This is a genomic window from Arsenicicoccus dermatophilus (genome assembly GCF_022568795.1).
GTDB classification, from domain to species: Bacteria; Actinomycetota; Actinomycetes; order Actinomycetales; family Dermatophilaceae; genus Arsenicicoccus; species Arsenicicoccus dermatophilus.
Genome location: NZ_JAKZHU010000001.1, coordinates 678,326 through 735,411, shown reverse-complemented (window position 1 = coordinate 735,411; position 57,086 = coordinate 678,326). Strand labels below are relative to the sequence as shown.

Annotated in this window: 49 protein-coding genes, 3 tRNA genes and 1 pseudogene (2 of these 53 running past the window's edge); 13 read left to right on the top strand and 40 right to left on the bottom strand. The window is 73.1% G+C overall.

Annotation, left to right across the window (positions count from 1 at the left end):
• The 4 genes from mfd to MM438_RS03505 form a co-directional block, all read right to left on the bottom strand.
• Positions 1-1,282: the 5' portion of a transcription-repair coupling factor gene (gene mfd / locus MM438_RS03520; RefSeq protein WP_241451127.1), read on the bottom strand. The gene continues 2,315 nt to the left of window position 1, outside the view; 1,282 of the gene's 3,597 nt are visible here — the first part of the coding sequence; the start codon lies at positions 1,280-1,282; its stop codon lies off the left edge, out of view.
• 145 nt (positions 1,283-1,427) lie between these two features.
• Entirely contained in the window at positions 1,428-2,027 is a 600-nt protein-coding gene (gene pth / locus MM438_RS03515) for an aminoacyl-tRNA hydrolase (protein ID WP_241451125.1), read from the bottom strand.
• Between the two features lie 117 nt (positions 2,028-2,144).
• Positions 2,145-2,846, bottom strand: coding sequence for a 50S ribosomal protein L25/general stress protein Ctc (locus MM438_RS03510; RefSeq protein WP_241451123.1), 702 nt, complete (start codon positions 2,844-2,846; stop codon positions 2,145-2,147).
• A 265-nt stretch (positions 2,847-3,111) separates the two neighbouring features.
• Positions 3,112-4,452 (bottom strand): UDP-glucose dehydrogenase family protein, encoded by a 1,341-nt coding sequence (locus MM438_RS03505; protein WP_241451121.1) that lies wholly within the window; start codon positions 4,450-4,452, stop codon positions 3,112-3,114.
• Positions 4,453-4,676: 224 nt separating this feature from the next.
• On the opposite strand from MM438_RS03505, the gene MM438_RS03500 reads away from it, so the two are divergent.
• The 3 genes from MM438_RS03500 to MM438_RS03490 are packed head-to-tail and all read left to right on the top strand — an operon-like array spanning position 4,677 to position 6,269.
• The gene (locus MM438_RS03500; protein ID WP_241451119.1) at positions 4,677-5,105 is read left to right on the top strand and encodes a holo-ACP synthase; all 429 of its coding nucleotides are present in this window, start codon (positions 4,677-4,679) and stop codon (positions 5,103-5,105) included.
• A 5-nt stretch (positions 5,106-5,110) separates the two neighbouring features.
• The gene (locus tag MM438_RS03495) at positions 5,111-5,356 is read left to right on the top strand and encodes an acyl carrier protein (RefSeq protein WP_241451117.1); all 246 of its coding nucleotides are present in this window, start codon (positions 5,111-5,113) and stop codon (positions 5,354-5,356) included.
• Position 5,357: 1 nt separating this feature from the next.
• The gene (locus tag MM438_RS03490; RefSeq protein WP_241451115.1) at positions 5,358-6,269 is read left to right on the top strand and encodes a class-II aminoacyl-tRNA synthetase family protein; all 912 of its coding nucleotides are present in this window, start codon (positions 5,358-5,360) and stop codon (positions 6,267-6,269) included.
• A 133-nt stretch (positions 6,270-6,402) separates the two neighbouring features.
• On the opposite strand, the gene MM438_RS03485 is transcribed toward MM438_RS03490, so the two are convergent.
• From MM438_RS03485 to MM438_RS03470, 4 genes are all read right to left on the bottom strand, one after another.
• Positions 6,403-7,392, bottom strand: a complete 990-nt coding sequence (locus MM438_RS03485; RefSeq protein WP_241451113.1) for a ribose-phosphate diphosphokinase — start codon at positions 7,390-7,392, stop codon at positions 6,403-6,405.
• Positions 7,389-8,852, bottom strand: a complete 1,464-nt coding sequence (gene glmU / locus MM438_RS03480; RefSeq protein ID WP_241451111.1) for a bifunctional UDP-N-acetylglucosamine diphosphorylase/glucosamine-1-phosphate N-acetyltransferase GlmU — start codon at positions 8,850-8,852, stop codon at positions 7,389-7,391. Before glmU ends, MM438_RS03485 begins: the two co-directional genes overlap by 4 nt.
• Before the next feature lie 94 nt (positions 8,853-8,946).
• The gene (locus MM438_RS03475; RefSeq protein WP_241451109.1) at positions 8,947-9,360 is read right to left on the bottom strand and encodes a PGPGW domain-containing protein; all 414 of its coding nucleotides are present in this window, start codon (positions 9,358-9,360) and stop codon (positions 8,947-8,949) included.
• Positions 9,361-9,572: 212 nt separating this feature from the next.
• Positions 9,573-9,651, bottom strand: a tRNA-Gln gene (locus MM438_RS03470).
• 277 nt (positions 9,652-9,928) lie between these two features.
• On the opposite strand from MM438_RS03470, the gene MM438_RS03465 reads away from it, so the two are divergent.
• On the top strand, positions 9,929-11,824 hold the full coding sequence (locus tag MM438_RS03465) for a sugar phosphate isomerase/epimerase and 4-hydroxyphenylpyruvate domain-containing protein (RefSeq protein WP_338155497.1): 1,896 nt from the start codon (positions 9,929-9,931) through the stop codon (positions 11,822-11,824).
• A 108-nt stretch (positions 11,825-11,932) separates the two neighbouring features.
• Here MM438_RS03465 and MM438_RS03460 read toward each other — a convergent pair whose 3' ends face one another.
• From MM438_RS03460 to MM438_RS03400, 13 genes are all read right to left on the bottom strand, one after another.
• On the bottom strand, positions 11,933-12,505 hold the full coding sequence (locus tag MM438_RS03460) for a MarR family winged helix-turn-helix transcriptional regulator (protein ID WP_241451106.1): 573 nt from the start codon (positions 12,503-12,505) through the stop codon (positions 11,933-11,935).
• 94 nt (positions 12,506-12,599) lie between these two features.
• Entirely contained in the window at positions 12,600-14,432 is a 1,833-nt protein-coding gene (locus tag MM438_RS03455; protein ID WP_241453257.1) for an ABC-F family ATP-binding cassette domain-containing protein, read from the bottom strand.
• 8 nt (positions 14,433-14,440) lie between these two features.
• On the bottom strand, positions 14,441-15,373 hold the full coding sequence (locus tag MM438_RS03450; RefSeq protein WP_241451104.1) for a 4-(cytidine 5'-diphospho)-2-C-methyl-D-erythritol kinase: 933 nt from the start codon (positions 15,371-15,373) through the stop codon (positions 14,441-14,443).
• A gap of 40 nt (positions 15,374-15,413) precedes the next feature.
• Positions 15,414-16,325, bottom strand: coding sequence for a 16S rRNA (adenine(1518)-N(6)/adenine(1519)-N(6))-dimethyltransferase RsmA (rsmA, locus tag MM438_RS03445; RefSeq protein ID WP_241451102.1), 912 nt, complete (start codon positions 16,323-16,325; stop codon positions 15,414-15,416).
• Positions 16,322-17,191, bottom strand: coding sequence for a TatD family hydrolase (locus tag MM438_RS03440; protein ID WP_241451100.1), 870 nt, complete (start codon positions 17,189-17,191; stop codon positions 16,322-16,324). The genes rsmA and MM438_RS03440 overlap by 4 nt, the downstream gene beginning before the upstream one ends.
• Positions 17,188-19,014 (bottom strand): methionine--tRNA ligase, encoded by a 1,827-nt coding sequence (gene metG, locus MM438_RS03435; protein WP_241451099.1) that lies wholly within the window; start codon positions 19,012-19,014, stop codon positions 17,188-17,190. Before metG ends, MM438_RS03440 begins: the two co-directional genes overlap by 4 nt.
• 93 nt (positions 19,015-19,107) lie before the next feature.
• Positions 19,108-19,707, bottom strand: a complete 600-nt coding sequence (locus tag MM438_RS03430; protein ID WP_241451097.1) for a hypothetical protein — start codon at positions 19,705-19,707, stop codon at positions 19,108-19,110.
• Between the two features lie 49 nt (positions 19,708-19,756).
• Positions 19,757-20,272 (bottom strand): type II 3-dehydroquinate dehydratase, encoded by a 516-nt coding sequence (gene aroQ / locus MM438_RS03425; RefSeq protein ID WP_241451095.1) that lies wholly within the window; start codon positions 20,270-20,272, stop codon positions 19,757-19,759.
• Between the two features lie 111 nt (positions 20,273-20,383).
• Positions 20,384-21,130, bottom strand: coding sequence for a succinate dehydrogenase/fumarate reductase iron-sulfur subunit (locus MM438_RS03420; protein WP_241451094.1), 747 nt, complete (start codon positions 21,128-21,130; stop codon positions 20,384-20,386).
• Positions 21,127-23,124: a fumarate reductase/succinate dehydrogenase flavoprotein subunit gene (locus tag MM438_RS03415; RefSeq protein ID WP_241451092.1), complete on the bottom strand. Its 1,998-nt coding sequence runs from the start codon at positions 23,122-23,124 to the stop codon at positions 21,127-21,129. The genes MM438_RS03420 and MM438_RS03415 overlap by 4 nt, the downstream gene beginning before the upstream one ends.
• A gap of 6 nt (positions 23,125-23,130) precedes the next feature.
• A complete protein-coding gene (locus MM438_RS03410; RefSeq protein WP_241451090.1) occupies positions 23,131-23,862 on the bottom strand; it encodes a succinate dehydrogenase cytochrome b subunit in 732 nt (243 codons plus the stop codon).
• A gap of 157 nt (positions 23,863-24,019) precedes the next feature.
• Positions 24,020-24,871: a 16S rRNA (cytidine(1402)-2'-O)-methyltransferase gene (gene rsmI, locus MM438_RS03405; protein WP_241451088.1), complete on the bottom strand. Its 852-nt coding sequence runs from the start codon at positions 24,869-24,871 to the stop codon at positions 24,020-24,022.
• The gene (locus tag MM438_RS03400; protein ID WP_407568314.1) at positions 24,868-25,842 is read right to left on the bottom strand and encodes a cation diffusion facilitator family transporter; all 975 of its coding nucleotides are present in this window, start codon (positions 25,840-25,842) and stop codon (positions 24,868-24,870) included. The genes rsmI and MM438_RS03400 overlap by 4 nt, the downstream gene beginning before the upstream one ends.
• A gap of 23 nt (positions 25,843-25,865) precedes the next feature.
• Here MM438_RS03400 and MM438_RS03395 point away from each other — a divergent pair, with 23 nt between their 5' ends.
• A complete protein-coding gene (locus MM438_RS03395; RefSeq protein ID WP_407568270.1) occupies positions 25,866-27,446 on the top strand; it encodes a dolichyl-phosphate-mannose--protein mannosyltransferase in 1,581 nt (526 codons plus the stop codon).
• A gap of 42 nt (positions 27,447-27,488) precedes the next feature.
• Here MM438_RS03395 and MM438_RS03390 read toward each other — a convergent pair.
• The 5 genes and pseudogenes from MM438_RS03390 to MM438_RS03370 form a co-directional block, all read right to left on the bottom strand.
• Positions 27,489-28,994, bottom strand: a pseudogene (locus tag MM438_RS03390) (PH domain-containing protein); the annotation flags it as partial.
• A gap of 59 nt (positions 28,995-29,053) precedes the next feature.
• The gene (locus tag MM438_RS03385; RefSeq protein WP_241451081.1) at positions 29,054-29,566 is read right to left on the bottom strand and encodes a PH domain-containing protein; all 513 of its coding nucleotides are present in this window, start codon (positions 29,564-29,566) and stop codon (positions 29,054-29,056) included.
• Between the two features lie 114 nt (positions 29,567-29,680).
• On the bottom strand, positions 29,681-31,216 hold the full coding sequence (glpK, locus tag MM438_RS03380) for a glycerol kinase GlpK (protein ID WP_241451079.1): 1,536 nt from the start codon (positions 31,214-31,216) through the stop codon (positions 29,681-29,683).
• A gap of 96 nt (positions 31,217-31,312) precedes the next feature.
• The gene (locus MM438_RS03375; protein ID WP_241451077.1) at positions 31,313-32,080 is read right to left on the bottom strand and encodes an MIP/aquaporin family protein; all 768 of its coding nucleotides are present in this window, start codon (positions 32,078-32,080) and stop codon (positions 31,313-31,315) included.
• 158 nt (positions 32,081-32,238) lie between these two features.
• On the bottom strand, positions 32,239-33,981 hold the full coding sequence (locus MM438_RS03370; protein ID WP_241451075.1) for a glycerol-3-phosphate dehydrogenase/oxidase: 1,743 nt from the start codon (positions 33,979-33,981) through the stop codon (positions 32,239-32,241).
• A gap of 68 nt (positions 33,982-34,049) precedes the next feature.
• Here MM438_RS03370 and MM438_RS03365 point away from each other — a divergent pair, with 68 nt between their 5' ends.
• On the top strand, positions 34,050-35,039 hold the full coding sequence (locus MM438_RS03365; RefSeq protein ID WP_241451073.1) for a sugar-binding transcriptional regulator: 990 nt from the start codon (positions 34,050-34,052) through the stop codon (positions 35,037-35,039).
• A gap of 148 nt (positions 35,040-35,187) precedes the next feature.
• Here MM438_RS03365 and MM438_RS03360 read toward each other — a convergent pair.
• From MM438_RS03360 to MM438_RS03330, 7 genes are all read right to left on the bottom strand, one after another.
• A tRNA-Ala gene (locus MM438_RS03360) sits at positions 35,188-35,260 on the bottom strand.
• 45 nt (positions 35,261-35,305) lie between these two features.
• The gene (locus MM438_RS03355; RefSeq protein WP_241451070.1) at positions 35,306-36,355 is read right to left on the bottom strand and encodes a hypothetical protein; all 1,050 of its coding nucleotides are present in this window, start codon (positions 36,353-36,355) and stop codon (positions 35,306-35,308) included.
• Positions 36,356-36,391: 36 nt separating this feature from the next.
• A complete protein-coding gene (locus tag MM438_RS03350; protein ID WP_241451069.1) occupies positions 36,392-37,057 on the bottom strand; it encodes a GNAT family N-acetyltransferase in 666 nt (221 codons plus the stop codon).
• A complete protein-coding gene (locus MM438_RS03345) occupies positions 37,057-37,545 on the bottom strand; it encodes a MogA/MoaB family molybdenum cofactor biosynthesis protein (RefSeq protein ID WP_241451065.1) in 489 nt (162 codons plus the stop codon). The genes MM438_RS03350 and MM438_RS03345 overlap by 1 nt, the downstream gene beginning before the upstream one ends.
• Positions 37,542-38,045 carry a cyclic pyranopterin monophosphate synthase MoaC gene (moaC, locus tag MM438_RS03340; protein WP_241451063.1) on the bottom strand — a complete coding sequence of 168 codons (504 nt, stop codon included), beginning with the start codon at positions 38,043-38,045 and terminating at the stop codon, positions 37,542-37,544. The genes MM438_RS03345 and moaC overlap by 4 nt, the downstream gene beginning before the upstream one ends.
• Entirely contained in the window at positions 38,042-39,349 is a 1,308-nt protein-coding gene (locus MM438_RS03335; protein ID WP_241451061.1) for a molybdopterin molybdotransferase MoeA, read from the bottom strand. The genes moaC and MM438_RS03335 overlap by 4 nt, the downstream gene beginning before the upstream one ends.
• A gap of 10 nt (positions 39,350-39,359) precedes the next feature.
• A complete protein-coding gene (locus MM438_RS03330) occupies positions 39,360-41,255 on the bottom strand; it encodes a sensor domain-containing diguanylate cyclase (protein WP_241451059.1) in 1,896 nt (631 codons plus the stop codon).
• Positions 41,256-41,343: 88 nt separating this feature from the next.
• Between MM438_RS03330 and MM438_RS03325 the strand changes: the two genes are divergently transcribed.
• A complete protein-coding gene (locus tag MM438_RS03325; protein WP_241451057.1) occupies positions 41,344-41,925 on the top strand; it encodes a 5-formyltetrahydrofolate cyclo-ligase in 582 nt (193 codons plus the stop codon).
• 43 nt (positions 41,926-41,968) lie between these two features.
• On the opposite strand, the gene MM438_RS03320 is transcribed toward MM438_RS03325, so the two are convergent.
• Entirely contained in the window at positions 41,969-44,530 is a 2,562-nt protein-coding gene (locus MM438_RS03320; protein ID WP_241451055.1) for a penicillin acylase family protein, read from the bottom strand.
• Positions 44,531-44,625: 95 nt separating this feature from the next.
• On the opposite strand from MM438_RS03320, the gene MM438_RS03315 reads away from it, so the two are divergent.
• The 4 genes from MM438_RS03315 (at position 44,626) to mscL (ending at position 48,038) form a co-directional block, all read left to right on the top strand.
• Positions 44,626-46,209 carry a potassium/proton antiporter gene (locus MM438_RS03315; RefSeq protein ID WP_241451053.1) on the top strand — a complete coding sequence of 528 codons (1,584 nt, stop codon included), beginning with the start codon at positions 44,626-44,628 and terminating at the stop codon, positions 46,207-46,209.
• Positions 46,210-46,248: 39 nt separating this feature from the next.
• Positions 46,249-46,536, top strand: coding sequence for an FmdB family zinc ribbon protein (locus tag MM438_RS03310; RefSeq protein WP_241451051.1), 288 nt, complete (start codon positions 46,249-46,251; stop codon positions 46,534-46,536).
• A 109-nt stretch (positions 46,537-46,645) separates the two neighbouring features.
• Positions 46,646-47,443 carry an SAF domain-containing protein gene (locus tag MM438_RS03305; protein WP_241451049.1) on the top strand — a complete coding sequence of 266 codons (798 nt, stop codon included), beginning with the start codon at positions 46,646-46,648 and terminating at the stop codon, positions 47,441-47,443.
• A gap of 226 nt (positions 47,444-47,669) precedes the next feature.
• Positions 47,670-48,038 (top strand): large conductance mechanosensitive channel protein MscL, encoded by a 369-nt coding sequence (mscL, locus tag MM438_RS03300; protein WP_241451047.1) that lies wholly within the window; start codon positions 47,670-47,672, stop codon positions 48,036-48,038.
• Between the two features lie 360 nt (positions 48,039-48,398).
• Here mscL and MM438_RS16620 read toward each other — a convergent pair whose 3' ends face one another.
• Positions 48,399-51,950 carry an AAA domain-containing protein gene (locus tag MM438_RS16620; RefSeq protein WP_241451045.1) on the bottom strand — a complete coding sequence of 1,184 codons (3,552 nt, stop codon included), beginning with the start codon at positions 51,948-51,950 and terminating at the stop codon, positions 48,399-48,401.
• Between the two features lie 366 nt (positions 51,951-52,316).
• On the opposite strand from MM438_RS16620, the gene MM438_RS03290 reads away from it, so the two are divergent.
• Positions 52,317-52,389, top strand: a tRNA-Arg gene (locus tag MM438_RS03290).
• Between the two features lie 17 nt (positions 52,390-52,406).
• Here MM438_RS03290 and MM438_RS03285 read toward each other — a convergent pair.
• Entirely contained in the window at positions 52,407-53,546 is a 1,140-nt protein-coding gene (locus tag MM438_RS03285; protein WP_241451043.1) for a tyrosine-type recombinase/integrase, read from the bottom strand.
• A gap of 1 nt (position 53,547) precedes the next feature.
• A complete protein-coding gene (locus MM438_RS16615) occupies positions 53,548-53,691 on the bottom strand; it encodes a helix-turn-helix domain-containing protein (protein ID WP_241451041.1) in 144 nt (47 codons plus the stop codon).
• A gap of 89 nt (positions 53,692-53,780) precedes the next feature.
• On the opposite strand from MM438_RS16615, the gene MM438_RS03275 reads away from it, so the two are divergent.
• A complete protein-coding gene (locus MM438_RS03275) occupies positions 53,781-55,061 on the top strand; it encodes an IS256 family transposase (RefSeq protein ID WP_241449384.1) in 1,281 nt (426 codons plus the stop codon).
• Positions 55,062-55,267: 206 nt separating this feature from the next.
• On the opposite strand, the gene MM438_RS03270 is transcribed toward MM438_RS03275, so the two are convergent.
• The 3 genes from MM438_RS03270 to MM438_RS03260 all read right to left on the bottom strand — a co-directional run.
• Positions 55,268-55,480 carry a hypothetical protein gene (locus tag MM438_RS03270; RefSeq protein WP_241451039.1) on the bottom strand — a complete coding sequence of 71 codons (213 nt, stop codon included), beginning with the start codon at positions 55,478-55,480 and terminating at the stop codon, positions 55,268-55,270.
• 208 nt (positions 55,481-55,688) lie between these two features.
• Positions 55,689-55,841: a YciI family protein gene (locus tag MM438_RS03265; protein WP_241451038.1), complete on the bottom strand. Its 153-nt coding sequence runs from the start codon at positions 55,839-55,841 to the stop codon at positions 55,689-55,691.
• A gap of 524 nt (positions 55,842-56,365) precedes the next feature.
• On the bottom strand, positions 56,366-57,086 hold the 3' portion of the coding sequence (locus MM438_RS03260; protein WP_241451036.1) for a C40 family peptidase. The gene runs 107 nt beyond the window's last position; the window shows 721 of its 828 coding nt (coding positions 108-828); its start codon lies off the right edge, out of view — the gene reads right to left on this strand; the stop codon is at positions 56,366-56,368.

The following is a 57,086-nucleotide window of genomic DNA, read 5'->3' as shown; positions in this document are numbered from 1 at the left end:
CACCGTCGGTGGTGACCAGCACCTGGCGCCCGGCCTGCAGCCACCCGCGCAGGTCCTCGGTGACCGCCTCCTGGTCGCCGCGATAGGCGGGGGTGTCCGCGGTGGGCACCGTGAAGGACAGGACGTCGTCGGTCTCGTCCATCAGCTCGGCGAGCTCGGCGTCGGCCGCGAAGGGGGTGAGGGACCACCAGAGCCGCCCGGTCGTGAGGGCGTGGTCGCGCACGTCGGCGAGGGACCAGTAGGACGCGGTGCCCAGGGTCCCCTGCAGGTCGACGGGCACGGCATTGCCCGCGGCGGCGTTGGCCCAGCTGGCCTGCAGGAACTCCTCGCTGGTCGCGACCAGGTCACGGGCCCGGGTGCGGACCCGCTCGGGGTCGCAGAGCACCACGTGGGTGCCCCGGGGCAGCGCGTCGAGCAGCGACTCCATCCCGTCGACGAGCGCCGGCCCGAGGGACTCCATGCCCTCGACGGCGATGCCCTCGGCGATCTTGTCGAGCATGTCGGCGACGCCCGGCAGCCGGTCGGCCAGGGCACGGGCCCGCTCCCGGACCGTGTCGGTCAGCAGGATCTCGCGGCAGGGCGGCGCCCACAGGCCGTGCTGGGCCACCTCCAGCGAGCGCTGGTCGGACACCCGGAACCACCGGATCTCCTCCACGGTGTCGCCCCACAGCTCCACGCGCAGCGGGTGCTCCTCGGTGGGCGGGAAGACGTCGAGGATGCCGCCGCGCACCGCGAACTCGCCGCGCCGCTCGACCAGGTCGGTGCGGGTGTAGGCCGCCCCCACGAGGTCCTCGACGATCTGCTCCAGGGGGCGCTCGTCGCCCGCCTGCAGGGCCACCGGCTCGAGGTCGCCCAGGCCCGTGGCGATCGGCTGGATCAGTGCCCGGACCGAGACGACCAGCACCTGGATCGGGCCGTGTGCCGGGTCCTCGGTGCTCGGGTGGGCGAGCCGGCGCAGCACTGCGAGGCGACGGCCCACGGTGTCCGAGCGCGGGCTGAGCCGCTCGTGCGGGAGCGTCTCCCAGCTGGGCATCTCGGCCACGGCGTCGTGCGGCAGGAAGCACCTCAGGGCCGCGGCCAGGTCCTCGGCCTCGCGCCCGGTGGCGGTGACCGCGAGCAGGGGGGTGCCCTGGTCGCCCTGGCAGGCCAGGAGGGCGAGCAGCGGGGCGCGGGACCCGGTGGCCCCGGCGACGTCGACGAGCTGCTCCCGGCCGACCGACTCGAGCACCCGCCGGACGGTGGTGTCACGGGCGAGGACGTCGAGGAGGGCAGGCAACGCCATGGGGAGGTACTCGCTTCCGCAGGTGGTGAGGGCCGCGGACAAGCCTACGCCGAGGGACCGGGCGGTCCGGCCGACGGCGTCCCACGATCGGTCTCGCCCTGCAGCCCGAGACCGATCCCGGGACGTGCCCCTCCCGCGCCCGAGGTCAGCGGCCGTTCCAGCGGTCCTGGGCGAAGGTCACGCCGCGGGTCACGAGGTCGTCGACGATGTCCGCGGTGTCCTCCAGCATCACGTCGACGTCCGGACGTTCCCTGGCGGCGAAGTCCCGGAGCACGAAGTCCGCCGGGTCCTGGCGACCGGGGGGCCGCCCGATCCCGAGGCGCACCCGCAGGTAGTCCTTGGTGCCCACGGCCTGGCTGATCGAGCGCAGACCGTTGTGCCCGCCCTCGCCGCCGCCGCGCTTGACCCGGGTCACCGCGAAGTCGATGTCCAGCTCGTCGTGGAGCACCACCAGCCGGTCCGGGGTGATCTTGTAGAAGGTCATCAGGGCCTTGACCGGCCCGCCCGACTCGTTCATGTAGGACGCGGGCACCGCCACGACGACCTTGGGTCCGGGAGCGCCGCCGGGGAGGGTGCCCAGGCGCAGCTCGGCGGCGTCGGCGCGGGCCTTGTGGCGGCGCAGCGTCGTGCCCGCGCGGGCGGCGAGCACCTCCACGGCCATGGCGCCGACGTTGTGGCGGTTCCCGGCATACTCCCGGCCCGGGTTGCCGAGACCGACGACGAGCCAGGTGTCGGAGGAGGTCATGCGGTCAGTGTCCCATCGCTGTCGTGGTCGGACGACGGACGCGGCGCCCGGGCCGGAGCCCGGACGCCGCGTCCGTCAGGTCTGTGCAGCGGTGCTGCGGTCGAGCGGAGCCGAGGCTCAGGACTCGTCGCCGCCCTCGGCCTGCTGCTCCTCGGCGGGGGCGTCGCCCTCGGCCTGGTCCTTGGTGGCGCCGGTCTCCTCGGACTCCTCCGCCGACTCCTCCTTCTCGATGCCGACCTCGGCCTCGGCCTCGGCGAGCTCGGCCTCCAGGGCCTCCGCGGAGATCATCGCGGTGATGTTGACGACCAGGAGCTCCTCGTCGGCGACCAGCGTGGTGCCGGCGGGCAGCTGCAGGTCCTTGGCGAGGATCTGGGTGCCGGCCTCCAGGCCCTCGATCGAGACCTCGACGCCCTCGGGCAGGCGGGTGGCCTCGGCCTCGAGCTGGATGGTGCCGTTCTCGACCGTGACGACGGTCTCGGCGGCGGCCTCGCCGACGGTGGTGACCGGGACGTCGACGGTGACCTTCTCGCCGCGCTTGACGATGACCAGGTCGACGTGGTCGATGACCGGCTTGATCGGGTCGCGCTGCACGTCCTTGGCCAGGGCGAGCTGCTCCTTGCCGTCGACGACGATGGCGAGCAGGGCGTTGGCGTTCTTCAGCGCCTGCCAGGTCTCGTGGGCCGGGAGGGCGACGTGCACGGGGTCGGTGCCGTGGCCGTAGAGCACGGCGGGGACCTTGCCCTCACGACGGGTGCGGCGGGCGGCGCCCTTGCCGAACTCGGTGCGGGTCTCGGCGGAGAGCTTGATGGCGTCGGTCATGACGACTCCTCGGGAGTGGTGGGGATGAGGTGGGCCTCGACGCGGGACAGGGCGCGGGGGCGGACACGTCAGCGGGAGGTGCTCCCACCACCGCGTCGATCACGGAGCTCCTCGATCAGCCGGCCGGTCCAGTCCCGAAGGGCGACCAGGCGTCGGCTCCCGTGCAGCGTCCCTCGCCGAGGCAACCGCAACAGCATAACCGAGCCGGGGGTATGCCGAAAAGCCCGAGGGTCCCCTCGGGGGACGCGCGGGCCCGGCCGGCGGGTCACCAGGTGGTGGAGGCCCGTCCCATGCCGCGGTAGGTCCAGCCCGCCGACTCCCAGGTGCGCGGCTCGAGAGCATTGCGGCCGTCGATGACGGCCTTGTCCTTGACCACCGATCCGAGCTGGTCGGGAGTCAACGACGTGAACTGGCGCCACTCGGTCAGCAGCATCACCAGCTCCGCGTCCACGCACGCCGCCCGGGCGTCCGGCGCCGTCTGGATGTGCGGATACCGGGCGTGCAGACCCGGCAGGGCGATCGGGTCCGTCACCACCACGTCCGCGCCCTGCCCGACCAGCCGCGTCGCGACGTACAAGGCCGGGCTGTCCCGCAGGTCGTCGCTGTCCGGCTTGAACGCCGCCCCCAGGATCGCGATCCGCCGACCCTCCACCCCCCCACCGAAGTGCCGCTCGGCCAGAGCCACCGCGTGCTGGCGACGCCGCTGGTTGATCCCGTCCACCTCCCGCAGGAAGGTCAACGCCTGGTCCACGCCCAGCTCGCCCGCCCGCGCCATGAACGCCCGGATGTCCTTGGGCAGACAACCCCCACCGAAACCCACCCCCGCCCGCAGGAACTTCGGGCCGATCCGCTCGTCGTGCCCCAGCGCCTCCGCCAGCCGGGTCACGTCCGCCCCCGTGGCCTCGCACAGCTCCGCGATCGCGTTGATGAACGAGATCTTCGTCGCCAGGAAGGAGTTCGCCGCGACCTTGACCAGCTCGGCCGTCTGGTAGTTCGTCACCAGCCGCGGCATCCCGTGGCTGAGCACCCCGGCGTACACCTCGTCCAGCAGGTCCCGCGCCCGCTCCCCCACCACCCGGTCCTCCGGCAGGCCGTAGACCACCCGGTCGGGGGTCAGCGTGTCCTGCAGCGCGAAACCCTCCCGCAGGAACTCCGGGTTCCACACCACCGTCGCGTCCACCCCCTCGTCGGAGCACCACTGCTGCAACCGCGCCGCCGTCCCCACCGGCACCGTGGACTTGCCCACCACCAGGGCACCCGGCACCGGATGCTCCTTCAGCACCGCGATCAGGTCCCGCACCGCCGCGTCCAGGTAGGACAGGTCCGCGGCCAGCCCCGACTCCCGCTGCGGGGTCCCCACGCCGATGAAGTGCACGCGCGCCCCCGCCACCGCGGCCGGGTCCGTCGTGAACGACAACCGTCCCGAATCCACGCCGCGCGTCAGCAGCTCGGCGAAACCCGGTTCGTAGAACGGCGCCTCCCCCCGCGCCAACCGTTGCGCACGCCCCGGGTCGACGTCCACGCCGACCACCTCGTGCCCGAGCTCGGCCATGCACGCCGCGTGCACCGCGCCCAGATACCCACAACCGATCACCGAAATCTTCACCCGGGCATGGTGACCCGCAGCCACCCCGCCGCGCGTGTCGACACGGCGACGACGACGCCAACGGGGAGTGAACGCTCCCACCGGACGAGCGATCCATGACGAAGGGGAGGATCTTCGCAGGTCCGGGCCCCGCCGCGGCACCTTGCTCGGTACACTGGCCGACCAGGGGGACTCTCGCGCTCGACAGCAGCCCGGCGCGGGGCCAGGCAGGTGAGGACGGACGGATGACCGTGGTCGGGGTGGGGATCGACTCCACCGACGTGGCCGAGGTCCGCCGTGCCCTGCGCCGGCACGGCGACCGCTACCTGCGTTTCGTCCTGACCGACCGCGAGCTGGCCGAGTGCCGCCACGAGCCGGACCTGGCCGCCGCCACGGCGCGGCGCTGGGCGGCCAAGGAGGCCGTCACCAAGGTGCTCGCGCCGGCCGACGACGACCCCTGGCCCTGGACCCACGTCGAGGTGCTGGGTCTGGGGGCCGGCACCTCCGACGTGCACCTGCACGGTCGTCCCCGGGCTCTCGCCGACTCCCGAGGCGTCCGGCGCCTCCAGGTCGAAGAGATCCGCACCACCCGCTCCGACAGCGTGACCTACGCCGCAGTAGGGTCCGGGCCCGCCGCGTCCGGCCCCGTGACCTCCCCCGACACGAGAGGATGATCATCATGAGCACCAACACCATCGAGGACGTGCGCGCCGTCGTGGCCGAGCACGCCGGGCTCGAGCGGGACGCGGCGACGCTGCGCCCGGACGAGGACCTCTTCGACGCGGGGATGAGCTCGCACCGCAGCGTCAACCTGATGATGGCGCTGGAGGAGGAGCTCGACGTCGAGTTCCCCGACGAGCTGCTCACCCGCGAGACCTTCTCCTCCTTGCAGTCCATCGCGGACGCGGTCGACCAGCTCCGCTGACATGACTGCTCTCCAGGACGCGCAGCAGGCCTTCCTCGACGAGATCCTGGCGGCAGGTCACTACCTCCCGCTGGGGCGCACCGGCGTCTGGGGGCGCTCCGACGAGCTCGAGCAGGTGGTGCTGGGCTTCGTGCGGCTCCTGGACGGGTTCTACGCCACCAGACCGCAGCAGCGGGTGCACTTCGGGCCGCTGGTCCCCCAGCCCCTCCTGGAGAGCACCGGGTATGTCGACACCCAGCCGCACCTCGTCGGCAGCATCGACGCGTTCTACGGCGACGACCACGCGCACCGGCACCTGGTCGCCGACCGAGAGGAAGGTCGCGACTGGCGCCGCCACCTGGAGCCCGCCGGCCTGATGATGGTGTCCTCGGCGTGCCACCCGCTCTACGGCGCCCTGTCCGGGCAGCAGGTCAACGGCAACTACCTCGTCCTCGGGTGGGTCTTCCGCCACGAGCCCTCCGGTGACCCCTACCGGGTGGCGTACTTCCGGCAGAAGGAGTCGGTGCACGTCGGCAGCCACCAGGAGTGCGTCGACCACCGCGACCACTGGGTCCACCGCGCCGAGGACCTGCTCACGGGGCTGGGGCTGCCCGTGCACCTCGAGCTGGCCAACGACCCCTTCTTCGGCCGGGCCGGCCGGATGATGGCGCGCGGTCAGCGCGCAGCCGCGCTCAAGAAGGAGCTGTTGGTCGACGCCTACGGCGCCGACCTGCCTCCGGTCGCCCTCGCCTCCGGCAACCTGCACGGCGACCACTTCACGCACGCCTTCGGGATCCGCCAGGCCGACGGCTCCGACGCCGAGACGGCGTGCATGGGCTTCGGGCTGGAGCGGGTCGCGTTGTCGTTGTTCAAGGTCCACGGCATGCAGACGTCCGGCTGGCCGGGCGAGGTCCGCTCCCAGCTCGGTCTGTGAGGCCCCGCCCCCGCCGGCGACGACCCCGGTCCGTCGACCGACGGGACGACGCGCGAGTGCCCGGCCACCCCTGAGGTGGCCGGGCACTCGCGCGCCGGGGACCAGTCCGTCGCAGATCAGTCCTCGGCGTGAATCAGTCCTCGGCGTGGGTCAGGTCGAACAGGCTGGTGACCGAGCCGTCCTCGAAGACCTCGCGGATCGCGTCGCCGATCAGCGGGGCGATGGACAGCTGGGTGAGCTTGGGGAACTGCTTCTCCGGGGGGATCGGCAGGGTGTTGGTGACGATCACCTCGGACGCGCGGGACGCGGAGAGCTTGTCCACGGCCTTGCCCGACAGGATCGCGTGGGTGGCGACGATGACCACGTCCTTGGCCCCGGCGGCCATGATGGCGTCCGCGGCCTGGCAGATCGTCCCGCCGGAGTCGATCATGTCGTCGACCAGGATGCAGGTGCGGCCCTGGACCTCGCCGACCACGCGGTTGGCGACCGACTCGTTGGCCCGGTGCACGTCCCGCGTCTTGTGGATGAAGGCCAGCGGCGTGCCACCCAGCCGGTTGGACCACTTCTCGGCGACCTTGACCCGGCCGGCGTCCGGGGACACGACCACCAGGTCCTGCCCGGCATACCGGTCGTGGACGTACTCCGACAGGATCGGAATCGCCTGCAGGTGGTCGACCGGACCGTCGAAGAAGCCGGAGATCTGCTCGGTGTGCAGGTCGACCGTGATCAGGCGGTCGGCACCGGCGGTCTTGAACAGGTCCGCCATGAGCCGGGCCGAGATCGGCTCGCGCCCGAGGTGCTTCTTGTCCTGCCGGGCGTAGCCGTAGAAGGGGATGACGGTGGTGATCCGCTTGGCGCTGGCCCGCTTCAGAGCGTCGATCATGATGAGGTTCTCCATGATCCACTCGTTGATCGGAGCCGTGTGGCTCTGGATCACGAAGGCGTCGGACCCGCGGACGGACTCCATGAAGCGCACATAGATCTCGGAGTTGGCGAAGGTCCGGAAGTCCGTGGGAACCACCTGGGTCTCCAGCTGCTGGGCCACCTCCTGCGCGAGCGCCGGGTGGGCGCGCCCGCTGAAGAGCATGAGGTTCTTCTCGTTCGTGCGCTTCACACCGGTCATCGGGTGGTGCCCTCCTGGCTGGACGCCTGGTCGTGCTCGTCCGAGGCAGCTGCGGCCTCGGCTGCCTTGGTGCCCGGGCGGCGCTTGACCGTCCACCCGGGGCTGTTGTGCTGGCGCCCACGGGCGACGGCGAGCTCGCCGGCCCCGACAGGGTCGGTGATCGCGGACCCGGCGGCGACGAAGGCGCCGTCGCCGATCTCCGCCGGTGCCACCAGCACCGAGTTGGAACCGATGAAGACCTGACGACCCAGCCGCGACCGGTGCTTGTTGTCCCCGTCGTAGTTGGCGAAGATCGTCCCGGCCCCGACGTTGGTGCCCGCGCCGATCTCCGCGTCCCCGCAGTAGGTCAGGTGGGGCACCTTGGCCCCGTCACCGATCTGGGCGTTCTTGGTCTCGACGAAGCCGCCGATCTTGCCCTTGACGCCCAAGGTGGTGCCGGGGCGCAGGTAGGAGAAGGGTCCGACCGTGGCGCTCGCCCCGATCTCGGCCAGCAGGGTCTGGCTGCGGACCACGCTGGCACCGTCCCCGACGCGGGTGTCCTGCAAGGTGCTGTCGGGGCCGATCTCGGCGCCCTCGCCGATCGACGTCGCACCCAGCAGCTGCACGCCCGGGCGGACGATCGTGTCCCGGCCGATGGTGACGTCGGCGTCGATCCACGTGGTGGCCGGGTCGACGACGGTGACCCCCTCGCGCATCCAGCGCTCGACGATCCGACGGTTGAGCTCCTTGCCCAGCGTCGCCAGCTGCACCCGGTCGTTGACGCCCTCGGTCTGCCACAGGTCGTCGACCACGTGTGCGGAGACCGTCAGGCCCTGCCGCCGCGCGATGGCGAGGACGTCGGTGAGGTACTTCTCGCCCTGCGCGTTGTCGGTGCCGACCTGGTCCAGCGCCTCGCGCAGCACCCGCCCGTCGAAGGCGTAGAGCCCCGAGTTGATCTCGGTGATCGCCCGCTGCTCCTCGGTGGCGTCCTTCTGCTCCACGATCGCGGCGACCGAGCCATCCGCGTCCCGCACGATGCGGCCGTAGCCGGTCGGGTCGTCCAGGTGGGCGGTGACCACGGTGACGGCGCTGCCGGAGGCCGAGTGCTGCGCGAGCAGGGCCGTCAGCGTGGCCGACTCGAGGAGCGGCACGTCGCCATACGTCACCACGACCGTGCCGGTGAGGTCGTCCGGCAGCTGCTCCAGCCCGCACTCGACGGCGCGGCCGGTGCCCTTGACCTCGTCCTGGTCGGCGATCAGTGCGTCGGGGGCGACCTCGGTCACGTGGGCGGCGACCCGGTCGCGCTCGTGGCGGACCACGACGACCAGGTGCTCGGGCTCGACGCCGCGGGCGGCGGCGATGGCGTGACCGACGAGGCTGCGCCCGCCGATCGCGTGCAGCACCTTGGGGGTGGCGGACTTCATGCGGGTGCCCTCACCCGCGGCGAGGACGATGACGGCGGCGGGACGGACTGCGGTCACGAGAGGCTCCAGCCTGGCGGGGACGGATGCGGTGCGCGCGGGCGCGAACGAGGTGAACTCTACCGGTCCGGCAGGTGTCCCCCGGCCGAAGGGCTCATCGGGCCGGCAGCCACCGCCGCAGGCCGCCCACGAGAGCCTGCTCGACGGCGTCCGGCAGCCAGGCCGGGACACCGGTCAGCCACAGCATGGCGATGCTCACCGCGGCGACCAGCGCCGCCGTCGAGGCACCGAGGGCCGCGCGCACCCACCACGCCCGGGCGGCGACCCACCGGGTCCACCGCACCAGCAGCTCTCGCCCCTGCCGGTGCACCCGGCGAGCCCGGTCGAACTCCAGCGCCCAGATCCCCACCCCGCCCAGGACGATCAGCCAGCCGGGGCCGGCGAGCGGCACCAGGACCAGCCCGACGACGACCACCACCAGCCCGGCCAGCGCGACGCCCGCACGCCAGACGGTGCGGGCCAGAGGATGCGATCGCAGGCGGGCTCGCAGGCCGGAGGCAGGGGGCACGAGGATCTCCTCAGACGGGCCGGCGCGCGCCGGCACGGGGTCTGAGGTCTCCTTCACCTGCGCCCGGTGGGCGCGAGGTGCTCGTCCGGGGCGGACCACGGGGCCGCCGTCATGACCGGTGCGAGGCTTGGGAAGTACTCCCCTCGTCCGACCAGGATATCCGGCCGGGCCTGCCCGGCGGGATATCGGCGGCGCGGACGGCCAGGCCAGGGCTCCCCGGGTAGGAATCGAACCTACGTCGCTTGTCCTGATTCAAAGTCAGGCGGGCCCTGCCAGCAGACCAACCGGGGAACGTCGCGGGGGCGACCGGGCAAGCCTAGTCCAGCGACCCGCCCCACCTCGTCGGTCGCCCACGCCCTGGCCCTGCCACGCCCGCCGGACGAGAGCCGACCGCCGCTCGGCATACCCGCTGCCGAGGCTCGGCAGCACGCATGACCTGCGGCTGATTCGTCGGGATCGGGCCCCGTCCGGACCGGTGGTGGCTAGGGTGCGGAGCGAGGGGTCGCCCGGGGACCGGGGCGCGACGCACGAGGGGGATGCACGCGTGGACGAGGCGGGTAGCCGGAGCATGATGCGCACGGGGATCGCGACCGTGTGCCTCTCGGGGACCCTCGCGGACAAGCTGGAGGCTTGCGCCGCAGCGGGATTCGACGGGGTGGAGATCTTCGAGCAGGACCTCGTGGTGAGCCCGCTCGCCCCCGCCGAGGTGCGCCGCCGGTGCGCTGACCTCGGCCTGACGATCGACCTCTACCAGCCCTTCCGCGACGCCGAGGGCACCGGCGAGGAGCTCTTCACGAGGACCCTGCGCCGGGCCCGGCACAAGCTCGAGCTGATGGCGGCGCTCGGCACCGACACCATGCTGGTCTGCAGCAATGTCGCCACGGCCACCGTGGACGACGACGACCTGCGTGTCGAGCAGCTCTGCCGGCTGGCCGATCTCGCGCACGAGCACGGGATGCGGCTGGCCTACGAGGCGCTCGCCTGGGGGCGGCACGTGTCGACCTACGACCATGCCTGGGAGCTCGTGCGCCGCGCCGACCACCCGGCGCTCGGCACCTGCCTGGACAGCTTCCACATCCTCAGCCGGGGCGGCGATCCTGCCGGCATCGCGCAGATCCCGGGCGACAAGATCTTCTTCCTCCAGCTCGCGGACGCGCCCGCGCTGTCCCTCGACGTCCTCTCCTGGAGCCGGCACCACCGGGTCTTCCCCGGCCAGGGCGACTGGGACCTGCCAGGATTCACCGCCCAGGTGCTGCGCACGGGGTATGCCGGACCGCTGTCCCTCGAGATCTTCAACGACGTCTTCCGACAGGCCGACGAGTCCCGCACCGCGGTCGACGCCCGGCGCTCCCTGACCTGGCTGGAGGATCGCACCGCGGCCCTGCTCGACGAGCACCCCGGCCGGTGGGCAGGAGCCGCCGCCCACGCGGCTGCGCCGGGGGACGCCCCGCCGGTGGAGCTCGGGCGGCTGCCGCAGGTCGAGGAGCCGCACGGGTTCAACTTCGTGGAGATCCCGGACGCGGCCGGCGGTCCCGTCGAGCAGCTGCTCACCGCGCTGGGGTTCACCGCGCGAGGACGCCACCGCACCAAGGACGTCGCCCTGTGGACGCTGGGCCGCGCCGCGGTGGTCGTCAACCACGAGGACCGGCGCGGCCGCCCGCCGCACGTCGCAGGCCTAGGGCTCGACGTGGAGCAGCCGGTCATCGCCGCCAGCCGGGCCCTGCGCCTCGGGTCCTACCTCCTCCCCCGCCGCACCGAGGCCGGGGAGGAGGTGCTGCGCGGCGTCGAGGCACCCGACGGCACCGAGCTGTACTTCTGCGGCTCGGCGACGCCCGCCGGGAGCGGCTGGTGGCGGGAGTTCGGCGACGGCGAGGTGCGCCGCGAGACCGTGGGGGCCGCCGTCGTCGACCACGTCAACCTCGCCCAGCCCGCCGAGGCCCTCGACGAGAGCGTGCTCTTCCTGTCCAGCAGCCTGGCGCTCGACCCGCTGCCGTCGGTGGACGTGGCCAGCCCGACCGGCCTGGTGCGCAGCCAGGTGATGCGCTCCGCGGACGGGGCCGTGCGGATCGTGCTCAACCTCGCTCCCCCGCTGGGCAACCACGGTGAGATCACCGCCACGGAGCACGTGGCCCTCGCCGTCGACGACCTGGTGGCCGTCGCCCGCGAGGCCCGCGCCCGCGGCCTGGTGACCCTCCCCGTCCCGGCCAACTACTACGCCGACCTGGCCGCCCGCTTCGACCTGGACCCGGAGCTGCTCACGACCCTGCAGGACCTCGACCTGCTCTACGACGAGGACGAGCAGGGCCAGTTCCTGCACCTGTACACCGAGACCGTCGGCGGCGTGTTCTTCGAGCTGGTCGAGCGACGTAGCGGGTACGACGGCTACGGCGCCCCCAACGCCCCGGTGCGGCACGCCATCCAGCACGCCCGCGCCCTTCGCCGCACGAGCGACCCCGGGGCCTGAGCAGGCGGCCGGAGCCCGCTCCCTGCGAGCCGGCTGCCGAGCCGCACCGCGGGGGCGCAGGAGCCGCCCCGGCCTCAGGACCGACCCTGGCTCAGGACCGACCTCCGCTCAGCCCTCGAAGGACAGGAGCAGCCGCCGCAGCGTGCCCGCGAGCTCGTCCCGGTCGCCCGGCGACAGCTCGGCGAGCAGCGCGCGCTCCCGGTCGAGCAGGTCGGCGAAGGCCGCGTCCACGGCCGCCCGCCCCTCGTCGGTCAGCGAGACGATGACGCCGCGCCGGTCGTGCGGGTCGGGCGAGCGGCGGACGTAGCCGCGCGCCGTCAACCGGTCCACGCGGTTGGTCATGGTGCCGCTGGTCACCAGGGTCTGCTGCACCAGGGCGCCGGGCGACAGCTCGTAGGGCGCCCCCGCCCGGCGCAATGCCGCGAGCACGTCGAACTCCCAGCCCTCCAGGTCGTGCTGCGCGAACGCCGCGCCGCGCGCCAGGTCCAGGTGCCGGGCCAGGCGGGACACGCGGGACAGGACGTGCAGCGGCGCCAGGTCGAGGTCGGGGCGCTCGCGAGCCCAGGAGGCGACGATGCCGTCGACGTCGTCGGCCCCCGCAGGTGCCACGGCGCGAGCCGCGCCCACCCGCGCCTCGGGGACGTCGTCGCCCACCAGCGGGCGGCTCGCTCGAGAGGTCATGGGGCCAGGGTACTCTCGCCGAGATTCTCGACGTCGAGCGACAGCGCCGTGCGCCCGTGGACGGGCGACCGGTCGCGAGCCGGCCGACGCGGTGTCAGCCGGCGATCTCCGCGGCCTCCAGCCAGGCCAGCTCCAGCTCCTCGCGCTGGTCCACCAGCTCGCGCAGCCGGGTGTCCAGCTCGCGCACCGCGGTGGCGTCCGTGGCCCTGGCGACCATCTGGTCGTGCAGCGTGGCCTGCTCGGACTCGAGCTTGGCGATCTGGCGCTCCAGCCGCTGCATGTCCTTGCGCGCCTCGCGCACCTGCGCCGCCGTGTATGCCGAGGAAGCACCCCCACCGCCCGACGTCGCGGGCGCCGCGCGACCGGCCGCCGAGGCCGACCCGGTGCCACGCAGCCGGGCCTGCCGCTCGGCATACAGCTGGAGATACTGCTCGACGCCGCCGGGCAGGTCCCGCAGCCGCCCGTCCCCGAGGAGCGCCAGCTGGCGGTCGCACATCCGCTCCAGCAGGTAGCGGTCGTGCGACACGACGAGCAAGGTGCCCGCCCAGCCGTCGAGGACGTCCTCCAGGGACTGCAGGGTCTCGATGTCCAGGTCGTTGGTGGGCTCGTCGAGGATCAGGACGTTGGGCTCGGCCATGAGCAGGCGGAGCAGCTGCAGCCGGCGCCGCTCGCCGCCGGACAGGGAGCCGACCCGGGTCTGCTGCCGCTGGCCGGTGAAGCCGAGCTGCTTGGCGAGCTGGGAGGCGCTGACCTCCTTGCCCCCGAGCATGGTGAACTTCTTGACGTCCTCGATCGCCTCGATCACCCGCCAGTCGGCGAAGCGGTCGAGCTCGCGGACCTCCTGGGTGAGGAAGGCCATCGAGACGGTCTTGCCGACCTTGCGCCGACCCGCGTCGATCGGCACGTCGCCCGAGACCACCCGCAGCAACGTGGACTTCCCGGCCCCGTTGACGCCGACGAGCCCGATCCGGTCACCGGGGCCCAGGCGCCAGGTGACGTCGTCCAGCAGCTGCTTGTCGCCGAGCCGCACCGACACGTCCTCGAGGTCGACGACGTCCTTGCCGAGCCGGGTGGTGGCGAAGCGCACCAGCGCCACCTCGTCGCGCGGCGGCGGCTCGCCCTCGATGAGCTGGTTGGCCGCCTCGATGCGGAACCGCGGCTTGGAGGTGCGGGCCGGGGCGCCCCGCCGCAGCCAGGCGAGCTCCTTGCGGAGCAGGTTGGCCCGCCGCTCCTCGGTGACCGCGGCGATGCGGGCGCGCTCGGCCTTGGCGAGGACGTAGGCCGCGTAGCCACCCTCGAAGGCCAGCACCTGACCGTCGACGACCTCCCAGGTGTCCGTGGCCACCGCGTCGAGGAACCACCGGTCGTGGGTGATGACCACGAGCGCCGAGTCGCTGCGGGTGCGGCGGGTCGTCAGGTGCTGGGCGAGCCAGGCCACCCCCTCGACGTCGAGGTGGTTGGTGGGCTCGTCCAGCAGCAGCAGGTCCGGGTCCTCGACCAGGAGCCGGGCGAGCGCCAGGCGGCGGCGCTCGCCACCGGACATCGGCCCGATCGTGCTGTCCAGGCCCCCGATGGTCGGCGCGTCGATGCCCCCGAGGAGCCCGTCGAGGACGTCGCGGATGCGGGAGTCGCCGGCCCACACGTGCTCCGGCCGGTCGCCCAGGACCGCCTGGCGGACGGTGTGGGTGGGGTCGAGCGAGTCGTCCTGGGTCAGCATGCCGATGGTCAGGCCGCCGGTGCGGGCGATGCGCCCCTCGTCGACGTCCCGCACCCCGGCGATGACCTTGAGCAGCGTGGACTTGCCGCCGCCGTTGCGGCCGACGACCCCGACGCGGGTGCCCGAGCTCACCCCCAGCGACAGGTCGTCGAGCACCATGGTGGTGCCCAGCGCGAGGGAGACGTGCTCGATCGAGACGAGATTGGCCACGGGTGAGGTCACTGCTCCTTGCCGGGGTGGATCACGCGGGCGCCCGCGGCGGGGCCCGTCGCGCGGCGCACGTCCTGCGCCACGCCGGACGCGGTCAGGGCGACCGCGATGTCGAGGGCCTGCTCGTTGTCCCGGGCGAGGAAGGCCACCGTCGGCCCGCTGCCGCTGACGACACCGCCGAGGGCGCCGCACTCGGCCCCCACCTCCAGGGTCTCGGCCAGGCGCGGCTGCAGCGAGATCGCCGCCTCCTGCAGGTCGTTGCGCAGCGCCCGGCCCACGGCCACCTCGTCGCCCGCGAGCAGGGCGGCCATCAGGTCCTGGGAGATCTCCGGCCGGGCGACCTGCTCGCCACGCTCGGCGCGCAACCGGTCCAGCTCGGCGAAGACCCGGGGCGTGGACAGGCCCTCGTCGCTGAACGCAAAGACCCAGTGGTAGCTCCCGCGGGCGAGGGCCGGGACCAGCTCGTCGCCGCGGCCCGTGCCCACGGCGGTCCCGCCCAGCACCGAGAAGGGCACGTCCGCGCCCAGCCGGGCCGCGATCGCCTGGGTGGTGGCTCGGTCCAGGTGGGCGCCCCACAGGGCGTCGGCGGCGACCAGGGCTGCGGCGGCGTCGGCGGACCCTCCCGCCATGCCTCCCGCCACGGGGATGTCCTTGACGATCTCGATGGCGACCGGCCCCGCACCCTCGTGCTCCTGCGCCACGGCGAGGGCGGCCCGCCAGGCCAGGTTGGTCGCGTCGGTGGGGACCTGGTCGGCGCCGCGGCCACTCACCGTCAGCGAGTAGTCCGGCGCCGGGCGCAGGGTGACGTCGTCGTGCAGGTTGACGGCCTGGAAGACCGTCGCGAGCTCGTGATAGCCCGTCGCGTCGTCGCGCGGGCCGACGATCAGCTCGAGGTTGACCTTGGCTGCGGCGCGCACGGTGACGGCATCGGGGCGGGGCATGTCTGGCACCCTACCGATTTCCCGGCGCCGACAGCACAGGTCAGGGGACGCGGGTCGCCGCGGCGGCGATGCGGGCGTATGCCGTGATGTCCAGCGCCTCGCCGCGCGCCTGCGGATCCACCCCCGCCGCGCGCAGGACCTCCTCCGAGCGGGCCGCCGACCCGGCCCAGCCGGCCAGCGCCGCACGCAGGGTCTTGCGCCGCTGCAGGAAGGCCGCGTCGATCACCCGGAAGACCTCCCGCCGGTCGACCCGCTCCCCGTCGACGGTCGGCTCGGGACGTCGCACCATGGCGACCAGCCCGCTGTCGACCTTGGGGGCGGGCCAGAAGACGGTGCGCCCCACGGTCCCCGCGAGGCGCACGTCGCACCACCACGCGGCCTTGAGCGAGGGCACGCCGTAGACCTTGGATCCCGGCCCGGCCGCCAGCCGCTCGGCCACCTCGAGCTGCACCATGACCAGCACCCGCTCGATCGAGGGGAAGTCCTCGAGCATGCCGAGCACCACGGGCACCGAGACGTTGTAGGGCAGGTTGGCGACCAGGGCCGTGGGCTGCGGGTCCGGCAGCTCGTGGACCGTGAGCGCGTCCGCGTGCAGCAGCGAGAGCTTGTGAGCCGCTGCGGGGTTGGTGGCCCGCACGGTCTCGGGGAGAGCCGCGGCCAGGGCCGGGTCCACCTCGATCACGGTGACCTGGCGGACCTCGGGCAGCAGCGCCAGCGTGAGGCTGCCCAGCCCGGGACCCACCTCCACCACCACGTCGTCCGGGCCCACCCCGGCCAGGCGCACGATGCGCCGGACGGTGTTGGCGTCGATGACGAAGTTCTGCCCCCACTGCTTGGTGGGCCGCACGCCCAGGCGCGTCGCGAGCTCACGGACCTGCGCCGGCCCCAGCAGCCCGGCGTTGTCGGCGGTGGCGGCCTGCGGGCCCGACCCGCTCCCGCTCTGCTCGCTCACGCCCAGCCGCCGTAGATGCGCTCGGCGTTGTCCGACACCGCACGGCACAGCGTCGGCACGTCGACGTTGAGCGTCGTCGCCATCGCTCGCAGCGTCAGCGGGACGAGGTAGGGCGCGTTGGTGGCGCCCCGGTAGGGGTGCGGGGTGAGGTAGGGCGCGTCCGTCTCCACCAGCACCCGCCCGAGCGGGACGATCGACAGCGCGTCGCGCAGCGCCTTGGCCGACTTGAAGGTCACCGTCCCCGAGAAGGACAGGTAGTAACCCCGATCCACGCACTCCCGGGCCATCGCCATGTCGCCGGAGAAGCAGTGCATCACCGTGACCTCGGGCGCGCCCTCCTCGGCGAGGATGCGCAGGACGTCCTCGTGCGAGTCACGGTCGTGGATCTGCAGCGCCTTGCCCAGCCGCTTGGCCAGGTCGATGTGCCACCGGAAGGACTCGTGCTGCAGCGCATGCCCCTCAGGCCCGGTGCGGAAGTAGTCCAGCCCCGTCTCCCCCACCACGCGGACCCGCGGGTGCTGCGCGAGGCGCTCGATCTCGGCATACGCCGCCTGGAGCTCGCCCGCCTCGTGCAGGGCCGGCACCTCGTTGGGGTGCAAGGCCACGCCACCGAGGACCTCCGGGTGCAGCACCGCCTGCTCGACGGTCCAGCGGGCGGCCTCCAGGTCGCAGCCGATCTGCATCAACCGGTCCACACCGACGGCCCGCGCCTGACGGATCACCTCGCCCAGGTCCGGGCGCGGCTCCCCGTCGCGGGCGATGTCGACATGGGTGTGGTTGTCGGGGACGGGCAGCGGCAGCGGGTCGGGCAGCGGCGGCGGTGCCTGCCGGTCGCGCCCGATCGTCGTGCCACCGCCGTCGCTCATGCCCCGGCCTCGCCCGTGGACGTGCCCGCGCCGGCCCCCGACATCCGGGCGATCTCCTCCTCGACCACCGAGGGGTCGAGCTTGACGAAGACCGGGGACGGCTTGGCGACCGGCGCACCGACCCGCACCGGACGGGACTCCCAGCGCGGCGTCGCGGAGTAGTCCCCGGTGATGATCGGGTAGCTGCGAGAGTCGTCGTCGAGGTCGCGGACCTGCTCGATCCGCGGCATCGGCATGAACTCGCCCTCGCCGCCGAGGACCTGGTGGACCTGGTTGGCCGAGTGCGGCAGGAAGGGCGCGAGCAGGGTGTTGCAGTCGCTCACGCTCTGGGCCAGCGTGTGCAGCACGGTGTGCAGACGCTCGCGCTGGTCCTCGCCCTTGAGCTTGAACGGCTCGGTCCGCGAGACATAGGCGTTGACCTCGCCGACGATGCGCATGGCCTCGGCGATCGCCTGGCGCTGGCGGTGGTGGCCGAGCAGCTCCCCGACGGTGTCGAAGCCGTGGCGCACGACGCCGAGGACCGCCTCGTCCTCCGGCTGCAGCGGCCCCGGCTGAGGGATCTCGCCGACGTTCTTGGCGATCATCGCGGCCGTGCGGTTGACCAGGTTGCCCCAGCCGGCGACCAGCTCGGAGTTGGTGCGCTGCACGAAGTCGGCCCAGGTGAAGTCGGCGTCCTGGGTCTCCGGCCCGGCCGCGCAGATGAAGTAGCGCAGCGCGTCCGGCTGGTAGCGGCTGAGCACCTCGCCGACGTAGATCACGTGGCCACGGCTCGTGGAGAACTGCTTGCCCTCCATGGTCATGAACTCGCTGGACACGACCTCGGTCGGCAGGTTCAGCTCGCCGTACGGACCGGGCTCGCCACCCTTGGTCCCCTTGCCGTTGTGGGCGATGAGCTCCGCCGGCCAGATCTGGGAGTGGAAGACGATGTTGTCCTTGCCCATGAAGTAGTAGGACAGCGCCTGCGGGTCGTTCCACCAGTCGCGCCAGCGCTCGGCGTCCCCGCTGCGGCGGGCCCACTCGATGCTCGCGGACAGGTAGCCGATGACCGCGTCGAACCAGACGTAGAGCCGCTTGCCCGGCTGGTCCTCCCAGCCCGGCACGACGATGCCCCAGTCGATGTCGCGGGTCATCGCCCGCGGACGCAGGTCGTCCAGCAGGTTGAGGCTGAACTTGATGACGTTGGGCCGCCACAGCCCGGACTCGTCCCGCTCGCGCAGGAAGCGCCCCAGCTCCTCGGCCAGCGCCGGCAGGTCGAGCAGGTAGTGCTCGGTCTCCACGAAGGTCGGGGTCTCGCCGTTGATCTTGGAGCGCGGATCGATCAGGTCGACCGGGTCGAGCTGGTTGCCGCAGCTGTCGCACTGGTCGCCGCGGGCCTCGGTGTAGCCGCAGATCGGGCAGGTGCCCTCGATGTAGCGGTCGGGCAGGGTGCGGCCGGTGCTCGGGCTGATCGCCCCCATCTGCACCTGCTGCAGGAAGTAGCCGTTGTCCCGCACCGTGCGGAACATCTGCTGCACGACGGCGTGGTGGTTGCGGGTCGTGGTGCGGGTGAACAGGTCGTAGGACAGCCCCAGGTCCACCAGGTCCTGCACGATGACCGCGTTGTTCTTGTCCGCGAGGTCCTGGGCGGTCACGCCCTCCTTGTCCGCGGCGACGAGGATCGGGGTGCCGTGCTCGTCCGTGCCGGAGACCATGAGCACGTCGTGCCCCGCCATCCGCATGTATCGGCTGAACACGTCGGACGGGACGCCGAAGCCCGCGACGTGACCGATGTGGCGGGGGCCGTTGGCGTACGGCCAGGCAACTGCTGACAAGACCTTGCTCATGGGGGCCAAGTCTAGTGGTCGGGCAGGGTCGCCCCCGGCAGGGTTTTCCGGGGCCGTGTGCCGGAGGCGTACGGCCCGGGTCGGGAGGCTGGGTCAGCTTCCCCGGTGCCAGTCCAGGCCGGTGTTCCCCGTCCGGTGCCACCGGACCGGCTTGGCGGCGACCTCGACGTCGGTGAACCACCAGGTCGCGTCCGGGTCCCACCCGGCCATCATGGTGGCGGTGTCGTCGTCCAGGTCGAGCACGCGTCCCGCCGTCGTGAGGTAGGCCCAGGTCGTCAGGTGCACCGCGTCCCACTCCTGCGCGACCGCCTGCCAGTCCGGGATCACCCAGCGGCCGAGTCTGCGGGTGGTCTCCCCCCAGACGGACCGGCGGCTCTCGGTGACCTCGAGGGGGTGCCGGCAGACCAGCTCCAGCCAGTCGGCCGCGGTCCGCACCTCCAGGACGCGGGCCCCCGCGGGCGGGGTTACCCGCCAGGCGAAACCGTCGTCGTCGATGCTCGAGTCCTCCATGAGGACCAGCCGGGTCGGCGCTCCCCCGGCGAGCGCGAGGGAGTGCGTGCCGGCGACCACGCCGCAGCAGGCCGGGACGCTCCACCAGACGCCCCCGACCGGCCGTCCGGGATGACGGCGGCGGTACGCGGCGTGGTCGGCCTCGCTGCGCACGGCGTCGTCGCGCCACCGGGCCAGCCACACAGGTCGCGGCCTCGGGGACCCGCCAGCAGCTCGCCCCCGGAGGGGGCCGTCATACCGGCCGCTCGGCGAGCAGGCGGGCCACGACGTCGATGGCCTCCTCGTAGCCCGCGGTGCCGCGCCCGACGATCGACGCCGCGGCGACGGCCTCGAGGTAGGAGTGGTGCCGGAAGGGCTCACGGGCGTGGATGTCGCTGATGTGCACCTCGACGACGGGGGCCTCGACGGTCTCCAGGGCGTCCCGCAGGGCCACGCTGGTGTGGGTGTAGCCGCCCGCGTTGACGACCAGGCCGACGCAGCTGGTGCGGACCTCGTGCACCCAGTCGATGAGCACGCCCTCGTGGTTGGACTGGCGGCAGTCGGCGACCAGGCCGTGGGCGGCCGCCCGCTCGGCGCACCGACGCTCGACGTCGGCGAGGGTCTCCGCGCCGTACACGTCGGGGCTGCGCACCCCCAGCAGATTGAGGTTGGGCCCGTTGAGCACCACCACGACGGACCTGCCGGGAGCGGTCGGACCCGCCTGGTCAGGTTGCGCAGGCGGATCCGACCGCCCCGGGTAGGTATTCATGGAGACACGCTAGCGGCCCGTCCTCCGGGCCGGGAGGACGGGCCGCCAGTGGTGTCGGGACGAGGACCAGGTGGCTACCTGCGGGACCCCGTCACCGACGGAGAGGGCGCATCACATGCGCTTGCCGCCCTTGGACTTGCGGAAGTCCGCGTTGAGCGTCGAGATGACGTCCAGCGGGATCTCCTTGGGGCACGCGGCCGCGCACTCGCCGATGTTGGTGCAACCGCCGAAGCCCTCGGCGTCGTGCTGCTTGACCATCGCGGCGACGCGGGACCAGCGCTCGGGCTGGCCCTGCGGCAGCTCGCCGAGGTGCGTGACCTTGGCACCCATGAACAGCATGCCCGCGGCGTTGGGGCAGGCCGCGACGCAGGCGCCGCACCCGATGCACGCCGCCGCCTCGAAGGCGCGGTCGGCCTTGAGCTTCTGCACCGGCACGGAGTGGGCCTCGGGGGCCGCACCCGTGTTGGCGCCGATGAAGCCGCCCGCCTGGATGATGCGGTCGAAGGCGGTGCGGTCGACCACCAGGTCACGGATGACCGGGAAGGCGTTGGCCCGCCAGGGCTCGACCGTCAGCACGGCGCCGTCCTGGAAGGACCGCATGTGCAGCTGGCAGGTCGTGGCGACCTCCGGCCCGTGGGCCTCGCCGTTGATGACGACGCCGCACATGCCGCAGATGCCCTCACGGCAGTCGCTGTCGAAGGCGATCGGCTCCTCGCCGGAGTTGATGAGGTTCTCGTTGAGCACGTCGAGCACCTCGAGGAAGGACATGTCCTCGGAGACGTCCGCGACCTCGTAGGTCGCCAGGGCGCCCTTGGCGGCGGGGCCGGCCTGGCGCCAGATCTTCAGGGTGATTCTCACTTGTAGCTCCGCTGCTTCATCTCGACGAACTCGTACACGAGGTCTTCCTTGTGCAGGGTGGGAACGCCGTCCTGGCCGCCCCACTCCCAGGCCGCGACGTAGGCGAACTCGTCGTCGTGACGCAGGGCCTCGCCCTCCTCCGTCTGGGACTCCTCGCGGAAGTGACCGCCGCAGGACTCCCGACGGTGCAGGGCGTCGATGCACATGAGCTCACCGAGCTCCAGGAAGTCGGCCACGCGGCCGGCCTTCTCGAGCTCCTGGTTGAGCCGGTCGCCCTCGCCGAGGACCCGGACGTTGCGCCAGAACTCGGCGCGCAGGTCGCGGATCATGCCGATGGCCTTCTTCAGGCCCTCCTCGGTGCGGGACATGCCGCAGTACTCCCACATGATGGCGCCGAGGGCGCGGTGGAAGGAGTCCACCGAGCGGGTGCCGTTGCACGTGAGGAAGTGACGGATGCGGTCCTCCACCGAGCGCTGGGCCTCCACGACCGCGGCGTCGTCGGCCGCGACCTTGGGGAAGGGGCCGCCGGCGAGGTAGTCGCGGATCGTGTTGGGCAGCACGAAGTAACCGTCCGACAGGCCCTGCATGAGCGCCGAGGCACCCAGGCGGTTGGCGCCGTGGTCGGAGAAGTTGGCCTCACCCGTGACGAACAGACCCGGGATGTTGGACTGGAGGTTGTAGTCGACCCACAGGCCGCCCATCGTGTAGTGCACGGCGGGGTAGATGCGCATCGGCGTCTCGTAGGGGTTGTCCCCCGTGATCCGCTCGTACATGTCGAACAGGTTGCCGTACTTGGCCGACACCGCGTCCTTGCCCATCCGCTGGATGGCCTCGGAGAAGTCGAGGTAGACACCGCGGCGGACCATGCGCTCCTGGCCGTCGGGGCCGACCTCGGCGATGGCCGGGCCGACACCGCGACCCTCGTCGCACATGTTCTTGGCCTGGCGCGAGGCGATGTCGCGGGGCACCAGGTTGCCGAAGGAGGGGTAGATCCGCTCCAGGTAGTAGTCGCGGTCCTCCTCGGCGATGGTGCGCGGGTCCTTGTCGCAGTCCTCCGCGCGCTTGGGCACCCAGATGCGGCCGTCGTTGCGCAGGGACTCCGACATCAGCGTCAGCTTGGACTGCTTGTCGCCGTGCTGCGGGATACAGGTCGGGTGGATCTGCGTGTAGCACGGGTTGCCGAACAGCGCGCCCTTGCGGTGGGCCCGCCAGGTGGCGGTGACGTTGCACCCCATCGCGTTGGTCGACAGGAAGAACACGTTGCCGTAGCCGCCGGAGGCGAGCACGACCGCGTCGGCGAGGTGGGTCTCGATCTCGCCGGTGACCATGTCGCGGGCGATGATGCCGCGCGCCCGGCCCTCGACGACGATCAGCTCGACCATCTCGTGGCGGGTGTACTGCTTGACGGTGCCGGCGGCGACCTGACGCTCCAGGGCCTGGTAGGCGCCGATCAGCAGCTGCTGACCCGTCTGGCCGCGGGCGTAGAAGGTGCGGGACACCTGCACGCCACCGAAGGAGCGGTTGTCGAGCAGACCGCCGTACTCACGTGCGAAGGGGACACCCTGCGCGACGCACTGGTCGATGATCGCGGCCGAGACCTCGGCCAGGCGGTAGACGTTGGACTCGCGGGCGCGGTAGTCACCACCCTTGACCGTGTCGTAGAAGAGGCGGTAGACGGAGTCGCCGTCCTCCTTGTAGCCCTTGGCGGCGTTGATGCCACCCTGGGCGGCGATGGAGTGCGCACGTCGCGGGCTGTCCTGGTAGCAGAAGGCCTTGACGTTGTAGCCGGCCTCGCCGAGCGTGGCGGCGGCGGCGCCGCCGGCCAGGCCGGTGCCGACGATGATCACGTCGAGCTTGCGGCGGTTGGCCGGGTTGACCAGCTTGGTCTCGAACTTGTGACGCGTCCAGCGCATCTCGATCGGACCGGCCGGGCAGGCGGTGTCCTTGATCGGCTCACCCTCGCGGTAGAGCCCGTGGACCAGGTTGTCAGTCATGGGTGGTCACTTCCCGATCAGGCCGAAGAGGATGGCGAGCGGCGGCAGGGCGAAGCCGACCGCGACGATCAGCGCCAGGGCGATCGACACGAGGGTCGAGATCCGCTGGGACTTCGCGGTGCTGGTGCCACCGAGCGTCTGGATCGAGCTGTAGATCCCGTGCCGCAGGTGCAGCCCCAGGAAGACCAGCGCGAGCAGGTAGATCAGCGTCATCCACCAGGTCTGGAAGGCCGCGTAGGTCAGCATGTAGGGGCTCTCGTGCCCGTCGACCAGGAGGCGGTGGTGGTCGTAGTCCGGGTTGACGTTGATCTTCATGATCGTGAAGTGCAGCAGGTGCCAGACGATGAAGAGGAGCAGGCCGGCGCCGCCGAAGCGCATGGTGCGCGAGGCGAGCGAGGACTTGAGGTTCTTCTTCAGGACGTACTTCTGCGACCGCGCCGCGTGGTTGCGGCCGATCAGCTGGAAGGCCGACCAGACGTGTGCGATCACGGCCACGATGAGGCTCAGGCGGAAGAGCCAGAGGAAACCCTCGTTGGGGAAGATCGGCGTGAGGAACACCCGCAGGTGGTGGGCGTACTCGTCGAAGGCCGCCTGGCCGGCGAACATCTTGAGGTTGCCATACATGTGAAAGAGGACGAAGAACACGAGGTACAGGCCGGAGATCGCCATGATGATCTTGAGGGCGATGCTGGGCGTGCGCGACGTGGTCTGCCTCGCGGAGGTTGTCGAAGTAGCCACGAAGGAAACCTATCGCGCCGCAGGTGACGCGACGGTGGCGGGGCGCACCTGCGAGTCAACGGTTCGGGAACGATCTGCGGCACAAGGACGTTGAAGCCCCACCTCACGTGACCGAGATCACTCCGGCCCGGTGCCGGGTCGCCCGCGCCCCGGACGATCAGTCCGTATGCCGAGCCGCCAGCGCCCCGTCGTACAGCGCCTTGCGGCTCAGTCCGGTCTCGGCGGACACCGCGGCACAGACGTCCTTGAGCCGCTCCCCCGCCGCGACGCGCTCGCCCACGGCGCGCACCGCCTCCGGCAGGCTCGCCACCACGGGCGACCCGCCCTCGACGACGACGGTGATCTCGCCACGGACCTCGCCCTCGGCCCAGGCGACCAGCTCGTCCAGGCTGCCGCGAACGACCTCCTCGTAGGTCTTGGTCAGCTCCCGGCAGACCGCGGCCCGGCGCGCCCCGCCGAAGGCCTCCCGCACAGCCCCGAGCATCACCGCCAGCCGGTGCGGCGCCTCGAAGAAGACCATGGTCCGCCGCTCTCCCGCGAGCTCCGCCAGCGCCCGGGCCCGGTCCCCCGCCTTGCGCGGCAGGAAGCCCTCGAAGCAGAAACGGTCCACCGGCAGGCCGGACACGGCCAGCGCCATGAGCACCGCCGAGGGCCCGGGCACGCAGGTCACCCGCACCCCGGCGGCGACGGCAGCCGCCACCAGGCGGTAGCCCGGGTCGGAGACGGACGGCATGCCGGCGTCGGTCACGACCAGCACCCGCTCGCCGGCCTCGAGACGGGCGACCAGGTCGGCGGTGCGGCTCGCCTCGTTGTGCTCGTGATAGCTGAGCACCGCGCCGGACGGCTGCACGTCCAGCGCCTGGCAGAGTCGGCGCAGCCGACGGGTGTCCTCCGCGGCGACGACGGCGGCACCCCGCAGCTCCTCGGCCAGCCGGGGGGCGGCGTCGCGCGGGTCACCGATGGGGGTGGCGGCGAGGACCAGGGTCCCCGCGCCGCAGGCGCGCGTCATACGAGCGGCTCGTGCCCGAGATCGGCCGTGGTCGCAGGGATATCGACCGGTACGCCGTCGTAGGACCGCGGGTCCTCCAGCGGCTCCAGGTGGGTGATGACCCGCAGGCCGGGCAGCTCGGTGTGCAGCGCGTCCTCGACCTCCTCGGCCAGGTCGTGACCGCGGCGCACGGTCCAGTGACCAGGCACGAGCAGGTGCAGCTCGGCGAACTCCTGGTGACCGGACTTGCGGGTGCGCAGCCCGTGGAAGGCGACGTCGTCGCAGGCGTACCGCCCCAGCACGGTCGCGATCTCGCGGTGCCGCTCGGCGGGCAGGGCGGTGTCCATCAGACCCCCGACGGATTCCTTGAGCAGCCCCACGCCCGCGACGACGATGTTGATCCCCACCAGGAAGGCGACGACCGGGTCCAGGCGCTCCCACCCGGTGACCGCGACGAGGAGGACACCGGCGACGACGCCGATCGAGGTCCACACGTCGGTCATGAGGTGCTTGCCGTCGGCGCGCAGGGTGATCGAGTCGTGGGCCCGGCCCGCCCGCAGCAGGACCATCGCGACCGCGCCGTTGACCAGCGACGCGACGAGGGACACGCCGAGGCCGACGCCGACGTTCTCCAGCGGCTGCGGGTGCAGGAAGCGCTCGACCGAGGTCACCAGGATCACGCCGGCGGCGATGAAGATCATCAGCCCCTCGACGGCGGCCGAGAAGTACTCCGCCTTGGAGTGGCCGAAGTGGTGGTCGTCGTCGGCCGGCTGGGCCGCGACGGTCAGCGCCACCAGCGCGACCACCGCCGCGACGAGGTTCACGATGGACTCGGCGGCGTCCGACAGCAGGCCGACCGAGCCGGTCACCAGCCAGGCGCCGGCCTTGAGGGCGATCGTGACGATCGCGGCGGCGATGGACAGCCACGCATAGCGACGCAGGTCGCGTGCGGGTGCGGCGGGGGTGAGGGCGGGAGCGGTCACGCCCTCCATCATCCCATCCGGTTGGTCCTACGATGTGCGACGTGACCCCAGCCACCGACCTCCGGCAGCGGCTGCGCCAGCGACTGCTCGGCCGACCGCTCACCGACACCCTGCGCGCCTGGTTGCTCATCGGCGTGATCGCCGTCCTCGGCGGCGCGCTGCGCATGTGGCGGGTGGGCGAGCCCCACGAGCTGATCTTCGACGAGACGTACTACGTCAAGGACGGCGTCGGGCTGCTCAAGGGCGGGGTGGAGCTCACCCCCAAGTCCTCGATCACCAGTCACGACGTGCCGTTCACCCACGGCACCACCGACGTCTTCGGCACGGCGGGCAACTTCGTGGTCCACCCTGCGGTCGGCAAGTGGTGCATCGCGGTCGGCGAGATGATCTTCGGCCCCACCAGCGGTTTCGGCTGGCGGTTCACGGTGGCCTTCATGGGCGGCCTGTCCATCCTGATGATCGGCCTGGTCGCCCGGCGGATCTTCCGCTCGACCCTGCTCGGGGTCGTCGCCGCCCTCCTGCTCGCGGTCGAGGGCCACCACTTCGTGCACTCCCGGACCTCCCTGCTCGACCTGATCCTGATGTTCTGGTGCTTCGCGGCCTTCTGCGCGCTCGTCACCGACCGGGAGGTCTCCCGCACCCGCCTCGCCGACCGGGCGGCCGCGATCGTCGAGGGCGGCGGCGACGTGGCGCGGGGGCGCATCTCCCTCGGCATACGTCCCTGGCGGCTGCTCGCCGCCGTGTTCCTCGGGCTCGCCATCGGGACCAAGTGGTCCGGCGGGTTCTACCTCGCGGTCTTCGGGCTGATGACGGTGGCGTGGGACGTCCAGGCGCGGCGGGCGATCGGCGAGCGGCACTGGCTGGCCAACGCCGCGCACGACGGCGTCCAGGCGGCGCTGACGATCCTGCCGCTGACCTTCCTGACCTACCTCGCCGGCTGGACCGGCTGGCTGCGCAGCTCCAACGGCTACGGCCGGCACTGGGCCGAGAAGCATCCCGCCCAGGCCGGGTGGGGCTGGGTCCCGGACTCGCTGCGCTCGCTGCTGCACTACCACCAGGACATGTACACCTCGGCGCGCGGGATCACGTCCTCGCACCCCTACATGTCCAACCCCTGGTCCTGGCTGCTGCAGGGCCGCCCCACGTCGTTCTACTGGCAGAACCCCAAGCGGGGCGAGGAAGGGTGCACCGTCGACTCCTGCGCCAAGGCCATCACCTCGGTCGGCACCCCCACGATCTGGTGGGTGGGAACGGTCGCCCTGGTCCTGCTGGTCGGGATCTGGCTGCTGCGCCGTGACTGGCGGGCCGGCGCGATCGTCGCGTCCCTCGCGGCGGGCTACCTGCCGTGGTTCATGTACCAGGAACGCACGATCTTCTCGTTCTACGCCATCGTCTTCGTGCCCTACCTCGTCCTGGCCGTCACCTATGTCCTCGGCATGGTCATCGGAGGCCCCCAGGCCTCACCGGGCCGTCGACGCGCCGGTCTGACCGTGACCGGGACATACCTCGCCCTGACCGTGGCGTGCTTCGTGTTCTTCTGGCCGCTCTACACCGCGCAGGTCATCCCCTACGCCCAGTGGCAGCTGCACATGTGGTTCCCCAGCTGGATCTGAGCCCCAGGCCCGGCGGGCGAGCGGCCAGGCCTGCGCCTCGGGCAGGTCGACGACCCGGTAGCCCTGCGCCCCGGCCGCGGTCGCCGCGACCAGGGTGGCGACCCGGGCCCGCCGCTGCCACCAGCTCTGGCTGATCGTCCACCCGATCACGCCCTGCCCGTCCAGGGCCACGGTGCGACGCAGCAAGGACCCCTGCCGTATGACGAGAAGCCTGCGCCCGTCCCGCAGCTCGAGGACGGTGTGGCCGAGCTGGCGGTAGCGGTCCTCCGCGAGAGCCGGTGCCGCGAGCAGCAGGACCGCGGACGGCAGGCACCACCACCAGGACCAGCCCTGCCAGGCGACGACCGCCGCGACGGGGGCCAGCAGCGCCAGGCCGCCCTGCACCGCGCGGCTCCAGCGCCGTCGCCGGGCCGCCGGGCCGTGGGACGCCAGCGGCACGTCGAGGGCCGCCACGCCCAGCAGCTCGGCGGCCAGCTGCGCGGACAGGTGGCGCGGGCACGCGGGCAGCAGCCCCGACCCGGAGCCCTCCCCCGCGCCGTCGTCGGCGTCGGGTCCGTCCAGCCCGGTCGTCACGGCCGACAGGGAGGCGCCCCGGACCAGACGAAGCGGCAGCGGCTCGCTGCGCCGGACGCCGCGCAGCCGGTCCAGGTCGATCGTGGTGGCGCGGACCGTGAGCAGCCCCCGGCGCACGTGGAGCCGGGTCGGCCCGGTGCGGGTGACCGTGTGCCCCCAGCTGGTGAGGACATAGCCGACGACCGCGCACAGGAGGACGAAGGCCAGGGCCCCGAGCCCGAGCCCGACCAGCAGCAGGGCCAGCCCCTGCTGCGCCGCCTCCCCGATCGCCTCCTCGACGCGCTCGTCGGTGAGCACGTCGTCGACGTACTGCAAGCAGAAGCCGAGGATGGCGCCGGCCACGGCCAGGCCGGTGTAGGTGAACGGCGCGTATCGCACCCAGGACGGCGAGAAGCGCACCAGCACCTGGGGATCCGGCGGCAGCGGCAGGGTCGGGACAGCCCCTGCGGCGCCGGCGTCCTGGTCCTCCCCCGTCGGCTCGACGAGGGCCGGGCCGAGCCCGGTGGGGTCGAGGCCGGTGGGGTCGAGGCCGGTGGGGTCGACCAGGTCGCCCGCGGCCCGAAGCACCCCGGGGGCCAGGAGCAGGTGCCGGAGCCGGTCGGCGTCGGCCACGGTGAGCCCGTCCAGCACCAGCGGTCGGCCCCAGGAGACCCCGGTGCCGATCCGGGTGGTCGTCAGCCGCAGCACCCGGTGCAGCGGCGAGGCCGACACGTCGACGGTGCGCACCCGGTCCACCGGCACGGTCAGCGTCTCGCGACGCAGGAGCCCGTGCCGCTGCTGCACCCGACCCTCGCTCACGCGAAAGGTCGTCGTGGCCCACCGGATAGACGCCAGGGCCAGCACGACGAGGGTCGAGCCCAGCAGCCACCACCAGCCCCAGCCGCCGTCGTCGCTGCGGCTGACCCCCACCACCAGCGCCGGGACGAGCCCGGGCAGGACCTCCTTGGCCGACCGCAGCGGGTGGATGAGCAGCATCCGGGCGCTGAGCCGCTGCCAGCCCTGCTCCCCGGCCGGGACCCGGTCGCGCGGCGTGCTCACGTCGCGTCGCCCGGGGTGGTCGCCGTGACCCGGGTGAGGTGCGCGACGAGCGACTCGGCGGTCGCCAGGTCCAGGGCCTGCAGCTCGACGGCACCCTCGCTCGACGCGGTCGTGACGGTGACCGTGGCCAGACCCAGCATCCGCGCCAGCGGGCCGCGCTCCAGGTCGACGGTCTGCACCCGGGAGATCGGCGCCACCCGGCGCTCCTGGGTCCACCAGCCGGAGCGGGTGACCACGGCGTGCGGCGTCACCTGCCAACGGTGGACGGCATACCGCCAGCGCGGGACCACCACCACCTCGGCCAGCGCGAGCACCGGCACCGCGGCGAGCAGCCACACCGACAGCCAGCGCCGCTCCTCGTCGAGCCACCACCACAGGCCCAGCGGCGCGAGCAGCACCACCGCCCCCAGCACCAGCTCGAGCGTCCACAAGGTCCGCGCGCGCGGACTCACCCGGTGCTCCGGCTCCGCCAGCGCCCGCCCCAGCTCGTCGTCCCCCTCGACCGCCATGAGGTCACTGTGCCAGAGGCGGGCCGGATGTGCCGGGCGCCCCGCCCCCCGGGACGGGGACGGGGCGCGGAGGGGGCGGGGCCGACATACGGCCCGGTCTCCTGCGAGGCAGGATCAGCGCACGTCCTCGTCGACCCAGTCGAAGGTCTTGGTGACGGCCTTCTTCCACAGGCGGTAGGTCCGCTCCCGGTCGTCCTGGTCGACCGCCGGCTCCCACCGCTTGTCCTCGGCCCAGTTGTCGATGACGTCCTGCTCGCCCTGCCAGAAGCCCACCGCGATGCCGGCGGCGTAGGCCGCGCCCAGCGCCGTGGTCTCCGCGACCTTGGGCCGGATCACCGGCACGCCCAGCTGGTCGGCCTGGAACTGCATGAGCGTCTCGTTGGCGGTCATCCCACCGTCCACCTTGAGCTCGGTCAGCTCGATGCCCTTGTCCTTGGCGTCCGCAGCCATGGCCTCCGAGACCTCGCGGGTCTGGAAGGCCGTGGACTCGATGACGGCGCGGGCGATGTGGCCCTTGTTGACGTAGCGGGTCAGACCCACGAGGGCGCCGCGCGCGTCGTCCTTCCAGTACGGCGCGAACAGGCCGGAGAAGGCCGGGACGAAGTAGGCCCCGCCGTTGTCCTCCACGCCCTTGGCGAGCGTCTCGATCTGCGCGGCGTCCTTGATGAGCCCGAGGTTGTCGCGCACCCACTGCACGAGGGAGCCGGCGACGGCGATGGAACCCTCGAGCGCATAGACCGGCTTCCGGTCGCCGATCTGGTAGCACACGGTGGTGAGCAGGCCGTTCTGGGAGTGGATGATCTCCTCGCCGGTGTTCATCAGCATGAAGCAGCCGGTGCCGTAGGTGTTCTTGGCCATGCCGACCTCGAAGCAGGCCTGGCCGAAGGTCGCGGCCTGCTGGTCGCCGAGGATGCCCGCGATCGGCACACCGACCAGGAAGCCACCCTCGCGGCCGGTGCCGTAGACCTCCGAGGAGGACCGGATCTCGGGGAGCATGGACATCGGGATGCCCATCTCGGCGCAGATGTCGGGGTTCCAGTCGAGGGTGTCGAGGTTCATCAGCATGGTGCGGCTGGCGTTGGTCACGTCGGTGACGTGGACACCGCCCTCGACGCCGCCGGTGAGGTTCCACACCACCCAGGAGTCGGTGGTGCCGAAGAGCAGGTCGCCCTTCTCGGCCTTCTCGCGGGCGCCCTCGACGTTGTCCAGGATCCACTTCACCTTGGGCCCGGCGAAGTACGTCGCCAGCGGGAGCCCGCAGCGCTCCTTGAAACGGTCGGGGTCACCCTGCCCCAGCTCCTCGACGATCTTGGCGGTGCGGGTGTCCTGCCAGACGATCGCGTTGTAGACCGGCTCGCCGGTGGTGCGGTCCCAGACGACGGCGGTCTCGCGCTGGTTGGTGATGCCGACGGCGGCGATGTTCTTGGAGTTGACGCTCGGCGAGGAGCCGAGACAGTCGGCGACGGCCTTGCGGACGTTGCGCCAGATCTCCATGGCGTCGTGCTCGACCCATCCCGCGCGGGGGAAGATCTGCTCGTGCTCCAGCTGGCCGACGCTGACGATGTCGCCGGCGTGGTCGAACAGGATCGCCCGGGAGCTGGTGGTGCCCTGGTCGATGGCGAGGACGTAGGTGGTGGTGTTGGGGCTCATGACGTGTCCTTCACTACGGTGTGACGGGGAGGGTGGTCGGGCTCGGCCGACCTGCTGGGAGGTCGCGGGCGTGCGGCCTGCGGGTGGCCGCGGGCCTCAGCCGACGAAGGCCTTGGCGAGCAGACCGGCGAGGACACCGCCGATGACGGGTCCGACGATCGGGACCCAGGCGTAGGCCCAGTCGCTGGTGCCCTTGCCCCGGATGGGGAGGAGGGCGTGCGCGATGCGGGGGCCGAGGTCGCGGGCCGGGTTGATCGCATAGCCGGTGGGACCACCGAGGCTGGCGCCGATGCCGATCACCAGGAAGGTCACGGGCAGCGGGCCGAGCTGGGCAGGGCTCTTGCCGAAGCACACGATCACGAAGACCAGCACGAAGGTCGCGATGATCTCGGTGATGACGTTGTTGGCGTGGCTGCGGATCGCCGGGCCGGTCGAGAACACCGCCAGCTTGTCGCCCGCGGGTCCCTCGGCGTCGAAGTGGTCACGGTAGGCCAGCCAGCACAGGACCGCGCCGAGGAGGGCGCCGACCACCTGCGCCAGGACGTAACCGACGGCGGCGGTGGCCGAGGCGGGCACACCGGGGGCGAAGGCAGCGCCGTTGACCCACAGACCCAGGGTCACGGCCGGGTTGAGGTGGGCGCCCGACCTGTAGGCGACGTAGACGCCGGCCATCACGCCGATGCCCCAGCCGACGTTGATCATGAGGTTGCCGCCGCCCTTGCCCTTGGAGTGGGGCAGCAGGGCGTTGGCGACGACGCCGCAGCCGAGCAGGAGGAGGATGGCGGTGCCGAGGAGCTCGTGCAGGCAGGCGGTGCCGAGGGGCACCTGCTCGGCCGCGGCGGCCACGGTCGCGAGATGGGACATGGGTCTCTCCGATGGGGTGAACGTCGTTGTTCGACTACGGGTCGATCCGGTGATGCTCCGGATCGGGAAGGACCAGGACGACCTGGTCCCGGGTGGTGAGCAGACGGGCCGTGCGAGGCCCGGTCGTGAGGGGACGAGCCGGGCCTCGCGCGACCGCGTCAGCAGGTGGGCAGGACCGGCCGGGGGGTCTCCCCCGCAGCCCGGGCCCGCGCGCGCGAGGCGTCGGCGTCGGTGCGCTCGAGCTCCGCGGCAGCCTCTCCCGCGACCCGGTCGCGGTAGGTCTGCTGCTCGGCGGCGGCACGCTCGGCGTCCCAGCCCAGCAGCGGTGCGACCAGGGCGGTGATCTCCGCCAGCGCGGACAGTCCCCGGTCACGGGTCTCGTAGTGCAGCCGGATGCGGTGCATGAGCACGTCCTCCAGGTGCAGCGCCCCCTCGTGGGTGACGGCGAAGACGGCCTCGGCGCGCAGGTAGGCCGGTGCGGCGGTGAGCGGGCGGCCCAGGCTCGGGTCCTCGTCGACCATGGCCAGCAGGGTGGGCAGCTCGGAGCCGTAGCGGGACAGCAGGTGCTCGACCTGCTCCTCGGTCCAGCCGTAGGTGGCGGCGATGCGTGGCGCCTGGCTGCGATAGGCCTGGTAGCCCGCCGCCCCCACCAGCGGGGTGCGGTCGGTGACGCTGGGGCGGCGGGTCGCCTCGGCCTTGCCGAGCGCCACGTCCACGGCGTCCTGCGCCATGACGCGGTATGTCGTGAGCTTGCCGCCCGCGATCGACCACAGGCCCGGGGCGACCTCGGCGACGGTGTGCTCGCGCGACACCTTGGTGGAGGCCGAGCCGTCTCCGCGGTGCGGCTGCAGCAGGGGCCGCAGACCGGCATAGGTGCCGATGATGTCGTCGCGGCCGAGCGGTCGCGCGAGCACCGAGTTGGCGTGCTCCAGGACGTAGTCCACGTCGGCGGCGGTGGTGACGGGGTGGTCGCGGTCCTCGGTCCAGGGGGTGTCGGTGGTGCCGATCACCCAGTAGCGCTCCCACGGGATGACGAACAGCACGGACTTCTCGGTACGCAGGAACAGGCCGGTGTCGCCGGCGATCCGGTCCTTGGGCACGACGATGTGGATGCCCTTGGACGCCAGCACCTTCAGCCCCTCGTCGGTGCCGGAGAGCTGCTCCACCTCCTCGGTCCACACGCCCGCGGCCGCGATCACCCGACGGGCGCGGATCTGCAGGTCCCTGCCGGCCTCGGCGTCGTGGACCTCGGCGCCCACGACCCGGCCGGTCTCGTCCTTGACGAAGGACGTCACCCGGGTGCGGGTCGCGGCCAGGGCACCGTAGCCCGCCGCCGTGCGCACCAGGTCGATCACCAGGCGGGCGTCGTCGACGCGGGCGTCGTAGAACCGGATGGCCCCCGAGAGCGCGTCCTCGCGGATGTCGGGGAAGAGCCTGCGGGCGCCCTTCTTGCTGTAGTGCTTCTGCAGCGGGACGGTCTTGGCGCCCTTGGCCCCGAGCACCGCGAGGGCGTCGTACATCCCGACACCCACCGCGCTGTAGGACCGCTCGACGACCGGCATCTTCAGCGGCCACAGGAAGGGCTGCGCGGTGACCAGGTGCGGGGCCAGGCTGGTCAGCAGCAGCCCACGCTCCTTGAGCGCCTCGGCGACGAGGGCGAAGTTGAGCTGGTAGAGGTAGCGCAGCCCGCCGTGGACCAGCTTGCTCGACCACTGGGAGGTGCCGGAGGCCCAGTCTCCCGCCTCGACGATGCCGACGCGCAGCCCGCGGGAGGCGGCGTCGAGAACGATGCCGGCGCCGGTGACCCCGCCGCCGACGACGAGCAGGTCCAGCGGCTCGCCCGAGGTCATCTGCTCCAGGGCCTCGGCGCGGGACCGGGCGGTCAGTGCGGTGGCGGTCATGGGTGCACCCCTCTCGACGGTGATGAGTTGTCCGCCAGCATGCGCCCGGCTGCACGTATGCTCAACCGATGTGCACGGACGTGCAGAAGGAGGTGTCCCGCATGAACGAAGGTGACGACATGCTGCGGGCCGCGCAGCTGTACTACCTGCAGGACCGCACCATGGACGCCGTGGCGGCCGACCTGGGCGTGTCCCGGTCCACCGTGTCGCGCCTGCTCGCCCGCGCCCGGGAGACCGGTCTGGTGCGGATCACCGTCGCCGCACCAGAGCACCCCGCCGACCACACCGCCCGGGCCCTGCACGACGCCTTCGGAGTGACCGTCCACGTGGTCCCGACCCCCGCCGCAGCCGGGGACCCGCAACGGATCGACGCCGTGGCCCGCCGGGCAGCCGGCCTGCTCGGGGACTGGTTCCGGGACGGGATGACCTTCGGGGTCGCCTGGGGCACCACCATGTCCGCCGTCGCCGCCCACCTGCGGCCGACCGAGCTGGTCGACGCCCGGGTCGTGCAGCTCAACGGCGCCGCCAACGCCCGGACCTCCGGGGTGCGCCACACCACCCAGCTGCTCGACCGCTTCGCCACGGCCTTCGGCGCCGACCTCTACTACTTCCCGGCCCCGGCCTTCTTCGACTACGCCGAGACCCGGGACCTGCTGTGGCAGGAGAGCGCGGTCCGGCGGATCCTCGAGCTGCGCCGCACCTGCGACCTGGCGGTGTTCAGCGTCGGGGCCTTCCGGGGGCGTCTGCTGAGCCAGGTCTACTCCTCGGGGTACCTGCGGGCCGAGGAGGTGGCCGCACTCGCGGAGCAAAGGGTCGTGGGCGACGTGGCCACCCACTTCCTGCGTGCCGACGGCAGCTTCGCCGACATCGCCTTCAACCGCCGCGCCTCCGGGCCCTCCCCCGCCGAGCTGCGCCGGGTGACCCGCCGGCTGTGCGTCGTGGCCGGGGACAACAAGATCCAGGGCACCCTCGGCGCGCTGCGGGCGGGCGTGGTCACCGACCTGGTCGTCGACGAGCGGACCGCGGCCGGGATCCTCGGCTACCTGCGAGCCGGTTGATCGATCCCGGCGGTATGCCGACCGGCCCCGCGCGCCGGCGGGTGGACCCCGCGCCGTCACGCCGTCACGGCCCCTGCCGGCGGGGTCACCCTCGGCCAGGCCGGGCATGACAGAAGGCCCGGACCACCTGGTCCGGGCCTTCTCGGGGTGGAGCTGAGGGGATTCGAACCCCTGACCTTCTCATTGCGAACGAGACGCGCTACCAACTGCGCCACAGCCCCTTGCGTCGAGGAACACTACCACCTCGGCGCGATCGGTCGAAATCCTCAGCAGCCCACGACCCGTCGCAGCGGGACCGGCTCGTCCAGGAACTCGTCCTCGATCTCGACCGGGGCGAACACGTCGTCCTCCCCCGGCACGGACCCGGCGGCCACGACCGGGTGGGCGGCGCGGGGCGCGGCGGTCTTGAGGGCGTACGTCGGCAGCGGCACCGGGACCGGACGCCACTGGCCGGGGGCGAGCGGCTCGGGCTCGGCCTCGACGACGACCAGCGGGGGCTCGTCGTACGACCGGACGTCGAAGGGGGTCGGGGCGACCTCGGCGACGCGCGGGCGGGGAGCCGGAGTGATCGGGGTGCGGTCCGCGGCGACGGTCCGCACCGCGGGCGCGGGCAGCTCGACGGCGGGAATGAGCTCGGTGGCGGCAGCCGGGGGCACATAGGTCGCGGTCCGCTCGGCGGGACGCTCCTGCGCGCGGGCGGCCGGGGCCGGGGCCGGCTCGACGACGGCCCGCTGCGGCAGCGGCTCGGGGCGCGGGGCGACAGGCGCCCACTCGGCCTCGGCAGCGGCGGCGCGGCGAGAGGCGCGGGTGGTGCGAGCGACCGGCGCCGACTCACGGCCACGGTGACGCCCGCCCTCGGACACCGGGACAGGACGCGGCGTGACCGCGGACTTGGCGGCGTGCCGCAGCCAGCCGAGGTCGAGGACCAGCAGCGCCACGCCGATCGCGGGAGCCCACAGGGGCAGCATCCGCAGCGCGGCGAGCACCACGACGGCGACGGTCGCACCGAGGGTCAGCACGAGCGAGAGGGCCCGCACCGTCCGACCGCGACGGCTCGCAGAACGCGCGGCCCGGGTCGCGCGGGAGCCGGGCTCCGCCCGGGGCGCCGGACCGGTCGGCCGCAGCGGGCTGACGGCATACGACCTGGTGGAGGACGTGGCGATGATCGGACGCTCCTGGAGGACCGCGATCGCCTCGGCGTAACGCTCGAGGGAACGCGCGGTCTGCAGGTGCTCCCGACGCCGCATCCACGACTGCGTCAGGTAGGCAGCCCACAGCCCGATGACGACCACGAAGACGAGGCTGGAGGGCTGCATGAGACCGAAGGTACGGGTGGGAGAGGTGGGACCATCTCAACCGAAAGGGCGTGTCGACTCTTTGTCGTGAGATCCACCCGTTCGGCCCTGAGCACGGTCACCCGAGCGGAGTCTCTGAACGAAGGTTGACCCACCCAGCTCCTCGGTGGTCAGGGCGAAGGAGTGATGATCTCGCCACGCTCCGTCGATGTGGAGATAGCGCTCACGCAGCCCTTCCGCGCGAAAGCTCAGCTTGGCCGCCACCGCGAGGGAGCGATGGTTCTCCGGTCGGATGTTGACCTCGATGCGGTGCAACCCCCGCTCGCGGACCGCATAGTCGCAGGCCATCGCCAGGGCGAGCGGCGCGATCCCCCGCCCGGCGTGGGTCGGGGCGCACCAGTAGCCCGCCGACGCACCCCACAGCGCCCCCTCGAAGACCTGGGACAGCGTCACGGCGCCGCAGAGCCGGCCCTCGACCTCGGCGACGAAGGGCAGCAGCCGCCCGGCCCGCGCCTCACGACGCTGGTGGCGCAGGTAGGCGGGGTAGGGCAGCGCCACCTGGCCGGGCCGCGCGGGCGTCGGCTCCCACTGCTCGAGCCAGTCCCAGCTGCGGCGACGCAGCTCCAGCCACTCATGCTGGTCACGACGGCGCAGCCCGCGCAGCACCAGGGTGGCCCCGTCGTCGAGTCGCTCCTCGAGCCGGACCGGCCACGGGTGCGCCATCAGTGGTCTCCCCCGGCCACCTGGTCGAGGGCGTGCCCGACGAGGGGCTCCAGGACCGCCAGCCCGTCCCGGACCCCACCGGTGGAGCCCGGCAGGTTGACGACCAGGGTGCGTCCCGCGAGCCCGGCGACCCCGCGGGACAGCGCGGCGGTGGGGATCCCGGCGCCGGTCCCGGCGGCCCGGACGACCTCGGCGATGCCGGGGACGAGCCGGTCGACGACGGCGAGGGTCTCCTCGGGGGTCCGGTCCGTGGGCGACAGACCGGTCCCGCCCGTGGTCACCACCAGGTCCACGCCTGCGGCGACGGCATCCCGCAGGGCGCTCCCCACGGCCTCGCCGTCGGGGACCACCACGGCGGCGGGGGTGTCCAGGCCCCACCGCCGCAAGGCCGCCACGACGACCGGGCCGGTGCGGTCGGGATAGACCCCCGCCGCGGCGCGCGTGGACGCGGTGACGACCACCCCGCGGCGCGTCCGGGGAGGGGTCATCGGTCGCCCTCGGCCCAGTCGCCGGAGCGGCCTCCGGACTTGGCGGTGACCCGGACGTCGGTGACCCGGGCGTGCTTGTCGACCGCCTTGATCATGTCGACGAGGGCCAGCGCGGCCACGGCGACAGCGGTCAGCGCCTCCATCTCGATGCCGGTGCGGTCGGCGGTGCGCACGGTGGCCGTGACGTCCACCCCGTGGTCGGCGACGGCGAGGTCGACGGCGACCGCGTGGACGGCGACCGGGTGGGCCAGCGGGATCAGCTCGGGGGTGCGCTTGACGGCCTGGATGCCGGCGATGCGGGCGACGGCGAGGGCATCGCCCTTGGGGACGACCCCGTCGCGCAGGGCCGACACCGCGGCCGGGGAGAGCAGGACGCGCCCCCGCGCCGAGGCCTCGCGGGCGGTGACCGGCTTGGCGGACACGTCGACCATGTGGGCGGTGCCGTCGGCGCGGACGTGGGTCAGCGCGGGGGCTGCGCGTGGGGGCGTGTCGTCGCTCATGGACGGGACTCCTGCTCAGGGGCGGGGTGGGACGAGGTGGGGTGCGTCGCGAGGGGATGCAGGAGCAGGCAGGTGAGCGGCATGCCGGGCCGCACCTCCTCGACCGCCGCGGGCACCACCGCGAGGGCGTCGGCGGCGGCGAGCGCGCCCAGCATGTGCGAGCCCTGGCCGCCCGCGAGGCGCAGGCGCCAGCCCCCGTCGCCCCGGTGGAGGGTGACCCGGGCGAGCTGGGTGCGGCCCGCGGGGGCGCGCCAGGCGTCGTCCGCCACGGCGACGACCTGGTCGCGGTCCGCGGCGTCCGGGCCCGCGGGGTGGGCCGCCAGCTGCCGCAGCGCCGGCAGGACGAAGACGAGGTAGGACACCATGGCGCTGACCGGGTTGCCGGGGAGCGTCAGGACGGGGACCCGCCGGCCGTCGGCGGCCTCGAGCGTCCCGAAGCCCTGGGGCTTCCCCGGCTGCATCGCGACCCCGCGGAAGGTCGCGCGTCCGCCGCGGGACAGCACGGCCTTGACCACGTCGTAGGCGCCCGCCGACACGCCGCCCGTGGTCACGAGCACGTCGCAGCCCTCGACCAGCTCGGTCAGCGTCCGCTCGAAGGCCGCCTCGTCGTCGCCGGCGGCCCGGGCCCGCACGGCCGGGAAGCCGTGCTCCCGCAGCGCCGCCACGAGCATCGGCCCGTTGCTGTCGACGACCTCGCCGTGGCCGGGCAGGGCACCGGGCTCCAGGAGCTCGTCCCCGGTCGTCAGGACGGTCACCCGTGGCGGCGCGACCACGGCCACCTGCGGGCGGCCCACGGACACGAGCAGCGCCAGCACCCGCGCGTCGACGAGGGTGCCCGCCGCGAGAACGACCTGCCCGCGGCGCACGTCGTCGCCGGCCGGCCGGACGTGGGCGGCCGGCCGGGGCTCCGCGAGCAGTCGAACCTGGTCGGTGCGCCGGTCGGTGAGCTCCACCGGGATCACCGCGTCGGCGCCCTCGGGGACCGGGGCCCCGGTCATGATCCGTATGGCGGTGCCCGGGGCGAGGGTGACCAGGTCGGTGCGTCCGGCGGGGACGTCGTCGGTCACGGGGAGGACGACCGGTCGCTCGGCGGACGCGCCCAGCACGTCGGCGCGGCGCACGGCGTAGCCGTCCATGGCGGAGTTGGCGCAGACCGGCACGTCGACCGCGCTCACGACGTCCTCGGCGAGCACGGCTCCGTGTGCCTCCAGGACCGGGACGGTGACCACCCGGCGCGGGACCTGCCCGCAGGCGGCGAGGACGGCGGCGCGGTGCTGCTCCAGCGGGACCAGGTCGGATGCCATGGCGCGGAGACTAGTCGAGTGTGGTGTGCTCACCCGTCGTGGCGGCCCGATCGCGTCCCGCGGCCTTGGCCGCCGTCATCGCGTCGTCGGCCGCCCCGAGCATGTCCAGGGCGGTCGCCCCGTCGTGGGGCCAGGTGGCGACGCCGATGCTGCAGGTGACCGGCAGCATCTGGCCGCCGACGTCCAGGGGGCGGGTGCGCAGGTCCGCGACGAGGCGGTCGGCGAGGGCCAGGGCCTGCTCCGAGCCGCGCTCGGGGCACAGCACCGCGAGCTCCTCCCCGGCATACCGCGCGACCGTGTCGACGGGGGGCACGAGCTCGACGAGCCGGGCTGCGAGCGCCCGCAGCGCGCCGTCCCCGGTCTCGTGGCCGTACCTCTGGTTCAGCGCCGCGAAGTTGTCGATGTCCACCACCAGCAGCGACAGCTGGCGCCCGAAGGTCTGCGCCCGGGCCACCTCCCGGCTGAGCGCCGAGGTGAGCATGCGCAGGTTGCCGACGCCGGTGAGCGGGTCGACGACGGACTGGCGCTGGGCGGTGCGGTGGAGCATGGCGTTGTCCATCGCGACGCCCGCGGGCCCGGCGACCACCTCGAGCAGCTCGGCGGTCTCGGCGTCGTAGGCCTCCTGGCCTGCGCTGCGCTCCACCACCAGGACGCCGACGGCGTGGTCGCCGGAGACCAGGGGAGCCGCGCAGGCGCGACCGTCGAGGACGGCGGAGGGGCAGGGAGTGGCGTCGTCGAGCATGACGACGCGGCGCTCGGACGCGGCCAGACCGACGATGCCCTCGTCCAGGTCGACCCGGCTGGAGGGCGGCCGCGGCGTGCCGATGGGGTGCACCACGCGCAGCCGCAGCCCGGCGCCCTCCCGCAGCCAGACCGAGGCGGAGGCCGAGGAGGTGGTCGTCTCCGCCAGGGCGCACACCGCCGTCAGCAGCCCGTCCAGGTCGTGGGTGCGCTGCAGGGTCGCGGCGATCGCGTGCGCGGTGTCGTGCAGGGTCTGGCGGCGGTCGCGCAGCTCGGCCATCTGTCGGTCCAGCTGGGCCGCCATGTGGTTGAAGTCCCTCGCCAGCTCGCCGATCTCGTCCTGACGGTGGTCGGGCAGCCGCACCGACAGGTCGCCGTCGGCCACCTGCTGGGCCCCCCGGCTCAGGGCCACGATCGGCTCGGTGAGCTCGCGGGCGAGCCAACGCACCAGCAAGGCCGCGCCGGCGAGGACGGCGATGAGCACGATCAGCGGCAGCCAGGCCCGCAGGCCCGAGGTGGGGTCGGGCGCCGAGCCCTCCACCGCGCAGGGGCGGCCCGGCCCGGCCTCCACGGTCCGGACGATCGCGCCCCGGCCGATGTCGGCGCTGGGGTGCACCTCCGAGCCGGCGCAGAGCAGGACGGCCCGCACGTCGCTGACGGCGGCGTGGCGGGCCAGGGCGTCCAGGCGCCCGGGCGTCAGCGGCTCGACGACGAGCACCGACAGGTCGCCCCGGTCGGTGCGGAGGGTGACCTGCTCGGCCAGGGCGGCGCCGGCGCGCGAGGTCACCTGGGAGCAGCGCGTCGTCGGCAGGGCTGCAGGCTGGCGGGCCGGGGGCTTGCCCGCAGTCCCGATGACCTTGCCGCCCTGCGTCACGACGACATACCCCTGCTCGGCGCCGAGTCCCCCGCGGGTCTCCTCGGTGAGGACCACCTGGGGCGGGCGCCCGTTGGCCACCGACAGCGCGATCACCTCGGCGCGGTCGCCGAGTGCCCAGCACTCCGCGCCGATCGCCGTGGCCAGCGCCGAGGTGGCCCGGTCGACGTCGCGACGCTGGCCGTCGAGGAGGGATCGGGGCAGGAACACCCCCGCGAAGAGCCCGGTCAGGAGCAGCGCCGGCAGGATGACGGCCGCGAGCGCGATGCCCAGGCGGGTGCGGATCGGCACGGCTCCTCCTCGAGGTCGGTGCGCCCATGGTGGCACGCCGCACGGCCCTGTGCGCCGAGGCGTCCGTCCGGCCTGCGAGGATGTCTGCATGGACGGCACCTCCCCCGGATCCAAGAAGGCCCTGCGCACGGAGCTCTGGGCGGCCCGCCGGGCCCGGCTCGCGGACTCCACCAGCGCACGACGAGACTCGGACGCAGCGCGGCTCGCGGAGCAGGCGATGCGGCTGGTGCGCGAGCACGTCGCTCAGGGCGCCACGGTGACGTCCTACGAGTCCTATCCCGCGGAGCCCGGCACCCGGCCGCTCAACCGCGCCCTGGTCGCGGCCGGCTTCCGGGTCATCGTCCCGGTGACGCTGCCCGACCTCGACCTCGACTGGCGGCCCCTGGACAGCGCCGAGGACGACGAGTCCGCCCGGCTGGGACGTGACGCGATCGGGGAGGCGGACCTCCTCCTCATCCCCGGCACCGCGGTCGACCGCACCGGCGTGCGGCTCGGGCAGGGCGGCGGGTGCTACGACCGCGCCCTCCCACGCCGTCGCGACGGCGTGCCGGTGATCACCCTGCTGCACCCGGGCGAGCTGCTCGCCGCCCCGCTCCCCCGCAACGACCACGACCAGCTCGTCGACGCGGTCGTGACGGCCTGCGGGGTCAGCTGGATCCGGCACCGCTGAGCTCGCGCCGGCTCCCGCTCGCGACCCGGCCGTATGCCGAGGATCAGTCCCCGTCGGCCGGCCGCAGGATGAGCTGGTCGACGGAGTCCCTCGCGATCGCCTCGGGCGAGAAGGGCCAGGGATAGGGGTCGTTGGTCAACCAGCGCGCCGTCTGGTCGTCGTAGTGGCCGCTGGTCGGGTGCCCCGAGACGCCCGTGCTCTGGACCCAGGTGCTGCTGTCCAGCGAGCCGAGGTCGACCACCATCCGCATCGAGGGCCCCCAGCTCACGTCGTAGGACCGGGCGAGGTCCGCGCCGAGGGCGTTCGGCGACAGGGCGGTGCCGGGAGCCGGGTGCGGGCCCCGGTCGAGCAGGTCACCGATGAGCCCCGGCGCGGCCTCCCCGAGCGGGTGCCGCAGGGTGAGCCGGTGGAGGCGGCCGTAGTCCCACGAGACGACCTCCTTGCCGGTCCGCCTCGTCAGCTCCAGCCGGGCGTCGACCTGGGCGCGGCGCAGGATGTCGTCGCGGGTCTCGACCTTGAGCGTCTTCTGGTCGTCCCACCAGGGCGAGCGCGGGTTGTCGAGGAGTCCCTCGACCACCGCCGCCCACCGGGCACCGCCGTCGGGCCGCAGGCCGGTGGGCAGGTCGTCGTCGAAGGTCAGGTGGAGCAGCGCCGACCAGGTGGCGGCGAAGTACGCCGCGCCCCGGGACGAGGCGTTCTCGCCGGTCACGAACCTGCCGTCCCAGCCGCGCAGGGTGTCCTGGCCCTCCTTGGTGAAGGAGTCCGAGCCGAGGTCGACCGCGAGCAGGGCCTTGGTCAGGATCGGCTGGAAGGCGTCGCTGCTGTCGCTCTGGATGTCCCGCATCCGTTGCGGGGTGACCGGGCCGCCCTCGTCCAGGAGGGTGCGGATCCGGGCGGACCGCCAGCCGGCGCTCCAGTCCGTCGTGAGGAAGGGGGTCGTGCTGGGGGTGACCTGCTGGTTGGCGGTGACCACGAGCCCCTCGGGCGGGTCGTAGGCCCACGGCAGCTGGTCGAAGGGCACGTAGCCGTTCCAGTCGTTGCGGGACTCCCACCCGGGGACGGGCAGGTAGCCGGGGGGCGTCCCTGCGGTCCCGGCCCGGCGGATCGGGACCAGGCCCGGGGCCTGGTAGCCGATGTGCCCGTCCACGTCGGCGTAGGTAGCGTTCTGCGAGGGGGCGACGAAGGACTTCAGCGCCTCCCGGAAGCTCGTGAAGTCCGTCGCCCGGTCCAGCCGGAAGATCGCGTCGGCGGTGGTGGTGCGGTCCAGCGCGGTCCAGCGCAGCGCCACGGCGCTCTGCTCCCCCGGGGCGGCCGGGGGCGCCGCCTCGGCGGTCCCGTCGAGGACGCCCGAGACGATCGGGCCGTGGGACGTCGACCGCACGGTGACGGTCCGGTCCGGCCCACCCGCCACCTTGATGGTCTCGGTGCGCGTGCTGACCGGCAGCCAGCGGCCGTCCTTGAGGACCGTGTCGCCCTTGAGCCGCTCGAGGTAGAGGTCGGTGACGTCGGGGTCCAGGTTGGTGAAGCCCCAGGCGATCCGCTGGTTGTGGCCGATCACGACCCCCGGGAAGCCCGCGAAGGTGAAGCCGGAGACGGCATACGGGCAGGTCGTCGACAGGGTCCGGCAGCGCAGCGACACCTGGTGCCAGATGCCGGGCTGCTCCAGCTCGAGGTGAGGGTCGTTGGCCAGCAAGGGCTTCCCCGTGCTGGACCGGCGCGGGCCGACCACCCAGGAGTTCGAGCCGAGGCCCGCCCCCGACCCGATCGAGCTGCGGACGGCCGCGAGGGTGCGCGCGGTGTCGTCCAGGGCGGCGGGTGCTCCGGCCTGCAGCGCCGGTATGCCGCCCCGGCCGGCGGAGCGTCCGCCGTGGGGCACCGCGCCCGGCTTCCAGTCGGCCGGGGAGAGGATCGGGGCCCGCCGGTCGCCGGCATACGGCGGGTAGAGCTCGGCGACCTCGGCGAGGGACCGACCCTGCGCCATCAGCCGGGCCCGGGCGAGCTCGTCGTCGACGTTGCCCTTGAGGTCCCAGGCCATCGCCTTGAGCCAGACCAGGGAGTCGACCGGCCCCCACCGCTCGATGGTGTAGCCGGGGTGCGCCACGCCCAGCAGGAGGTACTCGGGCGCCACCTTGGTGGGGTCGCCCGTCCGCTCCAGGTAGGCGTTGACCCCGTCGGCGTAGGCCGTGAGGTAGCGCCGGGTGTCGGCCGACAGCATGGGCAGCTCGGCCTCGGCGGTGCGCCGCCAGCCCATGGTGCGCACGCCCTTGTCGGAGGCGACGCCCGCCTCCCCGACGAGCTCGGCGAGGCGCCCGGACGTGGCGTGGCGGCGCAGGTCCATCTGGAAGAAGCGGTCCTGGGCGTCGACGTAGCCCTGCCCGCGGAAGAGGTCCTCGGGGGTGTCGGCCTCGATGTTCGGGACCCCCTGGGCGTCCCGGCGCACGTCGACGCGCCCGCTCAGCCCGCCGAGGCGTTGCTCCCCGCCCAGGTCGGGGTCGGTGCGGCTGACCGCGCCCCACAGGACCCCGGTGACGATGAGGGCGGCGACGACGAGGAGCGCGACCACGGTGACGGCGGTCCGTCGGGCGATCTGGGCAGCGTGCGACACGACAGCGAGACTAGGCCACCGGGCGGGGGTCACCGTGCGCGCGGGGCGGGGCGTCGTGGACGCGACACCGTTCGGCATACGACACAATGCGTGACATGCAGACGGCGGCGATGGCGGGGTTCGGCGTCGAGGACCTCCGTCTGGTGCTGCTGGTGGGCTCCGTCGTGCTGCTGCTGGCGGTGGTGGCGGTGCGGGTCAGCACCCGCTCGGGGCTGCCGTCGCTGCTGCTCTACCTGCTGATCGGGGTGGCGCTCGGGGAGTCCGGCCTGGGGATCCAGTTCGAGGACACGCGGCTGACGCAGGCCCTGGGCTACACCGCGCTCGTCATCATCCTGTCCGAGGGCGGGCTGACGACCTCGTGGCGGCACATCCGACCGTCGGTGGCGCCCGCGGCGCTGCTGTCGACCGCGGGCGTGCTGGTCTCGGTCGCGGTGATCGGGGTGGCCGCGCACCTGATGCTCCCGCTGGACTGGCCGGCGGCGATGCTGGTCGGCGCGGTCCTCAGCTCGACGGACGCGGCAGCGGTGTTCTCGGTGCTGCGCAGCGTCCCCCTCCCGCGCCGCCTGACCGGGATGCTCGAGGCCGAGTCGGGCTTCAACGACGCGCCGGTGGTGATCCTGGTGACGGCGCTGACGGGGGTGGTGGCGGGCACCTCCCACGCAGGCCCGCTGGTGCTCTTCGCCGAGGCCGTGGTCGAGCTGGTCGTGGGCACCCTCGCCGGCCTCGCGGTCGGCTGGCTGGGGACCCGTCTGCTGCACCGCTACGCCGACACCTCCTCGGGCCTGTTCTCGATCGGTGTCCTCGCGGTGCCCGGCCTGGCGTATGCCGTCGCGACCTATGCCCACGGCAGCGGCTTCATCGCGGTCTACGTCGCGGCCCTCGTCCTCGGCAACTCCTCGCTGCCGCACAAGGCCGCCACCCGCGGGTTCGCCACGGCCATGGGGTGGCTCGCCCAGATCGGACTCTTCGTCCTGCTCGGCCTGCTGGCCTCCCCCTCGCAGCTCGCACGGTGGGCGGTGCCCGCGGTCGTCCTCGGGCTGGTCCTGCTGCTCGTGGCCCGCCCCCTGTCGGTCCTGGTGTCGGCCACTCCCTTCGGGATCGGGGCGCGCGAGCAGGTCTTCCTGTCGTGGGCGGGGCTGCGCGGGGCGGTGCCCGTCGTCCTGGCGACCGTGCCCGCGACCGAGGGCGCGCAGCAGCTGGCCTGGTTGTTCGACCTGGTCTTCATGCTCGTGGTGATCTACACCGTCGTCCAGGGCCCGACGCTGCCGTGGGTGGCGCGGCGCCTGGGCGTCATCGACGAGGGGGCGACGATGGACCTGCAGGTCGAGTCCACCCCGCTGGAGCGGATGAACGCCGACGTCGTGCAGGTGGAGATCGGCGACGAGTCCCGCCTGGCCGGCGTCGAGGTCTACGAGCTGCGGCTCCCGCGCGGGGCCAGCGTCGCGCTGGTGCTGCGGCGGGGCCGGTCCTTCGTGCCCGAGCGGTCCACGGTGCTACGCCGGGGTGACGCCCTGATGGTGGTCATGCCCTCGACGCTGCGGGAGGCGACCGAGGAGCGGCTGCGGGCGGTGTCCGAGCAGGGGCGCCTCGCCGGCTGGCTGCGGCCCGGGGAGCGGCCGCCGCCGGCCCGCATCCCGCGCGAGCGCGGTCAGGATCGGCATCGCGGCTCGGTAGACTGAGCCACCGCCCGCGCACTCGCCCGACCCCGTGGAGAACCCGTGCCTACCTACTCCTACCGCTGCTCCGACTGCGGCGAGGCCTTCGACATCGTGCAGTCCTTCAGCGACGACGCGCTGACCGAGTGCCCGGCGTGCCAGGGGCGTCTGCGCAAGCTCTTCACCAGCGTGGGCGTGGTCTTCAAGGGCTCGGGCTTCTACCGCACCGACTCCCGTGGCAGTGCTGCGAGCACCCCGCCCGCCTCGGACAAGGCGGCCCCCACCTCCTCGGGCACGGCAGCGCCTGCCGCGTCCTCGACGAGCTCGGCGAGCACCACCTCCGCCGACTGACCCGCTCCCGCGCCGCGCTGTCCACAGGCCCGCGCGGTCCGGCGCCGGTCGTCCACAGCCGACCCGTCCGTGTGCCGGAGGCCATCCCTCGTCGCCCTAGCGTCGGGCCATGGCTGCGCACCCTGCTCTCGTGGACCCTCCGATGGCCCCCGGACCCCGTGCCGGGTCCGCAGGCGGACCGGCAAGACCTGACGCCCCTCCGCCCGCTGGTGCCCGGGTCGGATGGCGCGACCGGCTCGCCGCCCGTGGTGGCACCCGCCGGTGGTGGTGGCTCCGGCTCGGCCGTCGGGTGCTGGGGGCCCTGCTCGCCGCGACCGCCGCGGCCCTGACCGTACGGCTGGCCTTCCCGCCACCCCCTCCCGTGGGCGTCCTCGTGCCCACCGCCGCACGTGACCTGCCGGCGGGCCACCGCCTCGCCGCCGCCGACCTGATCCTGCGGCGCTGGCCGGGTGCCGACGCGCCCCCTCGGCCGGCGGATCCTGCCGCTCTGGCCGGGCATCCGCTCGTGGTCGGCGTGCGGGCCGGCGATCCCCTCCCCGCCGCGGCCGTCGTCGGACCCGCCCTGGTCGAGCGGCTGCCCCCCGGCCGGGTGGCGCTGTCCGTCCCCGACGTCCCGCCGCTGGTGGCGCAGGCTGCCTCGGCGGGCGACCGGGTCCAGCTGTGGGCCGGGGACCGGCTGGTGTCGCGGGACGCCGTCGTCCTCGCGCGCGGCGACGACACCGGCGGTGGGGGGCCGCTCCCTGCCACCGTGGCAGGGTCTGGAGCCGGCCAGGCCGGGGGCGGCGGGGCAGGCGGGACCCTGCTGGTCTCGCTGACGCAGGCCGACGTCGAGCAGGTCCAGGGAGCGCGGGGTGGTAGCCCGGATCCACGTCCGATCATGGTCGTTCTGCGCGCCCGCACCGCGTGACCTGGGACAGACATCCCCCGAATGGACCTAATCGCATACAATCGGACAAATTGGATCAAGATCACAATTGGTTCACGACTAGGCCCGGACACTCCCCACCGGGGGTGCGGTTGTGGTGGGCTGGGGAACCGTGCGCACCACGACCAGGTCGACGCGCACCACCTCCTGCGGGCACGCAGCCCTCGCTCGGCCCGCCCCCTGCTTCCTAGCGAAAGAGACGTTCACCATGCTCAAGGGTTTCAAGGACTTCATCATGCGCGGCAACGTCGTCGACCTGGCGATCGCCGTCATCCTCGGTGGCGCCTTCGCCAAGGTCGTCGAGGGCTTCGTCGCGATCCTGATGAACCTCATCGGCAAGGCCGGCGGAACCCCGAACTTCAACAGCTGGAACCCCGGCGGGATCCCGGTCGGCCCCTTCCTCACCTCGCTCGTCTACTTCCTCATCGTCGCGGCGATCCTCTACTTCCTCGTCGTCACCCCCATGAACCGCGTCGCGGCGCGTCGCAAGGCGGGAGTGGAGGAGTCCAAGGCTCCCTCCGAGGAGGCCGCAGTGCTCATGGAGATCCGCGACGAGCTGCGGATCCGCCGCCTCTGACCTCTGCTTCCTCGCCCGGGAGGGGCCGCGTCCTCACGGACGTGGCCCCTCCCGGCATACCTGGACGTCGCCGCCCGATCCCTCACTCCCAGTGGGGAGGACGCTGCTCGCGCAGCCACCGGTCCCGCGCCCCCTCGGCACGGCCCCCGGAGGCGCCGGCGACCCGGGGCGAGCCCGGGTCCGACGCTGCCCCACGCATGCTCGCGGCGGACGAGCCGGCAGCCGGCCGAGACGTCGCACCCGGCGTGGCCGCCGCGGCCGACCCGAGACGGGGCTCCGCCTCCCCCACCGGGTGCCCTGCTGCGGCGCCCGTGCCCGGCGCGTCGACCCGGCGGTGCCGCCGCCGGCCGGTTCCCGCGGTCATCGCCCTGCCCGCCGCTCCTCGGCCGCCTCGGCCACGGCCTGCAGGATCCGGGCGACCTCCCGGTCCGGCATCCGGAAGGCGTCCACCGACCAGACCCGCAACGGGCGCCAGCCCTGGCGCTCCAGCAGCGCGGGCCGGTGCACCTCACGGTCGGCGGGGTTGGCAGCGGCGGCGTGCAGGAGCCCGTCCGACTCGACCGCCACGGCGCCGCCCCACACGGATCGGGGGTCGCGGACGGCGAGCTCGATGGGCCCGACCCCGCGACCGGCCCGCTCGGTCACGTCCAGGCCTGCGGTCCGCAGGCGGTCGGCGAGGTCGAGCATCACCGGGTCGGTCAGCTCTCCCTGCGACGGGGGCAGGTCCGGCGACTGCGTGGCCAGGGTCAGCACCTCGGCCAGCAGGTCGATCCCGCCCGACCCGCCGGCCGCCCGGGTCAGCTCCTCGACCGTCAGGGCGGTGATCACGGTGAGGGTATGACGCGCCCGGGTGACTGCGACGGACACGCGGCGCTCGCCGGTCGCCAGCGCCATCGAGCCGAACCGGTGTGCGGCCTGCCCGGTGTCGTCCACGACATACCCGACGGTGAGCAGGATGTCGTCGCGAGTGTCCCCCTGCACGTCGTCGACGTGCTTGACCCAGAAGGCCTCTCGTCGCTCCGCCGCGAAGTAGTCGATGAGCGGGTCGCCGGGCTCGAGGGCGGCCACCTCGGCCTGGATGCGCTCGCGGACCCGGTCGGCGTGCTCGGCGTTGAGCGCGATGACACCCAGGCTGTGGTCGGTGAAGCCGCGGGCGTGGGCGAGGACGAGGCGGGCGACGCGGTCGACCTCCTCGTCGGTGCTGACCGCGGCCTCCCCCGCCTGGCCGCGGCTGCCCGGGCGGAGCTCGACGTGCTCGAGGGTGACCCGCTGGAGAGTTCCGGCCGGGGGGACGGTCGTCGGCTCCTCGACATACAGGTGCTCGTCGAGGGCGACCGTCAGCCGGTCGTCGAGGATCCGGTGGTGGGTCTGCAGGGTGTGGGTCGGCAGCCGGGCCGACAGCACGCTGAGGACGGAGAAGGATCGCTGGTCGGCGCGGACGTCGTCGACCGGCCGCGGGTCCACCTCGAAGCTCAGCTCCGACGGCGGGAGCTGCTGCTGGTCGCCACACACCACGACCTGCCGACCGCGGCTGACCGCCGAGACCGCCTGGGCGACGGCCAGCTCGGAGGCCTCCAGGATGATGACCGTGTCCACGACCGGACCCGGGGCGAGCAGGGCCCCGACCTCGTGCGGCGAGACAGCCCGGCACGGCGCCGCACCACGGGTCGCCCGGGCGACGGCCTGGGCCCGCTCGCGCAGGGCCCGCGCCTCCAGCCGGCGCAGCTCCTCGGCCATGGCGTGCAGGGAGGGTCCGTCGTGGCCGCCGTACCGCGGATCGGTCCGGGCCACCTCCTCCAGGAAGGACGTCCACCACACGTGACGCACCTCCGGCGCCACCTGTTCCGGCGGCACGTGGCGCTCGGCCAGGTCGTCCACGAGGGCGCCCATCCCCTGGTCGCGCAGGTCGTCCAGGAAGCCCGTCACCTTGGGCAGCACCTCGAGGCGGCTCTGCTGGGAGACCAGGTCGTGCATGCGCAGGTGGACGACGTCGACGTGCTGGGTGGTCGTCGAGGCGCCCTCGCCGGTGGTGGCGAGCACGGGCTCCAGGCGCTCGAGGTCGTCGACCACCGCGTGGTAGGCCGACCAGGCCTCGTCGATCCCGTCGGCGGGGGCGGGAACCGCGTCGGGCCCCCCGCGTGCCTGCCACAGCACGAGCTGCTCGTGGGCGAGGGCGAGGGTCTGGTGCAGGTCCCGCGGCGCCATGCCCGGGCGGACGAGCGACTTGGCGTCGCGGCGCAGGGCACCGCGGCGCAGCACCCCGATCCGGGAGCCGTGCTCCGCGCGGTATGACGAGGACGTGGCCTCGAGCAGCTCGGGCAGGGGCGCCTCGTAGACCTCGGGGTGCAGGACGTCCAGGGTGGCGCGCACCCCGGTGAGCAGCTCCAGGTCGGCGCCGATCTCGGCCAGCGTGGTCGCCGGGGGCAGGCCGACGCCGCGGGACAGCTCGTCGACGAGCTGCACCAGGCGCGGGATCCCGCGGTCCCCGGCGAGGCGCTCGCACGCGGCGAGGGCGGCCGCGGCGTCGGTGGCGGTGGTGATGCGGGCCCCGCGCCAGGGGTCGGGCGCCGGCGTCGGCAGCCAGGCGCCGTCGGTGACGGCCTGCACCAGGCGGCGGGTCGCGGCGTCGAGCACGCGCGGCGTCAGCCGGTGCAGCGTCTCCCGGTCCAGCCGCACGCGGGAGTGGGGCGCGGGGCGCAGGGACGCCAGCTCGACCAGGGCGCCGTGCGCCTGGAAGGCACTGACCCCCCAGGGGGCTCGCGGCGCGTGCAACGCCTCGACGTGTCCCTGCAGCACGGTGGTCGCGTCGTGCAGGTCGGTGAGGGTCTCGTGGTGCGGCTCGATGCGGGCGGGCACGGCGAGGGTGGTGATCGGGCCGTGCGCGTGCCTGAGGTCGGGGCCGTCGTGGGCCTCGGTGACCAGGTCGAGACCGACCTCCAGCAGCCGGGTGCGGACCGCGTCGATGGCGGTCCGCTTGTGCGAGACGAGCAGGATGCTGCGGCCCTGGGCGGCGAGACCGGCGACGGCGTTGGCGACGACCTGGGTGACGCCGGTGCCGGGCGCCCCCTGCACCACGACGTCGTCCCCGGCCGCGATGGCGGCGAGCGCGGCCCGCTGGGAGGCATCGGCGGCGAGCACCAGGGGCATCGGGGCGGGGTCGGGCGTCGCGTCCCGCAAGGTCGTGGGCAGCCCGGCCATGGCGCGGACGAGCGGGTGGTCCGCCACCGCGGTGTCGACCAGGTCGGCGACCATGCCGAGCTTGACGTAGGGATAGACCCCGACGCCCAGCCGGCGCTCGATGTGGAAGCCGGGCAGGCGCGCGCACCGGGACTGGATCTCGCGGTAGGCCGCGTCGGGGTCGAAGCCGTTGCGCCCCCAGGTCATCTCGACCAGGCGAGGCACGTCGAGCTCCACCCCCGCCTCCGTGCGCAGCAGCTCGACGAGGGCGGGGTTCAGCTCGACGCCGGGGCCGACCACGACGTCGAAGTCGTCCTGCGCCAGGTCGCGCGGCACTAGCTCGCAGGCCCGCAGGAAGACCGGGGCCGCGGGGATCCGCGAGCCGGCCATCCGCCAGGCCGCCATACCGGCCGTGGCGAAGCAGGACGCCAGCCCGTGCTCCTGCCACAGCCGCCGCTCGGTGCGGCGCAGCGCGCGGGCCTTGACGCAGGCGTCGGACAACGCCGCCGGCTCGCGAATCAGATCGGACAGCCGGGTGTCTCGCCCGGACAGGAAGATCGCGAGCCCGGCCGGGTGGGCCCGCGCGAAGTCCAGCCGGACGACGTCCTCGGTCCGCCACAGCAGGGTGTTGGGACCACCGATCTCCACCAGCTCACGTCGCCACCGGCGGACCGCTGCCAGAGCCGGATCGAGCTCGTCCGGCGGGGGCGCGGGGGCGGGTGGGGTGGCAGTCACCGGCTCAGGATAGCGATCAGGGGGCATTCAGGCCGGGCATCGGGCACGCAATGACCTGCGGATCTTTCGATCGATCGACGCAGCACCGGGACATGGGGGCAGCGCGCATCATGCAGGGGGAGGGATGATGCACGCCGCTGGTTGAATCATCAGCGACCCACCTGAGCAGGTCAAGGGCAACAGGATGGGCATGCCCGATTTCGCCCGGATGGCGCGTTCTGTCGGGATTTCGTCACCTGTTGTTCATGTTGGCCTGAGCCACTCAGGCGTGCGCCGTGAGGCGCCTCGGCGCAGGCCGCGCCCGAGTCGATCGGGGGCGCGGGACGTGCGAGGATAGGTCGCCGTGGCGCCTCGACCGCCACCCCCGCCCTCGTAGCTCAGGGGATAGAGCACCGCTCTCCTAAAGCGGGTGTCGCAGGTTCGAATCCTGCCGGGGGCACCCCACATCACCACAGGTCAGAGCCCCTTTCCGGGGTTGATCGCCAGCATGTCGAGGGCCCCCGAGGGGCTCTTGTGGCACATCTGTGGCACACCCGCCAGAGCCACGTGTGCCTCCAGCGACCGGCCGACGGCATCGAGATCGTCCGGGAAGAGACCCGCGTAGACGTCCAGAGTCATGGCCGCCGAGGCGTGGCCCAACATCTGCTGCACCGCCTTGACGTTGGCGCCCGCCGCGATCGCCAGCGACGCCGCCGTGTGCCGCAGATCGTGCGGGGTCAGGTCCACCAGCCCAGCCCTCTCGACGGCAGGGTCGAAGACACGACGCCGCCAGTTGTTGAGCCGCAGCGGACCACCCATCGGGGCAGGGAAGGCCAGATCGTCGGCGCCCCTCCCCCGGCACTGCTCCTCGATGTGGCGCATGAGCGCCGGTGGCACCGGCACCGACCGGACCTGATGCGTCTTCGGGGTCGTCCACACGAGCTTGGACCCGACGACGCTCACGGACTCGGCCACGGTCAGCCGGTTGCGCACCGGATCGACCCGCCCGATCTTGAGCGCCGCGAACTCCCCGAACCGCAGACCTGTCAGCGCGAGCACGAGCACCTGCAGGCCGTTGTCCCCCGCCGCGTCCACGAGCTGCTGCAACTGCGCGGCGGTCAGGAACCGCGGCTCACGGCGCGGCTGACGCGGCAGGCGCACACCCGTGGCGGGATTGCGCGCGATGCGGTGATCGGCCACCGCGGCCTCGAAGATCATCGACGCGACGAGGTACACCTTGCGCACGAGGCCGGGCGACATGCCCTGCCCGACAAGGTCACCGATCCAGGCGGCCACGTCCGAGCGCGCGACCTGGGCCAGCGGCCACGGCCCCCACTTCGGGATCACGTGCGTGCGCGCCACCTCCCGATAGCGCAACGCCGTGCTCGGCTTGAGGTGCCCAAGTCCGGCCATCCACGTCTTCGCGTAGACCTCGAAGCGCACCTTGCCCGCAGCCGGGTCGAGGTAGGCCCCACGGTTCATCTCCGCCTGCAGCTCGGAGAGGAACCGCCCGGCGTCGACCTTGCGCCGGAAGGACTTCTTCCGCTGAGCACCGGTCGGATCGCGCCAGCGAGCCAGCCACTTCCCGTCGCGAGGGTCCTTGCTGATCGTGGCCATGTCAGGCGGCCTTGGACACGGCCCAGGCCCGCACCGCGGCGGGGTCGAACCGCAGATGCTTGCCGAGGCGCATGCACGGCGGACCGTCGCCGCGGTGGCGCCACTGATAGATCGTCGGGACGCTCACGCTGAGGAAGGTCGCCACGTCGTCGATCGTCCAGGGAGTGTCAGAACAACGGTGGGTGGGGGTTCGGCCTGACGCGCTGAGCGGTGCTCGGCGGGAGAGCAGGCAGCATGACGAACACGATTGGGGTCGTGGACCTCAACGATGACGACAAGCAGGCGCTGGCGCAGCGTCTGGTGGACCAGGCCCGCGCTGAAGGAGTCGACCTGGTCGGCCCCGACGGTGTGCTGACGGGCCTGACCAAGCAGGTGCTGGAGACCGCTCTGGAGGAAGAGCTGACCGAGCACCTCGGCTACGAGCACTCGGATCGGCACGCGAAGCCGGCGCCGGTCGACGGGGGCGGGAACGAGCGGAACGGCACCCGATCCAAGACGGTGCTCACGCAGATCGGGCCGGTCACGATCGACGTTCCGCGGGACCGGGACGGCACATTCGACCCGAAGATCGTCCGGAAGCGGCAACGCCGTCTGGACGGCGTCGACCAGCTCGTCCTGTCCTTGTCGGCGCGCGGGTTGACCACCGGTGAGATCGCGGCGCACTTCGCCGAGGTGTATGGCGCGTCGGTGTCCAAGGACACGATCAGTCGGATCACCGAGAAGGTCGCCGCGGAGATGTCTGAGTGGCAGCACCGGCCCCTGGACCGCGTGTACCCGGTGATCTTCATCGACGCGCTCGTGGTGAAGGTCCGTGACGGGCAGGTCACCAACAAGCCCTTCTACATCGTCATCGGCGTGACGACCGCCGGGGAACGCGACATCCTCGGGATCTGGGCCGGCGACGGTGGGGAGGGCGCAAAGTTCTGGCTGGGCGTGCTCACCGAGATCAAGAACCGCGGTGTCGAGGACGTGTGCATCGCCGTGTGCGACGGGCTGAAAGGACTGCCCGAGGCGATCACCACGACATGGGAGCTCGCCGCCGTACAGACGTGCGTCGTGCACTTGATCCGGAACACGTTCCGGTACGCGGCCCGCCAGCACTGGGACGCGATGGCCAAGGACCTGCGGCCCGTGTACACGGCCGTCAACGCCGAGCAGGCCGCCGCACGGTTCGAGGACTTCGCCGCCACGTGGGAGCCCGTCTGTCCCGCCGCGATCCGCATGTGGCGAGGCGCGTGGAACGAGTTCGTGCCCTTCCTCGACTACGACGTCGAGATCCGCAAGGTCATCTGCACGACCAACGCGATCGAGTCGTTGAACGCCCGCTACCGGCGCGCCGTCCGTGCGCGAGGGCACTTCCCGAACGACGCCGCCGCGTTGAAGTGTCTCTACCTGGTGACCCGTTCCCTGGACCCCACCGGGAGAGGCAGGGCACGATGGGTCATCCGGTGGAAGGCACCCCTGAACGCCTTCGCCATCACCTTCGAGGGACGCATCACCCCCTCGACCACCTAAGAACGCTGGGCACCCCGCCCACCGATAATCCGACAGTCCCGCTGGCGGGGTAGCGCCGTCGAGGGCTGTGGGGTCTTGGCTGGCGACCGCTGTCGGTGCCGTGCTCACAACCCTGGGCAATGTCTTGCCGGCTCGGCGAGCGCGCCGGCAGCGCTGAGGCACCCGCGGGCATCCTTGCGCCGCGGGATGCCGCTGGCTCCACTGTCCTAGGGACGCCGCCGCCGTGCTGCCGCCACGTCCCAGACCACCTGCACCGCCGCGACCACCAGGCCGCAGTGGAGAGCGTCGGTCCACCGTCGCTGCGGGTCCAACCACAGCCCGGTCACGAGCCACACCAGGCCCCAGACGACCCTGATCCACGCGGCATGAGCTGCGACGAGCCGCCACGAGATCCCCTCAGCCTCCTGCGATCCGGTCACCCCACCAGGGTAGGCAGGCATCGGCGCAGGCGACCACGAAGGGCCCCAAGTGGTCGGCGGCCACGAAGGGTGACGAGCGCCGGCATCGTCCGCCCTAGACTCCTCAGGTGACCTCTGACCGGCAACGTGCCACCGTGCGATGGGGAATCGTCGGGCTGGGCGCCGCCTTGACGATCGTCGTGCTGCTCCGGCAGACGCGGAACCATCCCTAGGCGCCTGCTCTGCGGAGCACGTCGGGCGCCTCGATCAGGTAGAACCCCGCGACCGCTTCCGCCGCCTCGACGAAGGTCCCCTCGGTCACCCCGGCGGCACGGACCGACACGGCCTGCGCCCTCGGCGTCAACGCCCAGGCATGCGTCATCGCACCCTGCCGCGCGAGCTCGTCGGCATGGTCGTCGCACACCCCTTGGCTGCACCCTCGCGGCCCAGGTCGTGGGCGGAGCCGGCGGCATGGATCAGGACGGCGAACTGCGGCATGGGGGTGGTCCTCTCGGCGCGATCGGGCACGACCCCGGCCCTGGGAACCGCATCAGGCGGCAGGCTCACGTCAGCCGCCGCTACCGTCATACCCACGGAGGAGCCGGGGCAGCGGCTCGAGGGCGGCCATGCGTCCGCCGGCGTCGACCTCCCTCGGAGGCACGGACGGGACGAGGAGAGCCGATGGCCCTGAGGATCCAGGTATGCCGAGGGGCACGGCGCCCACTGGCGAGACACCGCGCGGCTCCCCGCCCGGCACGAGGACCGGTGGCGGGCGGCCTTGCTCGGCGACTGAACGACCCTCAGCCGCCCGGTGCACCCGCCCATGACCGGGGTGCACCCGCCCATGACACGACGAGGCCCCCACCGGAATCCGGTGGGGGCCTCGTGGCGTCAGCGAGAGGTAGCTCAGGCGCGACCGTAGGTCACACGCGAGGACCAGATCGCGTGCAGGCCGGTGGTGCGGCCGGTGCGCGGAGCGTCGTACATCATGCCGCCACCGGCGTAGATGCCCACGTGGTAGGCCGGGGAGCCGAAGAACACGAGGTCACCGGGACGCGGGTTGGAGACGCGACGGGTGGCGCGCTGCTGCTGGGCAGCGGTGCGCGGCAGGCGGATGCCGTTGGCGCGGTAGACGTAGCCCACGTAGCCCGAGCAGTCGAACCCGGAGGTGGTGGTGCCACCCCAGCGGTAGTAGATGCCGGACAGGCGGGCAGCCGTGCCGAGGATGCCACCGCGAGCGGCGCGGCGGGGGGCCGGGTTGGCCTTGGCCTTGCGGACCGGGCGACCCACCGCACGACGCACGTACGAACGCGAGACGCGACGGTAGGTGCGGTTCACGCGGCGGTAGGTGCGCGAGGTGCGACGGTAGGTGCGGCGGTACGTGCGCGAGGTGCGACGCGTCGCGCGCTTGCGCTTGAGGGAGGCGCGCTTGCGCTTCACGGCGGTGCGCTTGCGCACGGTGCCGCGAACCTTCTTGAGGCGCGACTTCTTCAGGCCGACCTTCGACACCTGGCCGAGCTGGCCGGCCGCCGCGACCGTGGCGGTCGTGGAGGTGGTGGACGCAGCCGGGGCAGCAACCGCGGGCATCGCCGCGGCGATGACCATGCCACCAGAGGCGGCGGCAACG

Bases quoted from the DNA above. Each gene is read 5' to 3' on its own strand.
- pth (WP_241451125.1), bottom strand. From the start codon at position 2,027: ATGACCTCCTCCGACACCTGGCTCGTCGTCGGTCTCGGCAACCCGGGC.
- MM438_RS03510 (WP_241451123.1), bottom strand. From the start codon at position 2,846: ATGACCGACGCCATCAAGCTCTCCGCCGAGACCCGCACCGAGTTCGGC.
- MM438_RS03500 (WP_241451119.1), top strand. From the start codon at position 4,677: ATGACCGTGGTCGGGGTGGGGATCGACTCCACCGACGTGGCCGAGGTC.
- MM438_RS03495 (WP_241451117.1), top strand. From the start codon at position 5,111: ATGAGCACCAACACCATCGAGGACGTGCGCGCCGTCGTGGCCGAGCAC.
- MM438_RS03490 (WP_241451115.1), top strand. From the start codon at position 5,358: ATGACTGCTCTCCAGGACGCGCAGCAGGCCTTCCTCGACGAGATCCTG.
- MM438_RS03485 (WP_241451113.1), bottom strand. From the start codon at position 7,392: ATGACCGGTGTGAAGCGCACGAACGAGAAGAACCTCATGCTCTTCAGC.
- MM438_RS03465 (WP_338155497.1), top strand. From the start codon at position 9,929: ATGATGCGCACGGGGATCGCGACCGTGTGCCTCTCGGGGACCCTCGCG.
- MM438_RS03460 (WP_241451106.1), bottom strand. From the start codon at position 12,505: ATGACCTCTCGAGCGAGCCGCCCGCTGGTGGGCGACGACGTCCCCGAG.
- MM438_RS03450 (WP_241451104.1), bottom strand. From the start codon at position 15,373: ATGCCCCGCCCCGATGCCGTCACCGTGCGCGCCGCAGCCAAGGTCAAC.
- MM438_RS03440 (WP_241451100.1), bottom strand. From the start codon at position 17,191: ATGAGCGACGGCGGTGGCACGACGATCGGGCGCGACCGGCAGGCACCG.
- metG (WP_241451099.1), bottom strand. From the start codon at position 19,014: ATGAGCAAGGTCTTGTCAGCAGTTGCCTGGCCGTACGCCAACGGCCCC.
- aroQ (WP_241451095.1), bottom strand. From the start codon at position 20,272: ATGAATACCTACCCGGGGCGGTCGGATCCGCCTGCGCAACCTGACCAG.
- MM438_RS03415 (WP_241451092.1), bottom strand. From the start codon at position 23,124: ATGACTGACAACCTGGTCCACGGGCTCTACCGCGAGGGTGAGCCGATC.
- rsmI (WP_241451088.1), bottom strand. From the start codon at position 24,871: ATGACGCGCGCCTGCGGCGCGGGGACCCTGGTCCTCGCCGCCACCCCC.
- MM438_RS03400 (WP_407568314.1), bottom strand. From the start codon at position 25,842: ATGGAGGGCGTGACCGCTCCCGCCCTCACCCCCGCCGCACCCGCACGC.
- MM438_RS03395 (WP_407568270.1), top strand. From the start codon at position 25,866: ATGTGCGACGTGACCCCAGCCACCGACCTCCGGCAGCGGCTGCGCCAG.
- MM438_RS03385 (WP_241451081.1), bottom strand. From the start codon at position 29,566: ATGGCGGTCGAGGGGGACGACGAGCTGGGGCGGGCGCTGGCGGAGCCG.
- glpK (WP_241451079.1), bottom strand. From the start codon at position 31,216: ATGAGCCCCAACACCACCACCTACGTCCTCGCCATCGACCAGGGCACC.
- MM438_RS03375 (WP_241451077.1), bottom strand. From the start codon at position 32,080: ATGTCCCATCTCGCGACCGTGGCCGCCGCGGCCGAGCAGGTGCCCCTC.
- MM438_RS03370 (WP_241451075.1), bottom strand. From the start codon at position 33,981: ATGACCGCCACCGCACTGACCGCCCGGTCCCGCGCCGAGGCCCTGGAG.
- MM438_RS03365 (WP_241451073.1), top strand. From the start codon at position 34,050: ATGTGCACGGACGTGCAGAAGGAGGTGTCCCGCATGAACGAAGGTGAC.
- MM438_RS03355 (WP_241451070.1), bottom strand. From the start codon at position 36,355: ATGCAGCCCTCCAGCCTCGTCTTCGTGGTCGTCATCGGGCTGTGGGCT.
- MM438_RS03350 (WP_241451069.1), bottom strand. From the start codon at position 37,057: ATGGCGCACCCGTGGCCGGTCCGGCTCGAGGAGCGACTCGACGACGGG.
- MM438_RS03345 (WP_241451065.1), bottom strand. From the start codon at position 37,545: ATGACCCCTCCCCGGACGCGCCGCGGGGTGGTCGTCACCGCGTCCACG.
- moaC (WP_241451063.1), bottom strand. From the start codon at position 38,045: ATGAGCGACGACACGCCCCCACGCGCAGCCCCCGCGCTGACCCACGTC.
- MM438_RS03335 (WP_241451061.1), bottom strand. From the start codon at position 39,349: ATGGCATCCGACCTGGTCCCGCTGGAGCAGCACCGCGCCGCCGTCCTC.
- MM438_RS03325 (WP_241451057.1), top strand. From the start codon at position 41,344: ATGGACGGCACCTCCCCCGGATCCAAGAAGGCCCTGCGCACGGAGCTC.
- MM438_RS03315 (WP_241451053.1), top strand. From the start codon at position 44,626: ATGCAGACGGCGGCGATGGCGGGGTTCGGCGTCGAGGACCTCCGTCTG.
- MM438_RS03305 (WP_241451049.1), top strand. From the start codon at position 46,646: ATGGCTGCGCACCCTGCTCTCGTGGACCCTCCGATGGCCCCCGGACCC.
- mscL (WP_241451047.1), top strand. From the start codon at position 47,670: ATGCTCAAGGGTTTCAAGGACTTCATCATGCGCGGCAACGTCGTCGAC.
- MM438_RS03285 (WP_241451043.1), bottom strand. From the start codon at position 53,546: ATGGCCACGATCAGCAAGGACCCTCGCGACGGGAAGTGGCTGGCTCGC.
- MM438_RS03275 (WP_241449384.1), top strand. From the start codon at position 53,781: ATGACGAACACGATTGGGGTCGTGGACCTCAACGATGACGACAAGCAG.
- MM438_RS03265 (WP_241451038.1), bottom strand. From the start codon at position 55,841: ATGACGCATGCCTGGGCGTTGACGCCGAGGGCGCAGGCCGTGTCGGTC.